Annotated in this window: 58 protein-coding genes and 1 tRNA gene (2 of these 59 only partly in view); 46 read left to right on the top strand and 13 right to left on the bottom strand. The window is 69.9% G+C overall.

Going from position 1 to position 54,375, the window contains the following annotated elements:
- Window positions 1-287, bottom strand: the 5' portion of a protein-coding gene (locus AC06E6_RS05085) for an FKBP-type peptidyl-prolyl cis-trans isomerase (RefSeq protein WP_104938523.1). The gene continues 145 nt to the left of window position 1, outside the view; 287 of the gene's 432 nt are visible here — the first part of the coding sequence; it begins with the start codon at window positions 285-287; its stop codon lies beyond the left edge, outside the window.
- Window positions 288-444: 157 nt separating this feature from the next.
- On the opposite strand from AC06E6_RS05085, the gene AC06E6_RS05080 reads away from it, so the two are divergent.
- The 3 genes from AC06E6_RS05080 to AC06E6_RS05070 all read left to right on the top strand — a co-directional run bounded on the left by AC06E6_RS05080 (window position 445) and on the right by AC06E6_RS05070 (window position 2,739).
- Window positions 445-810 (top strand): DUF6164 family protein, encoded by a 366-nt coding sequence (locus tag AC06E6_RS05080; RefSeq protein WP_313256114.1) that lies wholly within the window; start codon window positions 445-447, stop codon window positions 808-810.
- 27 nt (window positions 811-837) lie between these two features.
- The gene (locus AC06E6_RS05075; protein ID WP_312343851.1) at window positions 838-1,584 is read left to right on the top strand and encodes a sulfurtransferase; all 747 of its coding nucleotides are present in this window, start codon (window positions 838-840) and stop codon (window positions 1,582-1,584) included.
- A gap of 165 nt (window positions 1,585-1,749) precedes the next feature.
- Window positions 1,750-2,739 carry an LLM class flavin-dependent oxidoreductase gene (locus AC06E6_RS05070; RefSeq protein ID WP_312343849.1) on the top strand — a complete coding sequence of 330 codons (990 nt, stop codon included), beginning with the start codon at window positions 1,750-1,752 and terminating at the stop codon, window positions 2,737-2,739.
- A 70-nt stretch (window positions 2,740-2,809) separates the two neighbouring features.
- On the opposite strand, the gene AC06E6_RS05065 is transcribed toward AC06E6_RS05070, so the two are convergent.
- Window positions 2,810-3,484, bottom strand: a complete 675-nt coding sequence (locus AC06E6_RS05065) for an exopolysaccharide biosynthesis protein (protein ID WP_161613167.1) — start codon at window positions 3,482-3,484, stop codon at window positions 2,810-2,812.
- On the bottom strand, window positions 3,468-4,784 hold the full coding sequence (locus tag AC06E6_RS05060) for a hemolysin family protein (protein WP_478060482.1): 1,317 nt from the start codon (window positions 4,782-4,784) through the stop codon (window positions 3,468-3,470). The genes AC06E6_RS05065 and AC06E6_RS05060 overlap by 17 nt, the downstream gene beginning before the upstream one ends.
- 277 nt (window positions 4,785-5,061) lie before the next feature.
- On the opposite strand from AC06E6_RS05060, the gene AC06E6_RS05055 reads away from it, so the two are divergent.
- Together AC06E6_RS05055 and AC06E6_RS05050 are read left to right on the top strand one after the other, a co-directional pair.
- The gene (locus tag AC06E6_RS05055; RefSeq protein WP_054664724.1) at window positions 5,062-5,688 is read left to right on the top strand and encodes a DUF47 domain-containing protein; all 627 of its coding nucleotides are present in this window, start codon (window positions 5,062-5,064) and stop codon (window positions 5,686-5,688) included.
- Window positions 5,689-5,830: 142 nt separating this feature from the next.
- Entirely contained in the window at window positions 5,831-6,952 is a 1,122-nt protein-coding gene (locus AC06E6_RS05050) for an inorganic phosphate transporter (protein WP_104938527.1), read from the top strand.
- Window positions 6,953-7,042: 90 nt separating this feature from the next.
- Here the strand turns inward: AC06E6_RS05050 and AC06E6_RS05045 are convergent, their stop codons facing one another.
- Window positions 7,043-8,533, bottom strand: a complete 1,491-nt coding sequence (locus tag AC06E6_RS05045; protein ID WP_313249016.1) for a S10 family peptidase — start codon at window positions 8,531-8,533, stop codon at window positions 7,043-7,045.
- A 249-nt stretch (window positions 8,534-8,782) separates the two neighbouring features.
- The gene (gene parE / locus AC06E6_RS05040) at window positions 8,783-10,672 is read right to left on the bottom strand and encodes a DNA topoisomerase IV subunit B (protein WP_478060481.1); all 1,890 of its coding nucleotides are present in this window, start codon (window positions 10,670-10,672) and stop codon (window positions 8,783-8,785) included.
- Between the two features lie 161 nt (window positions 10,673-10,833).
- Between parE and AC06E6_RS05035 the strand changes: the two genes are divergently transcribed.
- The 8 genes from AC06E6_RS05035 (at window position 10,834) to truD (ending at window position 18,179) form a co-directional block, all read left to right on the top strand.
- The gene (locus AC06E6_RS05035) at window positions 10,834-11,082 is read left to right on the top strand and encodes a hypothetical protein (protein WP_104938530.1); all 249 of its coding nucleotides are present in this window, start codon (window positions 10,834-10,836) and stop codon (window positions 11,080-11,082) included.
- A 187-nt stretch (window positions 11,083-11,269) separates the two neighbouring features.
- Window positions 11,270-12,934 carry a CTP synthase gene (locus tag AC06E6_RS05030; RefSeq protein ID WP_478060479.1) on the top strand — a complete coding sequence of 555 codons (1,665 nt, stop codon included), beginning with the start codon at window positions 11,270-11,272 and terminating at the stop codon, window positions 12,932-12,934.
- A 156-nt stretch (window positions 12,935-13,090) separates the two neighbouring features.
- A complete protein-coding gene (gene kdsA, locus AC06E6_RS05025; protein ID WP_161613164.1) occupies window positions 13,091-13,924 on the top strand; it encodes a 3-deoxy-8-phosphooctulonate synthase in 834 nt (277 codons plus the stop codon).
- A gap of 163 nt (window positions 13,925-14,087) precedes the next feature.
- Window positions 14,088-15,380, top strand: coding sequence for a phosphopyruvate hydratase (gene eno, locus AC06E6_RS05020; protein WP_478060477.1), 1,293 nt, complete (start codon window positions 14,088-14,090; stop codon window positions 15,378-15,380).
- Between the two features lie 5 nt (window positions 15,381-15,385).
- Window positions 15,386-15,736: a cell division protein FtsB gene (gene ftsB / locus AC06E6_RS05015; RefSeq protein WP_104938534.1), complete on the top strand. Its 351-nt coding sequence runs from the start codon at window positions 15,386-15,388 to the stop codon at window positions 15,734-15,736.
- A complete protein-coding gene (gene ispD, locus AC06E6_RS05010) occupies window positions 15,733-16,428 on the top strand; it encodes a 2-C-methyl-D-erythritol 4-phosphate cytidylyltransferase (protein ID WP_104938535.1) in 696 nt (231 codons plus the stop codon). The genes ftsB and ispD overlap by 4 nt, the downstream gene beginning before the upstream one ends.
- Window positions 16,429-16,480: 52 nt before the next feature.
- The gene (ispF, locus tag AC06E6_RS05005; RefSeq protein ID WP_240211463.1) at window positions 16,481-16,978 is read left to right on the top strand and encodes a 2-C-methyl-D-erythritol 2,4-cyclodiphosphate synthase; all 498 of its coding nucleotides are present in this window, start codon (window positions 16,481-16,483) and stop codon (window positions 16,976-16,978) included.
- 151 nt (window positions 16,979-17,129) lie between these two features.
- Window positions 17,130-18,179, top strand: a complete 1,050-nt coding sequence (truD, locus tag AC06E6_RS05000; RefSeq protein ID WP_478060476.1) for a tRNA pseudouridine(13) synthase TruD — start codon at window positions 17,130-17,132, stop codon at window positions 18,177-18,179.
- Window positions 18,180-18,362: 183 nt separating this feature from the next.
- Here the strand turns inward: truD and AC06E6_RS04995 are convergent, their stop codons facing one another.
- A complete protein-coding gene (locus AC06E6_RS04995; protein ID WP_161613160.1) occupies window positions 18,363-18,902 on the bottom strand; it encodes a Smr/MutS family protein in 540 nt (179 codons plus the stop codon).
- A gap of 174 nt (window positions 18,903-19,076) precedes the next feature.
- Between AC06E6_RS04995 and surE the strand changes: the two genes are divergently transcribed.
- The 5 genes from surE (at window position 19,077) to AC06E6_RS04970 (ending at window position 22,528) form a co-directional block, all read left to right on the top strand.
- The gene (gene surE, locus AC06E6_RS04990; RefSeq protein WP_104938539.1) at window positions 19,077-19,856 is read left to right on the top strand and encodes a 5'/3'-nucleotidase SurE; all 780 of its coding nucleotides are present in this window, start codon (window positions 19,077-19,079) and stop codon (window positions 19,854-19,856) included.
- On the top strand, window positions 19,853-20,527 hold the full coding sequence (locus tag AC06E6_RS04985; RefSeq protein ID WP_240211460.1) for a protein-L-isoaspartate(D-aspartate) O-methyltransferase: 675 nt from the start codon (window positions 19,853-19,855) through the stop codon (window positions 20,525-20,527). The genes surE and AC06E6_RS04985 overlap by 4 nt, the downstream gene beginning before the upstream one ends.
- Before the next feature lie 18 nt (window positions 20,528-20,545).
- A complete protein-coding gene (locus tag AC06E6_RS04980) occupies window positions 20,546-21,160 on the top strand; it encodes a YqaA family protein (protein ID WP_104938541.1) in 615 nt (204 codons plus the stop codon).
- Window positions 21,139-21,942, top strand: coding sequence for a peptidoglycan DD-metalloendopeptidase family protein (locus tag AC06E6_RS04975; RefSeq protein ID WP_478060474.1), 804 nt, complete (start codon window positions 21,139-21,141; stop codon window positions 21,940-21,942). Before AC06E6_RS04980 ends, AC06E6_RS04975 begins: the two co-directional genes overlap by 22 nt.
- 358 nt (window positions 21,943-22,300) lie before the next feature.
- A complete protein-coding gene (locus tag AC06E6_RS04970) occupies window positions 22,301-22,528 on the top strand; it encodes a hypothetical protein (protein WP_104938543.1) in 228 nt (75 codons plus the stop codon).
- Window positions 22,529-22,616: 88 nt separating this feature from the next.
- Here the strand turns inward: AC06E6_RS04970 and AC06E6_RS04965 are convergent, their stop codons facing one another.
- Together AC06E6_RS04965 and yhbY are read right to left on the bottom strand one after the other, a co-directional pair.
- On the bottom strand, window positions 22,617-22,988 hold the full coding sequence (locus tag AC06E6_RS04965) for an Mth938-like domain-containing protein (RefSeq protein ID WP_240211458.1): 372 nt from the start codon (window positions 22,986-22,988) through the stop codon (window positions 22,617-22,619).
- Between the two features lie 17 nt (window positions 22,989-23,005).
- Entirely contained in the window at window positions 23,006-23,311 is a 306-nt protein-coding gene (gene yhbY, locus AC06E6_RS04960) for a ribosome assembly RNA-binding protein YhbY (RefSeq protein WP_056932407.1), read from the bottom strand.
- A 64-nt stretch (window positions 23,312-23,375) separates the two neighbouring features.
- Between yhbY and rlmE the strand changes: the two genes are divergently transcribed.
- The 7 genes from rlmE (at window position 23,376) to hflX (ending at window position 29,881) form a co-directional block, all read left to right on the top strand.
- Complete coding sequence (gene rlmE, locus AC06E6_RS04955) at window positions 23,376-24,005, top strand: 23S rRNA (uridine(2552)-2'-O)-methyltransferase RlmE (RefSeq protein WP_380609894.1); 630 nt, start codon at window positions 23,376-23,378, stop codon at window positions 24,003-24,005.
- 55 nt (window positions 24,006-24,060) lie between these two features.
- Window positions 24,061-25,983, top strand: a complete 1,923-nt coding sequence (gene ftsH / locus AC06E6_RS04950) for an ATP-dependent zinc metalloprotease FtsH (RefSeq protein ID WP_104938545.1) — start codon at window positions 24,061-24,063, stop codon at window positions 25,981-25,983.
- 178 nt (window positions 25,984-26,161) lie between these two features.
- Window positions 26,162-26,341 (top strand): hypothetical protein, encoded by a 180-nt coding sequence (locus AC06E6_RS04945; RefSeq protein ID WP_240211457.1) that lies wholly within the window; start codon window positions 26,162-26,164, stop codon window positions 26,339-26,341.
- On the top strand, window positions 26,341-27,237 hold the full coding sequence (folP, locus tag AC06E6_RS04940) for a dihydropteroate synthase (RefSeq protein ID WP_478060472.1): 897 nt from the start codon (window positions 26,341-26,343) through the stop codon (window positions 27,235-27,237). Before AC06E6_RS04945 ends, folP begins: the two co-directional genes overlap by 1 nt.
- Window positions 27,237-28,190, top strand: coding sequence for a tRNA (adenosine(37)-N6)-dimethylallyltransferase MiaA (gene miaA / locus AC06E6_RS04935; protein ID WP_240211455.1), 954 nt, complete (start codon window positions 27,237-27,239; stop codon window positions 28,188-28,190). The genes folP and miaA overlap by 1 nt, the downstream gene beginning before the upstream one ends.
- Window positions 28,191-28,280: 90 nt before the next feature.
- The gene (gene hfq / locus AC06E6_RS04930) at window positions 28,281-28,556 is read left to right on the top strand and encodes an RNA chaperone Hfq (RefSeq protein ID WP_104940170.1); all 276 of its coding nucleotides are present in this window, start codon (window positions 28,281-28,283) and stop codon (window positions 28,554-28,556) included.
- Between the two features lie 14 nt (window positions 28,557-28,570).
- Window positions 28,571-29,881, top strand: a complete 1,311-nt coding sequence (gene hflX, locus AC06E6_RS04925) for a ribosome rescue GTPase HflX (protein ID WP_104938548.1) — start codon at window positions 28,571-28,573, stop codon at window positions 29,879-29,881.
- Window positions 29,882-30,196: 315 nt separating this feature from the next.
- Here hflX and asd read toward each other — a convergent pair whose 3' ends face one another.
- Window positions 30,197-31,039 (bottom strand): archaetidylserine decarboxylase, encoded by an 843-nt coding sequence (asd, locus tag AC06E6_RS04920; protein WP_478060470.1) that lies wholly within the window; start codon window positions 31,037-31,039, stop codon window positions 30,197-30,199.
- Complete coding sequence (locus AC06E6_RS04915; RefSeq protein ID WP_161613155.1) at window positions 31,036-31,683, bottom strand: SCO family protein; 648 nt, start codon at window positions 31,681-31,683, stop codon at window positions 31,036-31,038. The genes asd and AC06E6_RS04915 overlap by 4 nt, the downstream gene beginning before the upstream one ends.
- Before the next feature lie 204 nt (window positions 31,684-31,887).
- Here AC06E6_RS04915 and prmB point away from each other — a divergent pair, with 204 nt between their 5' ends.
- From prmB to AC06E6_RS04875, 8 genes are all read left to right on the top strand, one after another.
- The gene (gene prmB / locus AC06E6_RS04910) at window positions 31,888-32,814 is read left to right on the top strand and encodes a 50S ribosomal protein L3 N(5)-glutamine methyltransferase (protein ID WP_478060469.1); all 927 of its coding nucleotides are present in this window, start codon (window positions 31,888-31,890) and stop codon (window positions 32,812-32,814) included.
- Entirely contained in the window at window positions 32,811-33,914 is a 1,104-nt protein-coding gene (aroC, locus tag AC06E6_RS04905; protein ID WP_478060467.1) for a chorismate synthase, read from the top strand. Before prmB ends, aroC begins: the two co-directional genes overlap by 4 nt.
- Window positions 33,907-34,956 carry a 2-hydroxyacid dehydrogenase gene (locus AC06E6_RS04900; protein ID WP_478060465.1) on the top strand — a complete coding sequence of 350 codons (1,050 nt, stop codon included), beginning with the start codon at window positions 33,907-33,909 and terminating at the stop codon, window positions 34,954-34,956. Before aroC ends, AC06E6_RS04900 begins: the two co-directional genes overlap by 8 nt.
- 82 nt (window positions 34,957-35,038) lie before the next feature.
- Window positions 35,039-36,064, top strand: a complete 1,026-nt coding sequence (locus AC06E6_RS04895; protein ID WP_104938553.1) for an aspartate-semialdehyde dehydrogenase — start codon at window positions 35,039-35,041, stop codon at window positions 36,062-36,064.
- Between the two features lie 220 nt (window positions 36,065-36,284).
- Window positions 36,285-38,132, top strand: coding sequence for a FimV/HubP family polar landmark protein (locus AC06E6_RS04890; protein ID WP_478060463.1), 1,848 nt, complete (start codon window positions 36,285-36,287; stop codon window positions 38,130-38,132).
- On the top strand, window positions 38,129-38,509 hold the full coding sequence (locus AC06E6_RS04885) for a VOC family protein (RefSeq protein WP_293759230.1): 381 nt from the start codon (window positions 38,129-38,131) through the stop codon (window positions 38,507-38,509). Before AC06E6_RS04890 ends, AC06E6_RS04885 begins: the two co-directional genes overlap by 4 nt.
- A 59-nt stretch (window positions 38,510-38,568) precedes the next feature.
- Window positions 38,569-39,342, top strand: a complete 774-nt coding sequence (truA, locus tag AC06E6_RS04880; RefSeq protein WP_104938555.1) for a tRNA pseudouridine(38-40) synthase TruA — start codon at window positions 38,569-38,571, stop codon at window positions 39,340-39,342.
- Complete coding sequence (locus tag AC06E6_RS04875; RefSeq protein ID WP_240211449.1) at window positions 39,339-39,998, top strand: phosphoribosylanthranilate isomerase; 660 nt, start codon at window positions 39,339-39,341, stop codon at window positions 39,996-39,998. The genes truA and AC06E6_RS04875 overlap by 4 nt, the downstream gene beginning before the upstream one ends.
- A 35-nt stretch (window positions 39,999-40,033) precedes the next feature.
- Here the strand turns inward: AC06E6_RS04875 and AC06E6_RS04870 are convergent, their stop codons facing one another.
- Window positions 40,034-40,927 carry a LysR family transcriptional regulator gene (locus tag AC06E6_RS04870; RefSeq protein ID WP_104938556.1) on the bottom strand — a complete coding sequence of 298 codons (894 nt, stop codon included), beginning with the start codon at window positions 40,925-40,927 and terminating at the stop codon, window positions 40,034-40,036.
- A 569-nt stretch (window positions 40,928-41,496) separates the two neighbouring features.
- On the opposite strand from AC06E6_RS04870, the gene trpB reads away from it, so the two are divergent.
- The 6 genes from trpB (at window position 41,497) to glmM (ending at window position 47,961) form a co-directional block, all read left to right on the top strand.
- A complete protein-coding gene (gene trpB / locus AC06E6_RS04865) occupies window positions 41,497-42,714 on the top strand; it encodes a tryptophan synthase subunit beta (RefSeq protein ID WP_104938557.1) in 1,218 nt (405 codons plus the stop codon).
- A gap of 131 nt (window positions 42,715-42,845) precedes the next feature.
- Complete coding sequence (locus tag AC06E6_RS04860) at window positions 42,846-43,418, top strand: hypothetical protein (protein ID WP_240211448.1); 573 nt, start codon at window positions 42,846-42,848, stop codon at window positions 43,416-43,418.
- Window positions 43,419-43,425: 7 nt separating this feature from the next.
- A complete protein-coding gene (gene trpA / locus AC06E6_RS04855) occupies window positions 43,426-44,229 on the top strand; it encodes a tryptophan synthase subunit alpha (RefSeq protein ID WP_240211703.1) in 804 nt (267 codons plus the stop codon).
- A gap of 70 nt (window positions 44,230-44,299) precedes the next feature.
- Complete coding sequence (locus tag AC06E6_RS04850) at window positions 44,300-45,466, top strand: acyltransferase family protein (protein WP_240211447.1); 1,167 nt, start codon at window positions 44,300-44,302, stop codon at window positions 45,464-45,466.
- 237 nt (window positions 45,467-45,703) lie between these two features.
- On the top strand, window positions 45,704-46,591 hold the full coding sequence (gene accD, locus AC06E6_RS04845) for an acetyl-CoA carboxylase, carboxyltransferase subunit beta (protein ID WP_161613148.1): 888 nt from the start codon (window positions 45,704-45,706) through the stop codon (window positions 46,589-46,591).
- Window positions 46,591-47,961 carry a phosphoglucosamine mutase gene (gene glmM / locus AC06E6_RS04840; RefSeq protein WP_240211446.1) on the top strand — a complete coding sequence of 457 codons (1,371 nt, stop codon included), beginning with the start codon at window positions 46,591-46,593 and terminating at the stop codon, window positions 47,959-47,961. Before accD ends, glmM begins: the two co-directional genes overlap by 1 nt.
- A 114-nt stretch (window positions 47,962-48,075) precedes the next feature.
- On the opposite strand, the gene AC06E6_RS04835 is transcribed toward glmM, so the two are convergent.
- Entirely contained in the window at window positions 48,076-48,930 is an 855-nt protein-coding gene (locus AC06E6_RS04835) for a polysaccharide deacetylase family protein (protein WP_240211445.1), read from the bottom strand.
- On the bottom strand, window positions 48,842-50,089 hold the full coding sequence (locus tag AC06E6_RS04830) for a glycosyltransferase family 4 protein (protein WP_240211444.1): 1,248 nt from the start codon (window positions 50,087-50,089) through the stop codon (window positions 48,842-48,844). The genes AC06E6_RS04835 and AC06E6_RS04830 overlap by 89 nt, the downstream gene beginning before the upstream one ends.
- Window positions 50,090-50,272: 183 nt before the next feature.
- Between AC06E6_RS04830 and AC06E6_RS04825 the strand changes: the two genes are divergently transcribed.
- The 7 genes from AC06E6_RS04825 to AC06E6_RS04795 all read left to right on the top strand — a co-directional run.
- Window positions 50,273-51,208, top strand: a complete 936-nt coding sequence (locus tag AC06E6_RS04825) for an isopenicillin N synthase family dioxygenase (protein ID WP_161613145.1) — start codon at window positions 50,273-50,275, stop codon at window positions 51,206-51,208.
- A gap of 174 nt (window positions 51,209-51,382) precedes the next feature.
- On the top strand, window positions 51,383-52,138 hold the full coding sequence (tpiA, locus tag AC06E6_RS04820; RefSeq protein WP_056930795.1) for a triose-phosphate isomerase: 756 nt from the start codon (window positions 51,383-51,385) through the stop codon (window positions 52,136-52,138).
- 28 nt (window positions 52,139-52,166) lie between these two features.
- A complete protein-coding gene (gene secG, locus AC06E6_RS04815; RefSeq protein WP_104938564.1) occupies window positions 52,167-52,589 on the top strand; it encodes a preprotein translocase subunit SecG in 423 nt (140 codons plus the stop codon).
- A gap of 52 nt (window positions 52,590-52,641) precedes the next feature.
- Window positions 52,642-52,726: transfer RNA gene (locus AC06E6_RS04810), tRNA-Leu, on the top strand.
- 112 nt (window positions 52,727-52,838) lie between these two features.
- Entirely contained in the window at window positions 52,839-53,195 is a 357-nt protein-coding gene (locus tag AC06E6_RS04805; RefSeq protein ID WP_054664847.1) for an NADH-quinone oxidoreductase subunit A, read from the top strand.
- Window positions 53,186-53,740 (top strand): NuoB/complex I 20 kDa subunit family protein, encoded by a 555-nt coding sequence (locus tag AC06E6_RS04800; protein WP_054664850.1) that lies wholly within the window; start codon window positions 53,186-53,188, stop codon window positions 53,738-53,740. Before AC06E6_RS04805 ends, AC06E6_RS04800 begins: the two co-directional genes overlap by 10 nt.
- A 32-nt stretch (window positions 53,741-53,772) precedes the next feature.
- A protein-coding gene (locus tag AC06E6_RS04795) for an NADH-quinone oxidoreductase subunit C (protein ID WP_161613144.1) crosses the window boundary here: on the top strand, window positions 53,773-54,375 show its 5' portion. 150 nt of this gene lie beyond the right edge of the window; only the first 603 of its 753 coding nucleotides appear in the window; it begins with the start codon at window positions 53,773-53,775; its stop codon lies off the right edge, out of view.

The raw sequence follows: 54,375 nt of genomic DNA, 5'->3' as shown, positions 1-54,375 counted from the left end.
TCGTCCCAGCCGCGGATGACCTGCTTCTCGCCGAGATCGAAGGTGAACGGTTCGCCGCGGTCGAGCGAGCTGTCGAACTTGTCGCCATGCTTGTCGGCGCGGCGCTCGTCGTAGATCCAGCCGGTGTAGTGCACGGTGACCCGGGTCCCCGGTACCGCTTCGGCGCCGCTGCCCGGTACCGTGTCGATGCGCTCGAAGGCGGCGATGCTGCCCCCGGGCGGCGGCCCGGGCGGGGTGCAACCGGCGGCAAGCAGGGACAACAGCAACGGCACGAACAGGCGACGCATGGGGGACTCCAGGTTGAAGGCGGCCGCGCGGGATGCGCGGCAGGCCGGGGCAGGGGGCTGCGGCACCGCCCCCGCGCACGCACGGGCGCGTGCGGCATGGGGGCGCCAGGGCCACGGCGCGCAAGGGTAGCGCATCGCCAGCGGGTATCATGGCGCGATGGCCAAACTGCTGCTCAATCTGCGCAATGTCGACGACGACGAGAGCCGCGAAGTCTGCGAACTGCTCGACCGTCACGGTATTGCCTGGTACCGCACCGAACCCAGCCCCTGGGGCATTTCCAGTGGCGGGCTGTGGCTGCGTGACCGGCAGGACCACGCACGCGCGAAGGAATTGATGGACGGCTACCAGGCCGCGCGTGCGCGGCGCGTGCGCGCCGAGCGCGAGGCCGCGCTGCGCGACGGCACCGCCGAGACCTTCGGCTCGCTGCTGCGGCGGCGGCCGCTGTACGTGGTCGCGGTGCTGCTGGGCATGCTGGCCGCTGCCGCGCTGGTGCTGCTGCCGTTCATGCTGCTGCGTGGCTGACGCCCGCGTGCGCCGTAAAATATGCCGATGATCGTCAATACCGCCGCCTACCACTTCGTTCCCATCGCCGATGCGGACGCCCTGGCCGCCACCCTGCTGGAGCGGGCGCAGGCACGCGCACTGCGCGGCACGATCCTGGTGGCGGACGAGGGCCTCAACCTGTTCCTGGCCGGCGACCGCGACGGCATCGACGCGTTCTACGCCGCGCTGAAGGCCGACCCGCGCTTTGCCGCCATGCGGGTCAAGTACAGCTACAGCCGCATGCAGCCGTTCGCGCGGCTCAAGGCCAAGGTCAAGCCGGAGATCATCAGCTTCCGCCGCGACGACGGCCAGCCGCTGGATTACCCGCGCGCGCCGTCCGTGGCCCCGGCCACGCTGCGGCGCTGGCTGCGGCAGGGCCATGACGATGAAGGCAGGCGCGTGGTGATGCTCGACACCCGCAACGCGCAGGAGTTCGCGCACGGCACCTTCGCCGGCGCCCTGACCCTGCCCATCGCCCGTTTCACCGACCTGCCGGCGGCACTGGCGCCGCACCGCGCCGACCTGGCCGACGCCACCGTGGTCAGTTTCTGCACCGGCGGCATCCGCTGCGAGAAAGCCGCGCTGTGGATGCGCAATGACGGCATGGACAACGTGCTGCAGCTGGACGGCGGCATCCTGGGGTATTTCGAGGAAGTGGGCGGCGAGGGCTACGAAGGCCGCTGCTTCGTGTTCGACGAGCGCGTGGCGCTGGACCCGCAGCTGCAGCCGCTGGTGGACGAAGCCACCCCGTAGGCGCGGGCCCACCCCGCATGCGGCCTTCCCGCTGAGGCTCCCGGCCGCTGCGCGCGCGCGTGCGACGGCCCGGAAAACAGTGTTCGGCCGCCGGCACCGCGCGCAGGGATGGGAAACCGCCCCGCGCGCCCCATGTTGCAGGGACCTCCTGCCGGAAGCCGCCGCATGATTCCCCTTTCCGTCCTCGACCTCGCCCCCGTCTGCGAAGGCGCCACGCCGGGCCAGGCGTTCGCCAACATGCTCGACCTCGCGCGCCATGCCGAGCGCTGGGGCTATCGCCGCTACTGGTTGGCCGAGCACCACAACATGCCGGGCATCGCCAGTGCGGCCACCTCGGTGCTGATCGGGCACGTTGCCGGCGGCACCTCGACCATCCGCGTCGGCGCCGGCGGCATCATGCTGCCCAACCACTCGCCGCTGCAGGTGGCCGAACAGTTCGGCACCCTGGCTTCGCTGTATCCGGGGCGCATCGACCTGGGACTGGGCCGCGCGCCGGGTACCGACCATGCCACCGCCCGCGCGCTGCGCCGCTACTTCGACAGCGCCGACCAGTTCCCGCAGGACGTGGCCGAGCTGCTGCATTACTTCGAGCCGGTGCAGCCGGGGCAGGGCGTGCAGGCGGTGCCGGGCGCGGGCATCGACGTGCCGGTGTGGCTGCTGGGCTCCAGCCTGTTCAGCGCGCGGCTGTCGGCGGCGATGGGCCTGCCGTTCGCGTTCGCCTCGCACTTCGCCCCGGACGCGATGGACGAGGCCGTGGCGCTGTACCGCCGCGATTTCCGCCCGTCCGCCCGCTTGCAGGCACCCTGGGCGATCCTGGCGCTGAACGTGGTGGCCAGCGCGTCTGAGGCCGAGTCCCGGCGGCTGTTCACGACCCAGCAGCAGAGCTTCGTCAACCTGCGGCGCGGCCGTCCAGGACAGATCCCGCCGCCGGTGGACGACATCGAGGCGTTCTGGGAGCCGCACGAGAAGGCCGGGGTGGAGCGGGCGCTGGCCTGCACCGTGCTCGGCGACCCGCAGCAGGTGGGCGAGGGGCTGGCGGCCTTTGCCGCGCGCCACCGGCCCGACGAAATGATGCTCACCGCCAATATCTTCGACCATGCCGCGCGGCTGCGCTCGTTCGAACTGGCGATGCAGGCCTGGCAGGCGCGGCACTGAGCCGTCGGCTGGGGTCGCGGTGGTTGCGGGCGCCGCGTGCGGCGCCCGGGACGGCCGCGCGCGGCAGGGCTCAGCTGGTCCAGCGCTGGAACAGTTCGACGGTGTGGCCGACCAGCTGCCCCGAGCCGAGACCGAAGAACAGGCCGGCGGCGAGCGCCGCGACCCAGTTGAACAGCATCAGCGCGCCATCGCGCTCGATCAGCGCCAGCGCGAACAGCAGCAGCTGGAAGCCGAACAGATAGTTGGTCAGCGGGATCGGCAGCGACAGCAGCACCCCGGTCATGACCAGCAGCAGCCCCGTGAACACCCGCGCCGGAAGCGGCCCCACCAGGGCCGGCAGGCGTGGCTTGAGCATCCGGTCCAGGCGCCGCAGCGGGCGATCGATGCGGCCCAGGAAGCGGTGCATGGTGCCGCGCCTGGGCCCGCGCCGGGCGATGAACCCGGGCACCCAGGGCCGCGCCAGGCCGGCCATCATCTGCAGGCCGATCAGCAGCACCAGCGGGCCGCTGACCGCGCCGCCGATGCCGGGCACCGGAATGAACGCCGGCAGGATGGCGACGAACAGGAACACGCCGAACGCGCTTTCCTGCAGGCCCTGCAGGATCCTGCCCAGCGGCTGCTGTTCCGCGGGGTCGCCGTGCTCGAACATCGACAGCAGGGTACGGATGCCCTCGTTGCGGTAGCCGCCCGCCGCGGCCGGGCCGGCGCCTGGCCCGCCGTCCTGCGGCTCAGCCGGTGGTGTCATCTTCGTCTTCTTCCGGCAGCCGGCGCAGCAGCAGCTTGTCGATGCGGGCGCCGTCCAGATCGACGATCTCGATGCGCCAGCCGGCCCAGTCGAAGTACTCGCTGGCGTGCGGGATGCGGCCGAAGAAGTGCATGCACATGCCGGCCAGGGTGTAGTAGTCGCCTTCCTCGGCATCGGGCAGCTCGACCCCGCCCATCAGTTCGCGCAGGTCGTCCACCGGCAGCGAACCGTCCACCAGCAGCGAACCGTCCTCGCGGGTGACCACCAGGGCGTCCTCGTCGGTGTTCTCCGGCGCCTGCAGGCGGCCGACCACCGCGCCCATCAGGTCGCTGATGGTCACCAGGCCCTGGATCTCGCCGTACTCGTCCACCACCAGCGCCATCGACTGGTGCTCCTCGCGGAAGATCTCCAGCAGCTTCATCGCATGGGTGGATTCGGAGACATAGAGCGTCTCGCGCAGGTTCTCGAACAGCGCATGGGTGTCGCCCTGCAGGCGGCGCGTGACCAGCGACTTGACCTCGAGGATGCCGGCGATGTCCTGGTCGTTGCCGCGGTACACCGGGTAACGCGAGAACGCATGCTCGTGCATGGTCTCCAGGTTCTTCTCGACATCGGCGTTGGTATCCAGCCAGGCGATGCGGTTGCGCGGGGTCATCAGGCTGTCGGCGGTGCGGTCGCCCAGGCGCATGACCCGGTTCATCATGTCGCGCTCGTGGATGTCGATCACCCCGGCCTCGTGGCTTTCGGCCACCAGCATGCGGATCTCTTCTTCGGTCACCGACGCCGAATCGGTGTTGCCCAGCCCCAGCAGGCGCAGCACCAGCCGGGTGGTGCGCGACAGCAGCCACACGAACGGGAAGGCGAGGGTTGCCAGCCAGCCCATCGGCACCGCGACCAGCCCGGCGATGTCCTCCGAACGGGTCAGCGCCAGCCGCTTGGGCACCAGTTCGCCGAAGATCAGCGTGACGAAGGTGATCAGGGTGACCGCCAGCGCCTTGCCGACCGCGCCGGCGTAGTCGAAGCCCGGCATCAGCCCCTGGATCCACGCGGCGATGGCTTCGCCCAGCGCTTCGCCGCCGAGGAAGCCGGTCAGCACGCCGATCACGGTGATGCCGATCTGCACGGTGGACAGGAAGTTCTCGGGCTTCTCGGCCAGCGCCAGGGCGCGCTCGGCGCGCTTGCTGGTGGCGGACATCTGCTTGAGCCGGCTCTTGCGCGAGGTCATGACCGACATCTCGGACATGGCGAAGAAGCCGTTGAGCAGGATCAGGGAGAAAACGATGAGGATCAGTTCAAACACGGGTCGCTCCCCGGGTCGTTGGCAGGGAGGGAGGGTGCTTGCGGTGGCGGCAGGGGCTCAGGGGCGTGCCCGGGCGCTGCGGCGGGGGGTAAGGGTCGTCGTCCATAGGGTGCGCCCGCGGAGGGCGCCGGCGCATCTTAGCAAACCGGCATGCGGTGCCGGCAACCGCCTGTTCATTTTCGTGGGCGGGAACCGGCCGGGAATACCCGAGACGTCATCCAGCCGTCATAATTCGCCCCGGTGCCGTCCCTTCCGCGACGGCGGACAGGCATTTCCAATGTTTTCATTGCAGACCATTTTCGGCTCCGGCAAGCAGTTCTACACCTATCTCGACGAGGCCGCCCAGGCCGCCGCCGACAGCGCCAAGGCGCTGCACGCGATGATGCGCGAAGCCGACCGCGAGCCCGCCCTGGATGCATTCAAGCTGGCGCGCCTGCGCGAGCGCGCGGCCTCGGACAAGATCAGCCAGGCGCTGGTAGACAGCTTCATGACCCCGATCGAGCGCGAGGACATCGAGGCGCTGGGCTCGGCGCTGTACAAGATTCCCAAGCAGATCGAGAAGTTCGCCGACCGCTATGCGCTGGCCACCCAGCACCTGGCGCACATCGATTTCGCCCCGCGCGCGGCGATGCTGGAGCAGGCCGCCGGGGTGGTGGTGGACATGGTCAAGGACCTGCGCCACATGAACATCGACCGCATGACGGCGATGAACGAGAAGCTGCGCGCGCTGGAGAACGAGGCCGACCGGCTGATGCTCGAGCTGTACCGGGAAATCTACTCCGGGCGCCTGGACAACCTGCAGATGTTCCTGCTCAAGGAATTCTTCGAGATCCTGGAGAAAGCCATCGACCGCTGCCGCGAGGCCGGGGTGGTGGTCTACCAGATCGTGTTGAAGAACTCGTGATCGCCATGATGCGGATCCCGTGCATTTCCGGCTTCGGAAGCGGGGGCGTCGGCTGTGCCGATGCCCGCGAGCCGCGCTTCCACACCCCCCGTCCCGCCACGGCGCGGCGGGACTTCCCGCTTGACCCGAGGGGGCAGCTGCGATGCTGACCCTTGTCCTCGTCGTGATCCTGGCGGCGCTCGTGTTCGAGTTCATCAACGGCTTCCACGACACCGCCAACTCCATCGCCACCGTGGTGGCCACCAAGGTGCTCTCGCCCGGCTGGGCGGTGATGCTGGCCGCGGGCATGAACCTGATCGGCGCGCTGACCGGCACCGCGGTGGCGCTGACCATCGCCAACGGCCTGCTCAACACCAGCGTGGTCGAGGTCACCCCGCAGGTGATCCTGTGCGCGCTGCTCGGCGGCATCGTCTGGAACCTGATCACCTGGTGGAAAGGGCTGCCGTCCTCGTCCTCGCACGCGCTGATCGGCGGCCTGTGCGGCGCCGGCCTGGCCGCCGCGCACAACAACTGGGACGCGCTGATCTGGTCGCAGAACCTCGGCAACTGGGCGCAGAACAAGGGCCTGCTGTGGAAGGTGTTCGTGCCGATGATCACCTCGCCGATCGCCGGCTTCCTGCTCGGCATCGTGGTGATGTGCCTGCTGTGGGCGATCATCGCCGGCATGGCGCGGGCCGGTGGCGTGCTGCGGCGGCTGGCGCGTCCGCGCTGGGTCAATGCGTTCTTCGGCAAGGCGCAGATCGTCTCGGCCGCCTACATGGGCTTCGCCCATGGCCACAACGACGCGCAGAAGACCATGGGCATCATCGCCATGACCCTGATCGGCGCCGAGGCCACCGGCGCGCTGGACAACCTGCCGTCGTGGCTGGCGTTCATGCACCCGGACGCGCATGCCGGCGATGGCATTGCCATGTGGATCGTGCTCACCTGCGCGGTGGTGATGGCCGCCGGTACCGCCTCGGGCGGCTGGAAGATCATCAAGACCCTGGGCCACAAGATGGTCAAGCTGCACCCGATCCACGGCTTCGCCGCGGAGACCAGCTCGGCCACCATCCTGACCCTGGCCGCGCACTTCGGCATGCCGGTCTCGACCACCCACAGCATCTCCACCGCGATCATGGGCGTTGGCTTCGCCAAGAACCCGAAGTCGCTGCGCATCGGGGTGATCGAGCGCATCATCTGGGCCTGGATCCTGACCATCCCGGCGGCCGGCGGCTGCGCCTACCTGATCCTGAAGCTGTTCGAGCTCGCCGGCTGGAACTGAGCCGGTCGAGCCGGCCGCCGGCCCGTTGGCCGCTGCATGCAGAAAGGCCCGCCTTCCCGGCGGGCCTTTCGTTGTGCGCCGGCGTGGGCGTCAGTTGCGTTGGTACATGGCGCGCACGTCGCGGCGGAACGCGGCCTGGCTGTCGGCGCGGCTGTAGAACATGTGCCCGCCCGGATAGCTGCGCACCTGCACGCGTTGCGGGTCGCTGCCCATGGCCGGCATCTGGTCCACGGTCAGGATAGAACCCATGAACGGGCATGACAGGTCGTTCCAGCCATGCGCGATCAGCACCTGCAGGCGCGGGTCGATGGCCACCGCCTGGCGCAACTGGGTGACCGCGCCGGCACGCAGGTCGCCATTGCGGTCCCACTGGCGGTTCACCTCGTAGCTCAGCGCGTGGTAGCGCGCATCCACCTTCCAGCCGACCACGCGGGTGACGAAGTCCACCATCGCGGTGGTGGTCGGGGCGATGATGCTGTCCAGCAGCGGGTCGTTGGCACGCTGCTCGGGATCGGTGGGGAAGGGATCGAAGGCGGTGACGTTGGAATCGTAGCGGCTGCCCAGCGTGCCCTTGTCGCGGAACACCTCGCGCAGGTAGGCCTGGGTTTCCAGGCGGCCGCCGGCGCGGCGCACGAACACCGGATCCAGGCCGGTCAGTTCGGTGACCCGGCGCAGCATGGCGTCGGTCGCCTGCGGGTCGGAGCGGCCCTTCATCAGCGCGCTGGCGTAGTCGCTGCGGGCGTACTCGACCACCTCGCGCATCGCCGCATCGGTGAGCCGGCCCTGGCGCTCCAGGTGCGCGGCGGCGATCGACGGCAGGGTCTGGATCCAGGCCATCGGCGAGACGTCGCTGTTGTCCTCCAGGGTCGGGCTCAGGTAGGGCGAGACCAGCACCAGCCCGTTCATCGCCACCCCCAGCCGGGTCTGCAGGTAGTGGGTGATGCGCGGGCCGCGGTAGCCGCCATAGCTTTCGCCGGCCAGGTACTTGCGCGAGGTCATGCGCTGGTTCTTCAGCAGCCAGTCGTAGACCACCCGCGACAGGTACTCGATGTCCGCGGACGGGTTGAAGAACTGCTTCTTCGCCTCCTCATCGGGAATCCGCGAGCGGCTGAAGCCGGTGCCGACCGGGTCGATGAACACCAGGTCGGTGAAATCCAGCCAGGTGCCGGGGTTGTCGCGCAGCGTGGCCGGCGCCGAGGCGCTGTCGCCTTCGCTGCCGAACGCCACCACCTTCGGCCCCACCGCGCCCAGGTTCAGGTACACCGACGAGGCGCCGGGGCCGCCATTGAGCGCGAAGGTGACCGGGCGGTCCTTGCCGGGCACGGTGTAGGCGGTGAACACCACCTCGCCAATGGTCTTGCCCTGCGCATCGCGCACCGGCAGCGAGCCGACGGTGGCGGTGTAGTCCAGGGTGCGGCCTTCCAGGCGCATGCTCTGGCGGACCGAGGCATCGGCCGGCAACGGTGCCGGCGCGGTCGATGCGGCCTTGTCATCGCCGGCGTCGGCGGCGGGCCTGGCCGGCGCGGGAGCGGCGAACAGCAGGCCGGCGCCGAGCGCGGCCACGTACAGCAGGTGTTTCATGCGGATGACCTGGGGATCGGGAAACGCACGATCCTAGGCCCGTGGCGGGAGCGGCAAATGTGCCCAAAGCCATGCGGCGCCGGCCCGGATGGGCAATCCCGGGCGCGGAACGATGCCGGTGCGCGGCTGCTGCGCGCATCCGCGGCGCGACGGTGGCCGCACGCCGTGCGTGGCAGGCCGGCCCTCGCGTCCGCCGCGCGCTGCGCCCATGGCGCCGGTCGCCTGGGCGGGCACGGGCGCAGTGCCGGATCAGACCTCCAGGGAGGCGAGGTCGCCCTTGCTTTCCAGCCAGCCCTTGCGGTCGCCGGCGCGCTTCTTGGCCAGCAGCATGTCCATCAGCGAGCGGGTCTGCTCCTCGTCGTCCACGGTCAGCTGCACCAGGCGGCGGGTATCGGGGTGAATGGTGGATTCGCGCAGCTGCTGCGGGTTCATCTCGCCCAGGCCCTTGAAGCGGGTGACGCTGACCTGGCCGCGGATCTTCTCGCGCTCGACCTTTTCCAGCAGCGAGCGCTTCTCTTCCTCGTCCAGCGCGTAGAACACCTGCTTGCCCACGTCCACGCGGAACAGCGGCGGCATCGCCACGAACACGTGGCCGGCGGCGACCAGCGCCGGGAAGTGCTTCAGGAACAGCGCAGCCAGCAGGGTGGCGATGTGCAGGCCGTCGGAGTCGGCGTCGGCCAGGATCACCACCTTGCCGTAGCGCAGGCCGGACAGGTCGTCCTTGCCCGGGTCGCAGCCGATGGCCACGGCCAGGTTGTGCACTTCCTCCGAGGCCAGCACGCTGCCCGAGGCCACTTCCCAGGTGTTGAGGATCTTGCCGCGCAGCGGCAGGATCGCCTGGAAATCCTTGTCGCGGGCCTGCTTGGCGCTGCCGCCGGCCGAGTCGCCTTCCACCAGGAACAGCTCGGTGCGCGACAGGTCCTGGCTGATGCAGTCGGCCAGCTTGCCGGGCAGCGCCGGGCCCTGGGTGACCTTCTTTCGGACCACCAGCTTCTCGGTCTTCAGCCGCGCGCTGGCGCGCTCGATGGCGATCTGCGCGATCTTCTCGCCGACTTCCACGTTCTGGTTCAGGGCCAGGCTGAAGGCATCGTGGGCGGCGCCCTCGACGAAGCCGGCGGCCTGGCGCGAGGACAGGCGTTCCTTGGTCTGGCCGCTGAACTGCGGATCGGTCATCTTCAGCGAGAGCACGAATGACACCCGGTCCCACACGTCTTCCGGCGCCAGCTTGACCCCGCGCGGCAGCAGGTTGCGGAAATCGCAGAACTCGCGCAGCGCCTCGGTCAGGCCGGTGCGCAGGCCGTTGACATGGGTGCCGTGCTGGGCGGTCGGGATCAGGTTGACGTAGCTTTCCTGCACCAGTTCGCCTTCCGGCAGCCAGGCCACGGCCCAGTCCACCGCCTCGGTTTCCTTCTTCAGGACGCCGACGAACAGGTCGGCCGGCAGCATCTCGCGTTCGCCCAGCTCGGCCTTGAGGTAGTCGCGCAGGCCGTCCTCGTAATGCCAGGTCTCGGTCTCGCCGGTCGCCTCGTCGGTCAGCCGGACGGTCAGGCCCGGGCACAGCACCGCCTTGGCGCGCAGCAGGTGGCGCAGCGCGCGCACGTTGAACTTCGGGGTGTCGAAATACTTCGGGTCCGGCCAGAAACGCAGCCGGGTGCCGGTGTTCCTGCGGCCGACGGAGCCGACCACTTCCAGCGGGCTGGCACGGTCGCCGTCGCGGAAGCTGATGCGGTGCTCGCTGCCTTCGCGCCTGATGTGGATCTCCACCAGCGTGGACAGTGCATTGACCACCGACACGCCGACGCCGTGCAGGCCGCCGGAGAAGGTGTAGTTGCGGTTGCTGAACTTGCCGCCGGCGTGCAGCCGGGTCAGGATCAGTTCGACGCCGGGGATCTTCTCCTCCGGGTGGATGTCGACCGGCATGCCGCGGCCGTCGTCGCTCACCTCGCAGCTGCCGTCCTTGTACAGCACGACCTCCACGGTCTTCGCGTGCCCGGCCAGCGCCTCGTCCACCGAATTGTCGATGACTTCCTGCGCCAGGTGGTTCGGGCGCGCGGTGTCGGTGTACATGCCGGGGCGGCGTTTGACCGGGTCCAGGCCGGAGAGGACTTCGATGTCGGCGGCGTTGTAGCGGGCGTTCATGTATCTCGATAAGGCGCTGATGCGACGGGCAAGTTTGCGGTCTGCCGGGGAAATTTGCACGCCGGTGTTCAGTGCGGGGAGAGGCGCGGGGCGGTATCCTGTGCGCCCTGGAACGTACGCAGCCGATCCCCCTGAATCGGCGGAGACTCCGGAGGATGACAATGAAATCGTCGAAATTGCTGGTTCTGGCCGTGGCTGCCGCCGCCGTCGTGGCGGTGCCGCTGGTGATGGCGCAGAGCGTGGACAAGGCCAAGACGGGCGAGGCCGCCCAGGCCGCCGCCGACAAGGCGCAGAGCGAGGCCGAGCAGAAGGCCAAGCGCCGCGCCGCTGCCGCCGCCCAGGAAAAGGCCCGGGGCGAGCAGCCGGCCCCGCGCGAAGAGGAAGAGGAAGAAGCCCGCAAGCGTCGCTGACGCGGGTTTCCCGATGAACGTGGACGCCCCGGCGCAGGCCGGGGCGTCTTTTTTTGTTACCGCCCCGTGGCGGCCGGGCCGCAAGGCCGGCGCGTCGCGGGCAGGATTTTCCGCGGTCGCCGCATCCGGTGCTTGGGTGTTCGCGCGACAACCTTTAAACTAGGGCTTTCCGGGAGGCAAGTGAGCCATGACCCCCCTTATTTTCGTTACCGGCGGCGTGGTGTCCTCGCTTGGCAAGGGCATTGCCGCCGCGTCGCTGGCCTCCATCCTCGAGGCGCGTGGCCTGAAGGTCACGATGATGAAGCTGGATCCGTACATCAACGTCGATCCGGGCACCATGAGTCCCTTCCAGCACGGCGAGGTCTATGTCACCGATGACGGTGCCGAGACCGACCTGGACCTGGGCCACTACGAGCGCTTCGTCCATACCCGGCTGAGCCGCAAGAACTCGGTGACCACCGGGCGCATCTACGAGAACGTGATCCGCAAGGAGCGCCGCGGCGACTACCTCGGTGCGACCGTGCAGGTGATCCCGCACATCACCGACGAGATCCGCCGCTGCATCGACGAGGCCACCGAGGGCTACGACGTGGCGCTGGTGGAGATCGGCGGCACCGTCGGCGACATCGAGTCGCTGCCGTTCTTGGAGGCGATCCGCCAGGTGCGTACCGAGCGCGGCCCGGAGAAGGCGCTGTTCATGCACCTGACGCTGGTGCCGTACATCGGCGCCGCCGGTGAGCTGAAGACCAAGCCGACCCAGCACTCGGTCAAGGAACTGCGTTCGATCGGCATCCAGCCCGACGTGCTGCTGTGCCGCTCCGAGCAGGCCATCCCGGATTCGGAGCGGCGCAAGATCTCGCTGTTCACCAACGTCTCCGAACGCGCGGTGATCAGCGTGCCGGACGTGGACGTGCTGTACCGCGTGCCGATGGGGCTGCACGCGCAGGGTCTGGACGAAATCGTGGTCAACCAGCTCAAGTTCGCCGACAAGGCCGGCCCGGCCGACCTGTCCGAGTGGGAGGCGGTGCTGGATGCGGCCCTGCACCCGCTGGACGAGGTGACCATCGCCGTGGTCGGCAAGTACGTGGACCACCAGGACGCCTACAAGTCGGTCGGCGAGGCGCTCAAGCACGGCGGCCTGCGCCAGCGCACCCGGGTCAACCTCAAGTGGCTGGAAGCGCAGGACCTGGAAGAAGGAGGCATGGCCGCGCTCGAGGGCGTGGACGGCATCCTGGTGCCGGGCGGCTTCGGCGACCGCGGCTTCGAGGGCAAGGTGCTGACCTCCAAGTATGCCCGCGAGCACAAGCTGCCGTACTTCGGCATCTGCTACGGCATGCAGGCGGCGGTGGTCGACTATGCCCGCCACGTGGCCGGGCTGGACGGCGCCAACAGCACCGAGAACGACCGCCAGTCGCCGAACCCGGTGATCGGCCTGATCACCGAGTGGCGCACCGCCAGCGGCGAGGTCGAGAAGCGCGACGAGAAGTCCGACCTGGGCGGCACCATGCGCCTGGGCCTGCAGGAGCAGCGGCTGAAGCCGGGCACGCTGGCGCGCGAGCTGTACGGCAAGGACGTGGTGGCCGAGCGCCACCGCCACCGCTACGAGTTCAACAACCGCTACCGCACCCAGCTGGAGGACGCCGGGCTGGTGATCTCCGGCAAGTCGATGGACGACACCCTGGTGGAAGTGGTGGAGCTGCCGCGCGACGTGCATCCGTGGTTCCTGGCCTGCCAGGCGCACCCGGAGTTCCTGTCCACGCCGCGCAGCGGGCACCCGCTGTTCATTGGTTTCATCCGCGCCGCGCGCGAGAAGAAGGCCGGCGGCAAGCTGTTGAAGGAAGCGCGGGCCTGACGCTCGTTTCCGCCTTCTCCCGCGGGGGAGGGCGCACCGTAGGGGCGGGCGGGACGCCGGCGAAGGCTGGGTTCCCGGTTCCGCAAGGGCCTGCCCACGGCCCCTCATCCAACCCCTTTCCCGTTGGGAGAGGGGCTACAAACACGAGGTAGTTGAATGAAGCTCTGCGGATTCGAAGTCGGCCTGGACCAGCCGCTGTTCCTGATCGCCGGCCCGTGCGTGATCGAGTCGATGCAACTGCAGCTCGATACCGCCGGCAAGCTCAAGGAAATCACCGGCAGGCTGGGGATGAACTTCATCTTCAAGTCCAGCTTCGACAAGGCCAACCGCACCTCCGGCACCAGCTTCCGCGGCCCGGGGCTGGAAGAGGGCCTGAAGGTGCTGGCCGAGGTGAAGAAGCAGATCGGCGTGCCGGTGCTGACCGACGTGCACGAGTACACGCCGATGGACGAGGTGGCCTCGGTCGTCGACGTGCTGCAGACCCCGGCATTCCTGGTGCGGCAGACCGATTTCATCAGGAAGGTGTGCAGCGCCGGCAAGCCGGTGAACATCAAGAAGGGCCAGTTCCTGTCGCCGTGGGACATGAAGCCGGTGGTGGAAAAGGCGCGCTCCACCGGCAACAACGACATCATGGTCTGCGAGCGCGGCGCCAGCTTCGGCTACAACAACCTGGTCAGCGACATGCGCTCGCTGAGCGTGATGCGCGACACCGGCTGCCCGGTGGTGTTCGACGCCACCCATTCGGTGCAGCTGCCGGGCGGGCAGGGCAGCAGTTCCGGCGGACAGCGCGAATTCGTGCCGGTGCTGGCGCGCGCGGCGGTGGCGGTGGGCGTGGCCGGGTTGTTCGCCGAGACCCATCCCGATCCGTCCAAGGCGCTGTCCGACGGCCCCAACGCGTGGCCGCTGGACAAGATGGAAGCGCTGCTGGAAACACTGCTGGCGCTGGATTCGATCACCAAGAAGCACGGGTTCCTCGAGTCCACCGTGTGAGGCGACGGATGGCCCGCTCGATGCGGGCCATCATCGTTTCAGGGCCTGCCGGCGTGCCTGCGTTTTCAGCCGCAAGCATCGCGCCGCGCCGGCCCCGGCTTCGTTTAAACTGCGGCCGGTTTCCCATTCCCAGACCTACCCAAACGAGTCCATCCCCCAGACCATGACCACTATCGCCAAGATCCACGCCCGTGAAATCCTCGACAGCCGTGGCAACCCCACGCTGGAAGCCGAAGTCACCCTGGCCGACGGCTCGTTCGGTCGTGCCGCCGTGCCCTCGGGCGCATCGACCGGCACCAAGGAGGCGGTGGAACTGCGCGATGGCGACAAGACCCGCTACCTGGGCAAGGGCGTGCGCGATGCGGTGGCCAACGTCAACGGCCCGATCGCCGCGGCGCTGAAGGATTTCGATGCGCAGGACCAGGCCGGGCTGGACCGCCGCCTGCTCGACCTGGACGGCACCGAGAACAAGGGCCGCCTGGGCGCCAACGCGCTGCTGGGCGTTTCCATGGCCGCCGCGCACGCCGCCGCCGCCTCCAACAAGCAGGCGCTGTGGCAGTACCTGGCCGGCAAGACCGGCGCCACGCCATCGCTGCCGGTGCCGATGATGAACATCATCAATGGCGGCGCGCACGCCGACAACAACGTCGACTTCCAGGAGTTCATGGTGCTGCCGGTCGGCTTCACCTCGTTCGGTGAATCGCTGCGCGCCGGCACCGAGATCTTCCATGCGCTCAAGTCGGTGCTCAAGGGCCACGGCCTGAGCACGGCGGTGGGCGACGAAGGCGGCTTCGCGCCGGACTTCCGCAGCAACGTCGAGGCACTGGACACCATCCTGGAAGCCATCGGCAAGGCCGGCTACACCGCCGGTGAGGACATCCTGCTGGGCCTGGACGTGGCTTCCAGCGAGTTCTACGAGAACGGCAAGTACAACCTGGTCGGCGAGAACAAGCGCCTGACCTCCGAGCAGTTCGTCGATTTCCTGGCCGACTGGACCACGCAGTACCCGATCATCACCATCGAGGACGGCCTGGCCGAGAACGACTGGGCCGGCTGGAAGCTGCTGACCCAGCGCATCGGCGGCAAGGTGCAGCTGGTCGGCGACGACCTGTTCGTCACCAACCCGAAGATCTTCGCCGAGGGCATCGAGTCGGGCACCGCCAACGCCATTCTGATCAAGGTCAACCAGATCGGCACCCTGAGCGAGACCCTGGAGGCGATCGCCATGGCCGACAAGGCGCATTACGCGGCGATCGTCTCGCACCGCTCCGGCGAAACCGAGGACACCACCATCGCCGACATCGCCGTGGCCACCACCGCCACCCAGATCAAGACCGGCTCGCTGTGCCGCAGCGACCGCGTGGCCAAGTACAACCAGTTGCTGCGCATCGAGGAAGCCCTCGGCGGCAACGCGCGCTACGCCGGGCGTGACGCGTTCGTCTCGCTCAAGCGCTGACGCCGATGCGTGACTGGCGCTGGCTGCTGCTGGTGCTCGCGGTACTGCTGGCGCTGCTGCAGTACCGCTTCTGGTTCGGGCCGGGCAATTCGGGCGAGGTGATGATGCTCGAGGCCCAGGTTGCCAACCAGAAGCGCGACAACGAGGGCCTGCAGCAGCGCAACGATGCGCTCGCCGCCGAGGTCAAGGACCTCAAGGAAGGCGAGGCCGCCATCGAGGAGCGGGCGCGCAGCGAACTGGGCATGATCAAGCCCGGCGAGAAGTTCTACCGCGTGGTCGAGGACGCCCCGGTGGCGCGGCCGGGCGTTGCCCAGCCGGGCGCGCACGACGCCGCCACCCAGGAGGTCGTGCCATGACCACCCAGGTGTGGGCGGTGGTGCCGGCTGCCGGTCGCGGTACCCGCTTCGGCGGCCCGGTGCCCAAGCAGTACCTGCTCGCCGCCGGCGAACCGCTGCTCGCGCATACGCTGGCGGCGCTGCTGGCGCACCCCGGCGTGGCCGGGGTGATGGTGGCCATCGCCGAGCACGATGCCGACTGGCCGGGCTGGAATGACTTCGCTGGCAAGCCGGTGCTGACCTGCACCGGTGGCGATACCCGTGCCGCCTCGGTGCTGGCCGGGTTGCAGGCGCTGCCGGAAAGCGTGCGTGCCGACGACTTCGTGCTGGTGCACGACGCCGCGCGCCCGAACCTGCCGGCCGCCGACCTGGGCCGGCTGCTGGAGGTGGGGCGCGCCGATCCGGTCGGCGCGATCCTCGCTGCCCCGGTGCGCGACACCCTCAAGCGCGCCGGCGACGATGGCGGCATTGACCGCACCGAACCGCGCGAGCGGTTGTGGCGCGCGCTCACGCCGCAGCTGTTCCGCCGCCACCAGTTGACCCGCGCGCTGCTGGAAGCGACCGGCGCCGGTGTCGAGGTGACCGACGAGGCCATGGCCATGGAGCGCCAGGGCGCGCGACCGCTGCTGGTCGAAGGCGACGAGTGCAACTTCAAGGTCACCACCCCGGCCGACCTGGCCCGCTTCGAGTTCGAGCTGTCGCGGCGTGGCTGACGCCCGTCCGGCGCCGCCCGCGCGGGCCTGAACCACAACCTGATCCGACGCCATGAATCCTTCTGCTTTTCCCCCCATCCGCATCGGCCAGGGCTATGACGTGCACGCCTTCGGCGAAGGCGACCACGTCATGCTCGGCGGCGTGCGCGTGCCGCACCGTTGCGGGGTGCTCGCGCACAGCGACGGCGACGTGATCCTGCATGCGCTGTGCGACGCCATGCTGGGGGCGCTGGCGCTGGGCGACATCGGCCAGCACTTCCCGCCCAGCGACGACCGCTGGAAGGGCGCGGACAGCAGCGATTTCGTGCGCCACTGCAACGGCCTGCTGCGCGCGCGCGGGTGGCAGGTGGGCAACACCGACATCACCGTGATCTGCGAGCGGCCCAAGGTCGGCCCGCATGCGACTGCGATGCGCGAAACGGTGGCGCAGCTGCTGGGCGTGGCGCCGGACCGGGTCAGCATCAAGGCCACCACCAGCGAGAAGCTGGGTTTTACCGGCCGCGAGGAAGGCATCGCCGCGCAGGCGGTGGTGCTGCTGCTTCCCGCATGATTCCCATTCCGCAGGCGTGTCGCCGGCCGCGACCGGGCGTCGCCCGCCGCGGCGCCGGCAGCAGCGCCGCCCTCCGCACGGGTTGCCCCGGCAGGCCCGCCGTCACCGGCGCGCCCGCGGCAGGCAGGCCGGGCCATTGTTCAGGACCGACATGATGGATCTTCCCCTTGCCTATGGCGCCCCGGTATTGAGCGCGTCAATGCGCAGCGTGCCGGAGGACTTCCAGGTCGATGAACTGCCTGCCTTCGAGGCGAGCGGCGAGGGCGAGCACCTGTTGCTGGACATCCGCAAGCGCGGCGCCAACACCGTGGCCGTGGCCAGGCAGCTGGCGCAATGGGCCGGGGTGCCGGAAATGGGCGTCAGCTACGCCGGGCAGAAGGACCGGCATGCGGTGACCACGCAGCGTTTCAGCGTGCACCTGCCCAGGCGGGTCGCGCCGGACCTGGCGCTACTGGAATCGGACGAGGTGCATGTGCTCGCCTCCACCTGGCACAACCGCAAGCTGCAGCGCGGTGCGCTGGCCGGCAACCGCTTCACCCTGGTGCTGCGCGGGGTGCAGGGCGCGCGGGACGCGATCGAGCAGCGGCTGCAGGCCATCGCCACGCGCGGCCTGCCCAACTGGTTCGGCGAACAGCGCTTCGGTCGCGATGGTGGCAACGTGCGGGCGGCGCTGGCGATGTTCGGTGGCCGCCGGGTGCGCAAGGACCAGCGCTCCATGCTGCTGTCGGCGGCGCGCTCGGCCCTGTTCAACCGGGTGCTCGCCGCGCGGGTGGAGCAGGGCAACTGGGACGCCGCGCTGGACGGCGAGGTGTGGATGCTCGACGGCAGCCGTTCGGTGTTCGGTCCCGAGCCGATGAGCGAGGCGCTGGCCGAACGCCTGGCGCGGTTCGACATCCACCCCAGCGGGCCGTTGTGGGGCACGGGTGAGCTGCGCACCGCCGGTGCCGCGCTGGCCCTGGAGCAGGCCGCGCTGGCCGATGAGCAGGCGCTGGCGCTGCGCGCCGGCCTGGAGCAGGCCGGCCTCAAGCAGGAGCGCCGCGCGCTGCGGCTGCGGCCGGCGCTGATGCGCCATGTCTGGCTGCAGGACGACGTACTGGAGCTTGCCTTCGCGTTGCCGCCAGGGTGCTACGCCACCGCGGTGCTGCATGAACTGGGCCCCGTGGCCGACGCCAGCCGCGCCGAAGCCGTCGCCCCGGCGTAAGCCGGAGGTTCTCCGCGTGGCGCCTCCCGGCGTGCGGGGCGGCGCGCGCGCAGCCGCTACGCGCGGCCGCGGAAGGTGAAGGGGCCGTGGCGCATCGCCTGGCGGGAGGCGGACGCATTGCGCCTGGCGGCCGCGCCGCGACTGCCGCCGGCGCGCGATGGATCGCTGGCGGGCTGGCGCCGCTCAGCGCCGCGCCAGCAGCACCAGCACCGCGCCGGTGCCGCCCTGCGCCGGCGGCGCGGAGTGGAATGCGAGCACGTCGTTGCGCTGGCGCAGCAGACGGTCCACCAGGTTCTTGAGCACCGGCGCGCCGCCATCGGACTGCAGGCCCTTGCCGTGGATGATGCGCACGCAGCCGTGGTCGTGCGCGTGCGCCTCCAGCAGGAATTCGCGCAGCAGGTGCTCGGCCTGGGCGACGCTGGCGCCGTGCAGGTCCAGTTCGTCCTGCACCGAGTACTGGCCGCGCCTGAGCCGCTGGAACATGCGCGCCGGCAGGGTGTCGCGGCGGTAGCTGGCCACGTCGCCGGCTTCCAGCGGCGCGCTGGAATGCAGCAGCCGGGCGAACTCGCCCAGCGCCTGGGCCTCGTCCTGCTCGGCCATGCGCGCGCGCGGCTTCGGCCGTGGCCGGCTGATCGCCGGCGCATCCACCTTGCGCAGCGGCGTTACCTCGCCGATCGCCGAGCGGAACAGGGCGCCGTCGTCTTCGTCTTCTGGGTGCGACATGCGCATAGCGTAACGGCTGCGGCAATGGGGAGAGCGTCACGGGAAGGCGGTGGGCGCATTCCGGTATCATGCCGGATCGGGCCATGCCGGCCGGCGTGCAGCACGCCGGCGGGGATGGCGGTAGACGGCGGGGCTGCGGGAGCGCCGTCATGGATTCAGCGATTCAGGTCTTCAATGCGCGTACTTGTAAGCAACGACGACGGCGTGGACGCCCCCGGCATCAGGATGCTCGCCGAGGAGCTGCGCAATGCCGGCCACGAGGTCACCGTGGTGGCACCGGACCGCGACCGCTCCGGCGCCAGCAATTCCCTTACCCTGGACCAGCCGGTGCGGCTGCGCCGGATCGACCACTACACCTGCGCGGTCAGCGGAACGCCGACCGACTGCGTGCACCTGGCGCTGACCGGCATGCTGGAACACGAGCCGGACATCGTGGTCTCGGGCATCAACAACGCCGCCAACCTCGGCGACGACGTGATCTATTCCGGGACCGTGTCCGCGGCGATGGAAGGGCGCTTCCTCGGCCTGCCGTCGGTTGCGGTGTCGCTGGTGACCCAGCGCCACGAGGCGAGGAATTTCCTCAGCGCCGCGCGCGCGGCCATCGAGATCGTGGCGCGGCTGAAGGCCGACCCGCTGCCCGCCGACACCATCCTCAATGTCAACGTGCCGGACCTGCCGTGGGACGAGATCCGCGGGTTCGAGGTCACCCGGCTGGGCAACCGCCACCGCGCCGAGGCCTGCATCCCGGCCACCGATCCGCGCGGCAATACCGTGTACTGGATCGGTCCGGCCGGTTCCGAGCAGGATGCCGGCCCCGGTACCGATTTCCATGCGGTGCGCACCGGCCATATCTCGATCACCCCGATCCAGGTCGACCTGACCCGCTACGAGGCGCTGGAAAAGGTGGCCAGCTGGGTGGGCGGGTTGTCGGCGACGCTGGAGCGCCCGGCATGACGCCACGCCTGCGCCTGTCCCCGGAGGCGGTCGGCAGCGGCATGACCTCGCAGCGGGTGCGCGACCGCCTGGTCGATCGCCTGCGCGAGGTGGGCATCGGCGACGAACGCGTGCTCAACGCGGTGCGGGTGGTGCCGCGGCACCTGTTCATCGACGAGGCGCTGGCCTCGCGCGCCTACGAGGACACCGCATTGCCAATCGGCCACGGCCAGACCATCTCCCAGCCCTGGGTGGTGGCGCGCATGACCGAGGCGGTGCTGCAGGTGGCGCCCAGGACGGTGCTCGAAGTGGGTACCGGCTCGGGTTACCAGGCGGCGATCCTGGCCGCGGTCGGGCTGGAGGTGTTCACCGTCGAGCGGATCGGCGACCTGCTGCGCCAGGCCCGCAAGCGCCTGCGCCAACTGGGCATGAACGTCCGCAGCAAGCATGACGACGGCCGCATCGGCTGGCCCGAGCACGGCCCCTACGACGCCATCGTCGTCACCGCCGCGGCACCGGCGCTGGTGGACGCATTGATCGAACAGCTGGCCGTGGGTGGCCGCCTGGTGGCGCCGGTCGGCGGCCCCGGCGGGCAGGTGCTGCTGCAACTTACCCGCCAGGCGGACGGCATCGTGCAGGAGGAACTGGCGCCGGTCAGCTTCGTGCCGTTGCTCTCGGGCCTGCTGGACTGACACGGGAAACCCGCGACGATGAAGATATTCGGGCCGCTGTACGACCGCGCGCTGTACTGGGCCAGCCACAAGCGCGCGCCCACCTACCTGACCGTGCTGAGCTTCATCGAGGCCATCATTTTCCCGGTGATGCCGGAAGTGATGCTGATGCCGATGTGCGTGGCGCAGCCGCGCAAGGGCTGGCGCTTCGCCACCCTGAGCCTGGCCGGCTCGATGGTCGGGGCGATGGTCGGCTATGCGCTGGGCCACTATGCGTTCGAGGCGATCAAGCCGCTGTTCGCCGCGCTGGGCATGCTGCCGGCCATCGAGTCGGGCATCGCCACGCTGCAGGCGAAGATGGTCGAATCGCCGTGGGCGGTGTTCACCTTCCTGGTGCTGGGCGGCTTCATGCCGATCCCGATGAAGGTGTTCACCTGGGCGTCCGGTATCGTGGGGGTGCCGCTGCCACAGTACGTGTTGAGCATGCTGGTCGGGCGCGGCAAGCGCGTATACGTGCTGGCGGCGGTGATCCGCTTCGGCGGCGCGCGCGCGGCCGATGCGCTGCGGCGCTGGATCGAACCGCTGGGCTGGATCGCGACCGCGCTGGTCGCCGGCCTGGTGGGCTGGCTGGTATGGAGGGCGAAATTCGCATGAATGCAGAGGTAAGGATCAAGGGCGCTTCCAGGGCGGTCGCCGGCATGGCGGTACTGCTGCTGGTGGCGATGGCGGCAGGCTGCGGTACCGCCACGGTGGTCAAGCCTTCCGGCAGCAGCGCGTCCCGGGCCGCGGCCACGCCGCGCACATCCGTGCCCAAGCCGGGCCAGACCGCGGTGGTGCGCCGGGGCGACACGCTGTACGCGCTGGCGCGCATCCACAACATCACCCCGGGCGACCTGGCGGCGTGGAATGGCCTGTCCAATCCCAACGCGATCTACCCGGGGCAGACGCTGCGGTTGTATCCGGGCGGCGCCACCGCCACGCGCCCGGCGGCCGGCAGCGGCAGCGCGACTGCCACGCGGCCATCGGCGCCGCCGCCCGCGGCGACGCCGGCGCCGGCCAACAGCGGCATCGGCTGGCGCTGGCCGGCCGACGGCGCGCTGGTCGGCCGCTTCGTCGCCGGCGAGACCACCAAGCAGGGCATCGACATCGCCGGCAGCAGCGGCCAGCCGGTACGCGCGGCCGGCCCGGGCGTGGTGGTCTATTCCGGTGCCGGTCTGGTCGGCTACGGCGAGCTGATCATCATCAAGCACAACGAGCAGTGGCTGTCGGCCTACGGCCACAACCGCAAGCGCCTGGTCAACGAGGGGCAGAACGTCAAGGCCGGCGACCAGATCGCGGAAATGGGCCGCACCGGCACCTCGCGCGACATGCTGCACTTCGAGATCCGCTACAACGGCAAGCCGGTGGATCCGCTGCAGTACCTGCCGCAGAAGTAGCCGGCCGAATGCGGGTTGCCGCAGGCGGCTCCATGATGGCACGCGGAGGAACGGGGGGCGTTGGCCGGCGGCATAAGCACACGTGTTCCGCCCTGCTTCCGTTGCATGTCGTGCTGGCGGCGTTCGACCCGCGCCGTCAGCGGTGGCAGGATGCGTGGCCGCCGCCGCGCTGAGTACTGCGGGCGCTGATGGCCGGGGCAGGCCCGCTCCTGTCCGGGCTGTTGCAGCGCAGGGCGCGGCATCCGCCTGAAACGCCGCCTGCGGCCGGTGTCAGGGGGGATTCCGCGGCCAGCGGCCCCGGGCCGCGCCGCGGTCAAGGATATTTGCGTCGGTCGGGTGCCGGGTGATGGAGGAGCGCATGGGCAAATCGCGTTACTGGTTCGCCGCCAAGGAGCATGGATGGGGCTGGGGCTGGCCGCTGGCGTGGCAGGGATGGCTCGCCTATGCCAGTGCGGCCGCGCTGCTGGTGGCCGGTTTCGTGATCTTTCCGCCGGCCGCTGCTCCGGCCCGCTTCGTCGCCTGCAATGCGGGTGTGGTCGTGGCGCTGCTGTTCGTCTGCTGGCTCAAGGGCGAGCCATTGCGCTGAACGCCGGCCTGTAGAGGCGGGGCTTGCCCCGCATGAGAAAACAGGAAGGTGCGTACGCCAGCAGTCCCAGGCCGCGTGACGCCAGGCGTCACTCCAGGATGAAGGCCGCGACCACGCGGCGGTTTTCGCCGGCCAGCACGTTGAAGGTACGCGCGGCCGAGGCGTTGTTCATCACTTCGATGCCGATGCCGCGGGTCAGGCAGGCGGCCATGACCTCCACCGGCGGAAACACCTGGCGCTCGCCCGTGCCGAGGATGAACACGGCCGGGTTCTGTTCCAGCGCGGGCGCCAGGTCGGCCACGCTCAGCCGGCCGACCGCGCTTACCGACCAGTCTTCGATCAAGCGGTCGGGGGACAGGATGAAGCTGCGTGCCAGCGTCTGGTCGTTGACCCGGGCCTGGCGGCCGTCGGCCGAGCGCAGGGCATAGATGTAGTCGGGCAGTTCGCGGCTCAGTTGCATCTTGGCTTCTCGGCGGGTCAGCCGCGGGGCAGCACGATCTGGCGCTTTTCCCGGGCCGGGCGGTACAGGACGGCGACATGGCCGATGCGCTGGACCAGCGCGCCGCCGCTGGCCTGGACCAGCTCGGCGACCATCGCCTCGCGCGCCTCGCGGTCCTCGGCGGCGATCTTCACCTTGATCAGTTCATGGCGTTCCAGCACCTCGTCCAGTTCCGCCAGGAAGGCGGGGGTGACCCCCTTGCCGCCGATCTGCAGCAGTGCTTTCAGATCGTGGGCCATGCCGCGCAGGAATCGGTTCTGGGCCGGGGTGAGAACGATGGACATGCAGTGATTACGGGTTATCAAGGGGGTTCAGGGTATCATGACCACCCCTACAGGCCGCATTCCGATGTCCCGCAGCAAGAGCAGTCAACGCTGGTTGAAGGAGCATTTCTCCGACCCCTTCGTGAAGAAGGCGCAGGCCGAGGGCATGCGCTCGCGCGCCGCCTACAAGCTGGAGGAGCTGCTCCAGCGCGACCGGCTGCTGAAGCCGAACATGGTGGTGGTCGACCTCGGCGCGGCGCCAGGCGGCTGGTCGCAGCAGGTGCGGAGACAGCTGGGCGACAGCGGCCGCGTACTGGCGCTGGACATCCTGGAGATGCCGCCGCTGGCCGGCGTGGAGTTCCTTCATGGTGACTTCAGGGAAGAAACCGTCCTATCCCAGTTCGAGGCCATGCTTGGCGGCCAGCCGGTAGACCTTGTCCTGTCGGATATGGCCCCCAATAAGAGTGGCATGGATGCGGTGGACCAGCCGCGGATGATGCACCTGGCGGAGCTGGCGATGGATTTCGCCGATCACCATCTCAAGCCGGGTGGGGCGTTCCTGATCAAGCTGTTCCAGGGCGTCGGCTTTGACGACTACGTGCGGGAAATGCGCCGCCGTTACGACAAGGTCGTGATCCGCAAGCCGGAAGCCTCGCGCAAGCGCTCGCCCGAGGTCTATGCGCTCGGGCAGGGCAAGCGCACGCAGATCAAGTAAGCTCGACACCATACGAATCGCGTCAGAAATTAGAGGAACACCGGAGCCGATGAGGATGAACGACCTGACCAAGAACCTCCTGCTATGGGTGGTTGTCGCCGTCGTGCTGATGGTGGTGTTCCAGAGCTTCGCCCCGCGCGGCGGCACGCCCGTGGCCAGCGATGCCAGCAACTACACCCAGTTCCTGCAGGAAGTGGACGCGGGCCGGATCAAGTCGGTGGAGTTCACCGACGACACCACCCTGACCACCAATGCCATCCGCTTCAAGCGCAGCGACGGCAGCGAGGGCTCGCTGTACGCGCCGCGCGACGAGAAGCTGATCGACCAGCTCTACACCAAGAAGGTCGACATCGTGCGCATGAAGCCGGCCAGCGGCCCGAGCTTCTGGTCGATCCTGCTGCAGTTCCTGCCGGTGCTGCTGCTGATCGGCTTCTGGATCTTCATGATGCGGCAGATGCAGGGCGGTGGCGGCGGCGCCAAGGGCGCGATGTCCTTCGGCAAGTCGCGCGCCAAGCTGCAGGGCGAGGACCAGATCAAGGTGACCTTCGCCGACGTGGCCGGTTGCGACGAGGCCAAGGAAGAGGTCGGCGAACTGGTCGACTTCCTGCGTGACCCGTCCAAGTTCACCAAGCTCGGCGGCAAGATCCCGCGCGGCGTGCTGATGGTCGGCCCGCCCGGCACCGGCAAGACCCTGCTGGCGCGCGCCATCGCCGGCGAGGCCAAGGTGCCGTTCTTCAGCATTTCCGGCTCGGACTTCGTCGAGATGTTCGTCGGCGTCGGCGCCAGCCGCGTGCGTGACATGTTCGAGCAGGCCAAGAAGCACGCCCCGTGCATCATCTTCATCGACGAGATCGACGCGGTCGGCCGCCATCGTGGCTCCGGCATGGGCGGTGGCCATGACGAGCGCGAGCAGACCCTGAACCAGATGCTGGTCGAGATGGACGGCTTCGAGGGCGGCGAGGGCGTGATCGTGATCGCCGCCACCAACCGCCCGGACGTGCTCGACAAGGCGCTGCTGCGCCCGGGCCGCTTCGACCGCCAGGTCATGGTCGGCCTGCCCGACATCAAGGGCCGCGAGCAGATCCTGCGCGTGCACCTGCGCAAGGTGCCGGCCGCCGACGACGTCAAGCCGGAAGTGCTGGCGCGCGGCACCCCGGGCTTCTCCGGCGCCGACCTGGCCAACCTGGTCAACGAGGGCGCCCTGTTCGCCGCGCGCCGCGGCAAGCAGGAAGTGAGCATGCAGGACTTCGAGGACGCCAAGGACAAGATCTACATGGGTCCGGAGCGCCGCAGCATGGTCATGCGCGAGGACGAGCGCCGCAATACCGCCTACCACGAGTCGGGCCACGCGGTGGTCGCCATGTCGCTGCCCAAGGCCGACCCGGTGCACAAGGTCACCATCATGCCGCGCGGCTGGGCGCTGGGCGTGACCTGGCAGCTGCCCGAGCACGACCACATCAGCAAGTACAAGGACCGCATGCTGGAAGAGCTGGCGATCCTGTTCGGCGGCCGCATCGCCGAGGAGATCTTCGTCGGCGAGATGTCCACCGGCGCCTCCAACGACTTCGAGCGCGCCACCAAGCTGGCCCGTGGCATGGTCACCAAGTACGGCATGTCCGACGTGCTCGGCACCATGGTCTATGCCGACGAGGAAGCCGGCTACGGCATGCACAGCAAGACCATTTCCGAGGCCACCCAGCAGAAGGTGGACGCGGAAATCCGCCGCATCCTCGACGAGCAGTACAACGTGGCGCGCCGCATCCTGGAAGAGAAGCGCGACATCGTCGAAGCGATGACCGCGGCGCTGCTGGACTGGGAAACCATCGACGCCGAGCAGGTCAAGGCGATCATGGAAGGCCGCAAGCCTTCGCCGCCGGCCGGCTGGGTGGACAAGGGCAAGAGCGACCCGTCCGACGGCGACAAGGGCGGCGACGAGCGCCCGGTGGCGCCGATCACCGACCCGGCCGGCCAGCACTGAGCCACCGCCGTTGCCATGCACGCACGACGGGCCGGGTTTTCCCGGCCCGTTGCTTTTATGCCCGGCCTGGCGCGGGTGTACCGCGGCCCTCCCGCCCTGGGGGCGCATCGGCCGCTGCCACGGCCGGTCGGATGACGACCGGGGTATTTTCCTCCCATCCTCCGCTACCCTTCGCAGCATGAACGAACCTTCTCCCAAGACGTCTACCCACATCCCGGAAATGGTGATCGCCACCGTGGCCGGCGTCGCCTTCGGGGTGAAGACCGGCCATTACCTGGCGGGCATCTTCATCGGCATCGTGCTGGGCGTGGCGCTCAGTGTGCTCGGCAGCGTGGTCCGGGCCAGGAGCCGGCGCTGATGTTCGATATCGCACCTGTGCTGGATTGTGCCGGGCGGCCGCTGCGGCTGGACCGCCCGCGGGTGATGGGCATCGTCAACGTCACCCCGGATTCGTTCTCCGACGGCGGCCGGCATTTCAGTGCCGAGTCGGCCGTCGCCCACGCGCTGGCGCTGGTCGAGCAGGGCGCGGATGTCCTCGACATCGGCGGCGAATCCACCCGGCCCGGCGCCGAACAGGTGTCGGCGCAGCAGGAGATCGAGCGCGTGGTGCCGGTGATCGAGGCACTGGTGGCGCGCACGCCGGTGCCGGTCAGCGTCGATACCTTCAAGCCCGACGTGATGCGCGCGGCGCTGGCGGCCGGCGCCGGCATGGTCAACGACGTGCAGGCGCTGCGCCAGCCGGGCGCGCTGGAAACGGTGGCCGACGCGGGCGCGGCGGTGGTGCTGATGCATGCGGTGGGCGGCCCGTACGATGCCGGGGTGGCATGGGCCAGCGACGATGTCGCCGGCGACGTGCAGCGTTTCCTGGCCGAGCGGCTGTTCGCCGCGGAGATGGCCGGCATCGCCCGCAACCGGCTGGTGGTCGATCCCGGGTACGGCTTCAACAAGGACACCACGCAGAATTTCGCGCTGCTGGCCGCGCAGGAAAAACTGCTGGCGCTGGGCGTGCCGTTGCTGGCCGGGCTGTCGCGCAAGCGCTGCATCGGCGACGTCACCGGCCGCGCCGTCGCCGCCGAACGCGTGGCCGGCTCGGTCGCCGCGCACCTGCTGGCGGTGCAGCGCGGTGCGCGCCTCGTGCGCGTGCACGATGTCGCGGCCACGGTCGACGCGCTCAAGGTACTGGCCGCGCTCGATGCGGTACCGGCCGGGCGCAGCGAGCGTGCGCCGCCGCCGCGCTGGCCGGACGAGGACTGATGGCGGTCGACACGCGGCCGCTGGCGATCGCGCTGATGGGCCCCACCGCGTCGGGCAAGACCGCCGCGGCGATCGAACTGGCCCGGCGCCACGGTGGCGAGATCGTCAGCGTCGATTCGGCGCTGGTGTACCGCGGCCTGGAGATCGGCGCGGCCAAGCCCGACCAGGCCGAGCGTGCCGGCATTCCCCATCACCTGCTGGACCTGCGCGACCCCTGGCAGGGCTACTCGGCGGCCGAGTTCGCCGCCGATGCCGCCGCCGCGGTACGCGACATCGTCGCGCGCGGCCGGCTGCCGATCCTGGCCGGCGGCACCGGGCTGTACTTCCGGGCGCTGCTGCAGGGGTTGTCGCCGATGCCCGAAGCCGACCCGGCGCTGCGCGCGCAGATCGCCGCCGACGCCGACGCCCTGGGCTGGCCGGCGCTGCATGCGCAGCTGGCCCGGGTCGATCCGGCCGCGGCCCGGCGCATCCACGCGACCGACCCGCAGCGCATCCAGCGTGCGCTGGAGGTGTACCGGCTCACCGGCAAGCCGATCAGCCACTGGCAGGCACAGCCCGGTGTGGCCCGGCTGCCGGCGCGCGTGCTCAAACTGGTGCTGGCACCGGCCGAGCGTGCGCTGCTGCACGCCCGCATCGAGCGCCGCTTCGACCTGATGCTCGCGGCGGGTTTCCTCGACGAGGTGCGGCGCCTGCGCGCGTTGCCGCAGATGGCCGGGGTGGCGGCGCCGCTCGACCTGCCGGCGATCCGCGCGGTGGGTTACCGCCAGGCCTGGCAGTTCCTGGACGGGCAGGACACGGCCGCCGGCTTCCGCGACAAGGCGATCTTCGCCACCCGCCAGCTGGCCAAGCGCCAGCTGACCTGGCTGCGCGGCGAACTGGATGCGCGCTGGTTCGATCCGGCCACCGACGACGGCCGCCTGCAGGACGCGGTTTCCCTGTTTTTGGGGCGATGAAGCGCGCCGGGCGGTGTAACATCCCGGTTCCGGGCAGGCAGGGGAAGCCGCATGGCCCGGGTCGATAAGAACAATAATGAGGAGTTGAAGATGTCCAAGGGGCAATCCTTGCAGGACCCGTTCCTGAACGCACTGCGCCGCGAGCGCGTGCCGGTTTCGGTCTACCTGGTCAATGGCATCAAGCTGCAGGGCACGATCGAGTCGTTCGACCAGTTCGTGGTGCTGCTGCGCAATACGGTCAGCCAGATGGTCTACAAGCACGCCATTTCCACCGTGGTGCCGGCGCGCAACGTGCGCGTTGGGCCGGGCGGCGGCTACGTGCAATCGGCCGACAGCAGTCAGGCAGGCGATGACGACAACGAATAAGCAGGACGTGGCGCGTGTTTGACCGCTCCAAACGAGGCGAACACGCGCTGTTGATCCAGCCGCACGCAGGGCGGCTGGAAGAGGATGTGCTGGAAGAGTTCACCGACCTGGCCCGCTCGGCCGGTGCCAGCATCGCGGCCACCGTGACCGCGCGCATCGACCGCCCCAACCCCTCCACCCTGATCGGCAGCGGCAAGCTGGACGAGGTCAAGGCCATGGCCGACGCCACCGGTGCCGACCTGGTGCTGGTCAACCATGCCCTGACCCCGGTGCAGGAACGCAACCTGGAGCGGTTCCTGGAGCGGCGCGTGATCGACCGCACCGGGCTGATCCTGGACATTTTCGCCCAGCGCGCGCACAGCCATGAAGGCAAGCTGCAGGTGGAACTGGCGCAGCTGCGCCACCTGGCCACCCGCCTGGTGCGCGGCTGGACCCACCTGGAGCGCCAGCGCGGCGGTTCCATCGGCCTGCGCGGCCCCGGCGAAACCCAGCTGGAAACCGACCGCCGCCTGCTGCAGAAGCGGGTGGAGCAGCTGCAGAAGCGCCTGGAAAAAGTCGAGGTGCAGCGCACCCAGATGCGCCGCGCACGCGTGCGCAGCGAAATGCCGCGCGTGGCCCTGGTGGGCTACACCAATGCCGGCAAGTCGACCCTGTTCAATGCGCTGACCGGTGCCGGCGCCTACGCCGCCGACCAGCTGTTCGCCACGCTCGACCCGACCGTGCGCCGCATCGCGCTGCCCGGCGGCAACGCGATGCTGGCCGACACCGTGGGGTTCGTCCGCGACCTGCCGCACGAACTCGTGGCGGCGTTCCGCTCGACCCTGAGTGAAGCACGCGAGGCCGATTTCCTGCTGCATCTGGTGGACGCCGCCGATCCGCTGCGCGAGGAACGCATCGCCCAGGTGGACGAAGTGCTGGAGGCGGTGGGCGCGGGTGAGCTGCCGCAACTGCTGGTGTTCAACAAGATCGACCGCATCGAGGGCGCCGAGGTGCGTCACGACGCGCAGGACGGCGTGCCGGACGAGGCGCGCCGCGAGCGGGTGTGGATCTCCGCGCGCGACGGTCGCGGCCTGGACCTGTTGCAGTCGGTGCTGGGCAAGCGCCTGGGCCTGCAGCACGTCACCGGCCGCGTGCGCCTGCCGCCGGGCGCTGGCCGGCTGCGCTCGCGGCTGCACCAGCTCGAGGTCATCCGCAGCGAGCAGGCCGACGAGGAGGGCTGGCTGATCGACGTGGACATTCCCATCGCCGAGGCCGAGAAGCTGGCCGCAGGCGCCGACGGCGCGGTGATCCGCGCGCTGCTGCCGGAGCGCGAACCGGAGTGGTGAGTCGTTCACGATGGACTTGCATGGGAAACGAAACAGGAGCGACGTGAGTCGCTCCTGTTTCGTCATTGTGCTGGCGGTTTCCGCTGGCGGCGCTTCGTCCGTCTTGGGAGATGCAACTTCAATTGCGCCAGTGCCTGCCCCGGTCGCACCGGGCTTTCGGCTTTCCGCGCGGGATCGAACCGCGCCACGCCCGGCGACGGCAGCACGATCACGGTGGGGCCATGGATGAAGCGCACCGCGCCTCACTGACGCCAGGGCGCCAGCGGGGTGAGCGCGTCGCTACGCGTCGCGATGTGGCCGCGCCGGAACAGGTCATTACGTCAGCCGTGCCAGTGCCTGCCCCAGCCGTACCGGGCTTTCGGCTTTCAACGCGGGATCGAACCGCGCCACGCCCGGCGGCAGCAGCACGATCACGGTGGAGCCGTAGTTGAAGCGGGCCATCTCCGCGAACCGTTCCAGCGTGATCCCCTTGCCGCGCCAGTCCTTGCGGGTGATGCGGTCGCCGTAGGCGGGGATTTCCTCGCCGCTCCAGACCGTTTCCACGCCGCTGACCAGCAGCGCGCCGACCATCACCTGCACCATCGGGCCGAAGTCGGTGTCGAAATGGCACACCAGCCGCTCGTTGCGGGCGAACAGGCGTGGCACGTGGGTCACCGCGGCCGGGCCGACGCTGAACAGGCGTCCGGGCACGTGCACGGTCTCGCGCAGGGTGCCGGTCCAGGGCATGTGCACGCGGTGGTAGTCGCGTGGCGACAGGTACACGGTGGCGAACAGGCCGTTGGCGAAGGGTTCGGCAGCGCTGGCGTCGCCGAGCAGTTCGGCGGCGGTGAACGACTGGCCCTTGGCCTGGAAGATGCGACCGTCCTCGATCGCGCCGAGCTGGCTGATGCGCCCGTCGGCCGGCATCAGCAGCGCACGCGGGTCGGCATCGGCCACGCGCGCGCCGGGGGCTAGCGCGCGGGTGAAGAAGGCATTGAAGCTGGAGTAGCTGCGCGGGTCCGGGTCGGCCGCCTCGGCCAGGTTGACGTCGAACTTCCGGGTCACCGTGTCGATCAGCCAGCGCGACACGCGCGGGCTGCGCGAATAGGCCAGCGAGCGCGCCATCGACGACAGCAGGCGATGGGGCAGGGCATGGGTGAGCGTGGTCAACAGACTCATGGTGCGGTGGTTCCGGTGAGCTTGGTCAGGTCGCTGGCGATCAGCTTCGGGTCGAACGGCGGGCGCATCAGCCCGGCCAGCCGGCCCTCGGGGTCGAGCACCGCGATGCTGGCCGAGTGGTCCATGCTGTAGTCGTTCGGGTTGGTCTTGTAGTTCTTTCCCGGGGCCTTCTGGAACACCAGGCCCAGCGGCGTGGCGAAGCGCTCCAGCGACGGTACGTCGGCGGTGGCGGCCAGGGTGTCCCTGTGGAAGGCATGGGCGTATTCGCCCAGCCGTGCCGGGGTGTCGCGCTCGGGATCGACCGACACGAACACCACGCGCGGGCGCAGGCTTTCGGGAATGCGCTCCCACTGCTTCTGCGCCAGGGCCAGTTCGGACAGGGTGGTCGGGCACACGTCCGGGCAGGAGGTGAAGCCCAGGAACACCAGGGTCCAGTGCCCGCGCAGCTCACCGGGAATCAGGCGGGTACCGTCGGACTGGCTGAGGCTGAAATCGGGCAGCGGCCGTGGCGTGGGGTAGAAAATGATCGAGCCGGCCTGGTGGCCGCCGTTGCCGGCCGGGCCGAATACCTTCTGCGCCAGCAACAGGCCCAGCCCTGCCGCCAGCGCGATGGCCAGGACGATGCCGGTATTGCGGTTGAACATGGACCGTTTCTCCGTAGGGGTGGTGGCGGCCCCGCCAGGGCGGGGCGCGGGTCTGCGGGGGCGGTGGCCGTGCGCGCTGGCGGCTGCTTGCCGGGGCGTTGCGGCCCGATGCCGGGACATCGCCGCAGTTTCGGCTGCAACCGGGCGCTCAATATACCGGGTGCACGCCTATAATCGCAGACCACTCTTGCCCCCCGTATTGCCATGACAGCCCAGGCGGCCGCCGAACTCCACACGATCATCGACCTGATCCGCTACGGCGCCAGCCGTTTCAATGCCGCGGGCCTGACCTTCGGGCACAGCTACGACAATGCGCTGGACGAGGCCACCAGCCTGGTGCTGCATACCCTGCACCTGCCGCCGGACCTGGGCCCGGCCTATGGCCAGGCGCGGCTGCTGGCCGAGGAGAAGCAGCAGGTGCTGGCGCTGTTCGAGCGCCGCATCGCCGAGCGCGTGCCCGCCGCCTACCTGACCGGCGAGGCGTGGTTCGCCGGGCTGAGCTTCAAGAGCGACGCGCGCGCGCTGGTGCCGCGCTCGCCGATCGCCGAGCTGATCCTCAATGGTTTCGAACCGTGGCTGGCCGGGCGCGAGGTCACCCGCGCGCTGGACCTGTGCACCGGTTCGGGCTGCATCGCCATCGCCATGGGCCACTATTACCCGAACTGGCAGGTGGACGGCAGCGACATCAACGACGCCGCGCTGTCGCTGGCGGCCGAGAACAAGGAGCGCCTGCTCGCGCACAACGTCGAACTGGTCAAAAGTGACCTGTTCGCCGGCCTGCAGGGCCGGGTCTACGACCTGATCGTCACCAACCCGCCGTACGTCACCAACGACGAGACCGATGCGCTGCCGCGCGAGTACGCGCACGAGCCGGAACTGGCGCTGCGCGCCGGCGACGACGGCCTGGACCTGGTGCTGAAGATCCTGTGCGACGCCCCGGACCACCTGAGCGAGGACGGCCTGCTGATCTGCGAGGTGGGGGATTCGGAGCAGCACCTGGTCAAGCTGCTGCCGGAAGTGTTCATGTCCTGGATCGAGTTCAAGGTCGGGCAGATGGGCATCTTCGCGGTCGAGGCCGCCGAGCTGCGCGCGCACCACGCGCGCATCGCCGAGCTGGCGGCGCAGCGATGAGCTCCAACGCCTTCGGCAAGCTGCTGACGGTCACCACCTTCGGCGAGTCGCACGGGCCGGCGATCGGCTGCGTGATCGATGGTTGCCCGCCGGGGCTGGAGATCGCGCCGGAGGAATTCACCCACGACCTGCAGCGCCGCGCCACCGGCAGGAGCCGGCACACCTCGGCGCGGCGCGAGGCCGACGAGGTGGAGATCCTGTCCGGGGTGTACGAAGGCCGCACCACCGGCACCCCGATCGCGCTGCTGATCCGCAACACCGACCAGCGCAGCAAGGACTACAGCAATATCGCCGCGCAGTTCCGCCCGGGCCATGCCGACTACAGCTACTGGCAGAAGTACGGCATCCGCGACCCGCGCGGCGGCGGCCGCTCCTCGGCGCGCGAGACCACCATGCGCGTGGCCGCCGGGGTGATCGCCAAGAAATGGCTGCTGCAGCGCCACGGGGTGACCGTGCGCGGCTGGCTGTCGCAGCTGGGCGGGATCACGCCGACGGGCTTTGACTGGAACGCGGTGGAGGACAACCCGTTCTTCTGGCCGGATGCGGCCCAGGTGCCGGCGCTGGAGGCGTACATGGACGCGCTGCGCAAGTCCGGCGACTCGGTCGGCGCGCGGGTCACCGTGGTCGCCGACGGCGTGCCGCCGGGCTGGGGCGAGCCGATCTACGGCAAGCTCGACGGCGAGATCGCCGCGGCATTGATGAGCATCAACGCGGTCAAGGGCGTGGAGATCGGCGACGGTTTTGCCAGCGCCGCGCAGAAGGGCACCGAACACCGCGACCTGATCACGCCGGACGGCTTCCAGTCCAACCATGCCGGCGGCATCCTCGGCGGCATCGCCACCGGCCAGCAGATCGTCGCCTCGATGGTGCTCAAGCCGACTTCCAGCCTGCGCCTGCCGGGCGCCACGGTGGACGTGCACGGCAATGCGGTGGACGTGGTCACCACCGGCCGCCACGACCCCTGCGTCGGCATCCGCGCCACCCCCATCGCCGAGGCGATGTTGGCGCTGGTGCTGATGGACCAGGCGCTGCGCCACCGCGCGCAGTGCGGCGACGTCGGCGTAGTGCAACCGCGCATCCCCGGCCGCCTCGATGGCTGAGCGGCGGCCCCGCGTCTGGGTGGCGCAGCCGCTGTTCGACGACACCGTCGCGCAGCTGGCCGCGTACTGCGACGTGGACGCCACGACGGCCATCACCGCCCATGACAGTGCGGCGCTGGCCGCGCGCCTGGCCGGGGTCGATGGCGCCCTGGTCACGCTCAACGAGCGCATCGGCGCGGCCGAGATCGCCGCTGCCCGGTCGCTGAAGGTCATCGCCAACGTCGGCGTCGGCTACAACAACCTGGACATCGCGGCGTTGGGCGCGGCCGGCATCATCGCCACCAACACCCCCGACGTGCTCACCGAGACCACCGCCGATCTCGGTTTCGCGCTGCTGATGGCCGCGGCGCGGCGCATCGTCGAGTCCGACCGCTGGCTGCGCGATGGCCACTGGGGGCAGTGGTCGTTCACCACCATGCTCGGCGCCGACCTGCACGGCAGCACCCTGGGCATCGTCGGCATGGGCCGCATCGGCCAGGCCATCGCCCGCCGTGGCCACCACGGCTTCGGCATGACCGTGCTGTACCACAACCGCTCGCGCCTGCCCGCGGACGTGGAGCAGGCGGCCGGTGCGCGCTACGCCGGCTTCGAGGAACTGCTGGGCCGCGTCGACCACCTGCTGCTGGCGCTGCCCTACAGCGCGCAGAACCACCACCTCATCGACGCCGCCGCGCTGGCGAGGATGAAGCCCAGCGCCACCCTGGTGAACATCGCCCGCGGCGGTCTGGTCGACGAGCTCGCGCTGGCCGACGCGCTGGCCCATGGCCGCCTGGCCGCGGCCGCGCTGGACGTGTACGAGAACGAGCCCGAGGTGCGTCCGGAACTGCGGGCGCTGCGCAACATCGTGCTGACCCCGCATATCGGCAGCGCCTCGCTGGCCACGCGCCGGGCGATGGTGCAGCGGGCGGTGGACAACCTGCTCGCCGGCCTTGGCCTGGGCGCGAACGCCGGGCGCCCGGCCAACGTGGTCAATGCCGGGCTGCTGGCCGGCGGCGCCGGCGTGGGCGATGCCGCCGGCAGGATCGACATCAACAAACGATAGGGAGCCTCCGCGGCTGTCGCCGGAGGTTCCCCGAACCTGGCTCGACGTGTGTTCCCCCTCTCCATTTTTCGAGTACACCCCCATGAGCAATGAAGCCCGTCGTTTCCATGTAGCCGTCGTCGGCGCCACCGGCGCGGTCGGCCAGACCATGTTGGCCATCCTCGCCGAGCGCGGTTTCCCGGTGGGCACGCTGAGCCTGCTCGCCTCCGAGCGCTCGGCCGGCCAGCAGGTCGAGTTCAACGGTGGAAAGGTCACCATCCAGGACCTGGCCACGTTCGATCCGACCGGCGTCGAGATCGCCCTGTTCTCCGCCGGTGGCGGCATTTCCAGGGAATACGCGCCGAAGTTCGCCGCCGCCGGCGCGGTCGTCATCGACAATTCGTCCTGCTTCCGCTACGACGACGACGTGCCGCTGGTGGTGTCCGAGGTCAACCCGGAAGCGGCGAAGAACCGCCCGCGCGGCATCATCGCCAACCCCAACTGCTCGACCATGCAGCTGATGCCGGTGCTGGCGCCGATCCACCGCGAATACGGCATCGAGCGCATCAACGTGGCCACCTACCAGTCCGTGTCCGGCGCCGGCCAGACCGGCATGGAGGAGCTGGGCAAGCAGACCGCGCAGCTGCTCGGGTTCCAGGAGATCGAGCCGGCCAAGTTCCCGGTGCAGATCGCCTTCAACCTGATCCCGCATATCGACGAGTTCCTGGACAACGGCTTCACCAAGGAAGAGATGAAGCTGGTGTGGGAGACCCGCAAGATCCTCGGCGACGACAGCATCCAGGTGAACCCCACGGCGGTGCGGGTGCCGGTGTTCTATGGACACTCCGAGGCGGTGAACATCGAAACCCGCAGGAAGATCAGCGTCGAGCAGGCGCGTGAACTGCTGGCCGCCGCGCCCGGGGTGAAGGTGGTCGACGAGCGCCGGGCCGGTGGTTACCCGACCCCGGTCACCCATGCCTCGGGCACCGACCCGGTCTACGTGGGTCGTATCCGCGAGGATCTTTCGCACCCGCGTGGGCTGAACATGTGGGTGGTGGCCGACAACATCCGCAAGGGCGCCGCGCTCAACGCGGTGCAGCTGGCCGAGCTGGTCGCCAACGGCGGCTGAGAGACCAGGCCGGCACAACGCCGGGTCCGCTGTACCGCAACCCTCGGATCGCATCTGGAACACAGCCCCCTGCGTCAGGGGGCGTGCCGAAGGCGGGGGGTGTGGCAAGCGGGAGACGGGGCACGCGGTTTGCGCAGCAGACCGTGGGACGCCAGCGCGCCGCGCTGGGGTGTCGTCCCCGCGGTATTCGGAACCCGGCTGTGCCGGTATATTTGCCGGCATGAAACCAAGGGGCAGGGGCGCGACGCGCTCGATACAAGGCATGCTGGTGCTCGCGCTGGGGCTGTACAGCAGCGCCGCGCTTGCCCTCGGCCTGGGCAACATCCGCGTCCTGTCCAGGCCGGGGCAGCCGCTGGTGGCCGAGATTCCGGTGATCTCCAGCGACCCGGGCGAGCTGGAGCGCGCCACGGTGGGGCTGGCGTCAGCGGCGACCTTCGAGCGCGTCGGCCTGTCGCGCCCGGAGGGGTTGGTCGGCGAACTGCAGTTCCAGTTCGCCCAGGATGCGCAGGGGCGGGCGGTGGTCCGGGTGACCAGCGCGACGCCGGTACAGGTGCCGGCGCTGAGCTTCCTGATCGAGGTCGACTGGGGGCAGGGGCGGCTGGTGCGCGAATACTCCGCGCTGGTCGCCGCGCCGGAGGCCGCCACCGCGGTCGCCGAGCCGGTGATCGAGGCGCCGGCGGCGGCCCCGTCCAACCTGATCGTGCGCGAGCCGGCACCTTTGCCGGCATCGGCGCCCACGCCAACCGCAACGCCGAAGCCCGCGCCGGCCACGGCCACGGCCACGGTCGCCCCGGCCGCTGCGCCGCGTCCGGCGCCCGTGTCGCAGGCGACGGCGCCGGATGGCACCCTGGCGCCGGTACGCAGCGGCCAGACCCTGTCGGGCATCGCCGGCCAGCTGGCCCGTGACAACGGCGTTTCCCTGGACCAGGCGATGGTCGCGCTGCTGCGCGCCAACCCCGAGGCGTTCATCCGCGGCAACGTCAACCTGCTCCGCCAGGGGGCCGTGCTGCGCGTGCCGGAAAGCGGCGAGCTGCAACGCATCGACAGCGCCGCCGCGCGCGTGCTGGTGCGCGAGCATGTCGCGCAGTGGCGCCAGGCGCGTGCGCCGATTCCGCAGCCGGCGCTGGCCGGTGCGGCGGCCAGCGTGGCCAGGCCGGCGACGGCGACGGCGGCGGCAAACGATGCGCGGCTGGAAATCGCGCCGGCGGTGGCCGGCGCGCAACAGGCGGCAGGAACGACGACCGGGCTCGAGGCCGGTGGCGAGGGCGACATGGCGGCGAACGAACAACTGCGGCAGGCCAGGGAAGACCTCGCCACGCGCGATGCGGAATTGCAGGAACTGCGCGAGCGCGTGGCCGAGCTGGAGAAGCTGCAGGCACAGCAGCAGTCGCTGATCGCGATGAAGGACAGCAACCTGGCCGCGGCGCAGCAGCGCCTGGCCGAGGTCGGGAAGAAGGAGCCGGCAGGTACGGCGCCATGGACGTGGTTGGGGGTGCTGCTGCTGGTGGTGGCCGCGGCGGGCTGGTGGCTGTCGCGCCGGCGCCGGCCTTCACCGCTGCCGCCGGCGCCGGCCGCCGGCCATGTTGCCGCTATGGAGTTGTCCGCGCTGGCCGCGGCAATGCCCGCGGTGGAGGCGCAGGCCGTGGCCCGGGACGTGCCTGCCGTGCAGGAACATGCGCCCGCCGCCCGCCAATCCGAAGTCGAGCTCGAGGCCGAAGTCGAGGCCGAAGCGGTGCCGTTCTGGTCGAGGCCGTCCGCCGGTGTCGCCGCATCGCGTCCGCCGCGACAGGAACCGGTGCTGTCGCCCGACGCGGCACCGGTGCCGGGCGCTGAGGGCGCACCGGCGGAACCCGCCGCACAGGAGACCGACACCTGGCCGGCCGCCGACATGGCCAGCCTGGCGCCGCTCAATCCGGCCCCGGCCGGGCGCGAACGGCTCGAACTGGCGATCGCCTATCTGGACCTGGGCGATGCGGAAACCGCGCGCACGCTGCTGAACGAGGTGGCGGCGGGCGAGGACGTGCAGGCGCGCGCCGAAGCAATGGAACTACTGGGACGGCTGCGATGAGCGGACAACAGGCGGCGGTGAAGCATGAGCGGCGCATCGACTACGTGGAGTTCGCCTCGCGCGATCCCGCGGCGAGCCGGCGCTTTTTCGAAGCGGTGTTCGGCTGGAGTTTCGAGGATTACGGCCCGGACTACACCGCGTTCGACGATGGCGGCCTGCAGGGCGGCTTTTTCCGCGGCGAACCGGTGACCAGCGCCGCCGGTGCGCCCCTGGTGGTGTTGCACGCCACCCAGTTGTCGCCGTTGCAGGCGGCGGTACTGGCGCATGGCGGGCGGCTGAGCAGATCCGAATTCACCTTTCCCGGTGGCCGCCGTTTCCAGTTCATCGAGCCCGGCGGCAACGAGCTGGCGGTGTGGTCCCAGCGCGACGCGGATTGAACAGGCGCCCGCCGGGGATTCCAGCCCCGGCCGCGGCTGGCGACAGGAGAAGTTTGACGATGCGCTATGCGCTGGGCGTGGAATACGACGGCAGCGATTTCAAGGGCTGGCAGCAGCTGGGTGAGAGCGGCTGCGCCAGCGTGCAGGCCACCTTGCAGGCGGCCCTGTCCTCGGTGGCCGATGCCCCGGTGGGCGTGGTCTGCGCCGGGCGTACCGACGCCGGCGTGCACGGCGAATGCCAGGTGGTGCATTTCGACAGCGACGTCGCGCGCACGCCGCGCGGCTGGGTGCTGGGCACGACCACGCGGTTGCCGCCGTCGGTGTGCGTGCGCTGGTGCGTGCCGGTGGCCGACGATTTCCATGCGCGTTTCTCCGCGCGTGCGCGGCGCTACCGCTATCGCCTGCTCAACCGCCAGGTGCGGCCGGCGCTGTACCGGCAGACGCTGAGCTGGGAGCGGCGCCCGCTGGACGCCGGTGCGATGCACCGCGCGGCGCAGGCATTGCTGGGCGAGAACGACTTCAGTTCGTTCCGCAGCGTGCAGTGCCAGGCGCTGCATGCCCGCCGCGAGCTGCAGGCGATCTCGGTCGTGCGCCAGGGCGAGGTGGTCGAGGTGCAGGTGCAGGCCAATGCGTTCCTGCACCACATGGTGCGCAACATCGTCGGCTCGCTGCTGCTGGTTGGTGCCGGCGAGCAGCCCGAATCGTGGATCGGCGAGCTGTTGGCGCTGCGCGACCGCACGCAGGCCGGGCCGACCGCGCCGCCGCAGGGGCTGGTGTTCGTGGGCCCGCTGTATCCTGACCAGTGGCAATTGCCGGCCGAGGTGACGCTATGACCCGCACGCAGTTCCGCACCCGCATCAAGTTCTGTGGCATGACCCGCGCCGGCGACATCCGCCTGGCCAGCGAGTTGGGGGTGGACGCCATCGGCTTCGTGTTCGCCCGTGGCAGCACGCGCCGGGTGGCGCCGGTCGAAGCCCGCGCCATGCGCCAGGCGATCTCGCCGATGGTCGACGTGGTGGCGCTGTTCCGCGACAACAGCCGCGAGGAAGTGCGCGAGGTGATGCGCACGGTGCGGCCCAGCCTGCTGCAGTTCCACGGCGACGAGGACGACACCTTCTGCCGCGCCTTCAACATGCCGTACCTGAAGGCGGTGGCGATGGGCGGCGCCCAGGCCGTCACCGCGCGCGGGCTGCAGCAGTCCCACCCGCATGCGGTCGGTTTCCTGCTGGACAGCCACGCGCCGGGTGGCAGCGGCGGCAGCGGCGTGGCGTTCGACTGGTCGCAGGTGCCAGCCGGCCTGCACCGGCCGTTCCTGCTGGCCGGCGGCATCCGCCCGGACAATGTGTTCGATGCGATCACCACGGTGCAGCCGTGGGGGGTGGATGTCTCCAGCGGCATCGAGTCGGCGCCGGGCATCAAGGATGGCGAGCGCATGCGCCGCTTCGTCGAGGAAGTGCGCCGCGCGGACCTGCACGACGCGCCCGCGTAAACGCGGGCCTGCCGCGGCGCCTACGCGGTGCCCGCCTACGCGGCCAGTTGCCGCCGCAGCCAGTCCGCCAGCGCGTCGACCCGCGGGTGCCGGTCGCCGCCGGCGGTGCACAGCGCCCACTGTCCCTCGGTGTCGACGAACCCCCACGGTGCGACCAGGCGGCCATTGACCAGGTCGTCGGCCACCAGTGGCTCCGGGGCGATGGCGATGCCGAGTCCGGCGACCGCCGCTTCGAGCAGGTAGTACAGGTGTTCGAAGCCAGTGCCCTGGCGCAGCGCCGCAGGGTCCAGGTCGTTGAGCGTGGCCCAGGTGGGCCAGGCCTGGGGCCGCGAACGGGTGTGCAGCAGCGCGTGCTCGAGCAGCGCCTCCGGCGGCTGGTGCACGAGCCGCTGCGCGCCATGCATGGACGGGCTGAACACCGGGCCGATGCGCTCGCTGCCCAGGCCATGCACGCTCCACCCGGCCGGCCACGGCGCCTGGCCGAGCAGCAGGGCGGCATCCAGTCCGGCCAGCCGTGGCGCAAAATCGCCGTCTTGCGCGGCCAGGTGCAGGGTCAGGCCCGGCAGGTCGCGCTGCAGCTGCTGCAGGCGCGGGATCATCCAGCGCGCTAGCACGCTGCCCGGGCAGCCGAGCACGAAGGCGTCGTTGCGTTTGCCCCGGCGCAGCGCGGCCACGCAGTCGCGCAGCTGCGAGAACGCCCCGGAAGTGGCTTCCTGCAGGCGCCTGCCGGCGGCGGTGGGGCGGATGCCGCGGCCGTCGCGTTCGATCAGCGCCACTCCCAGTTCTTCCTCCAGGGCCCGCACCTGGCGGCTGACCGCGCCATGGGTCACGTGCAGTTCGTCGGCGGCAAGGCTGACGCTGCGCAGCCGGGCGGCGGCCTCGAAGGCGCGCAGGGCGTTGAGCGAGGGCAGGGCGTGATCGTCTTTCATGGCGCACCCTTGACCGCCATGGATGGCGGGAATGCCGGTTTTGCAGGAGCGAAAGCCGGCCCCGCGCCACCCTGCGGGCGGCTTCGCCGTGAATAACGGCTGTCCTGCCGTTCTTTCATGGCGCACACCTGACCGCCATGGATGGCGGGAATGCCGGTTTTGCAGGAGCAAAAGCCGGCCGCGTGCCACCCTGCGGGCGGCTTCGCCGTGAGCAATGGCTGTCCTGCCGTTCTTTCATGGCGCACACCTGACCGCCATGGATGGCGGGAATGCCGGTTTTGCAGGAGCAAAAGCCGGCCCCGCGCCACCCTGCGGGCGGCTTCGCCGTGAATAACGGCTGTCCTGCCGTTCTTTCATGGCGCACCCCAGACCGCCATGGGTGGCGGGAATGCCGGTTTTGCAGGAGCAAAAGCCGGCCCCGCGCCACCCTGCGGGCGGTGTTGCCAAGAAGAACAGCTGCCCGGTTGTTTTTTCATGTGAGTTTTTCTAACACATTACAGCGCATATATCGATTTTCACGGACGCGCGCGTGCGCTACGGTGCAGGCCTGTCCCGCCCCGCGTGATGCCATGACCGCTGCACCCATCCCCGATTTCCATGCCTTCCCCGACGCCCACGGGCATTTCGGACGCTACGGCGGCAGTTTCGTCGCCGAGACCCTGGTCGGGCCGCTGCAGGAGCTGGCTGCCGCCTACGACCAGGCGCGGGTCGATCCGGCGTTCATCGCCGCCTATGACAAGGACCTGAAGCACTACGTCGGCCGGCCCAGCCCGATCTACCACGCCGAGCGCCTGAGCCGTGATGTCGGCGGCGCGCAGATCCTGCTCAAGCGCGAAGACCTCAACCATACCGGCGCGCACAAGGTGAACAACACCATCGGCCAGGCGCTGCTGGCCGCGCGCATGGGCAAGACCCGCATCATCGCCGAGACCGGTGCCGGCCAGCATGGCGTGGCCAGTGCCACCGTGGCTGCGCGCCTGGGCCTGGAGTGCGTGGTCTACATGGGCGCCACCGACATCGAGCGGCAGAAGATCAACGTCTACCGGATGAAGCTGCTGGGCGCCACGGTGGTGCCGGTGAGCAGCGGCTCGGCCACGCTCAAGGACGCGCTCAACGAGGCGATGCGCGACTGGGTGACCAACGTGCGCGACACCTTCTACATCATCGGCACCGTCGCCGGCCCGGACCCGTATCCACGCATGGTGCGCGACTTCAACGCCATCGTCGGCCGCGAGGCGCGCGCGCAGATGCTGGAAGACTACGGCCGCCTGCCCGATGCGATCACCGCCTGCGTCGGCGGCGGCTCCAACGCGATCGGCCTGTTCCATGCCTTCCTCAACGACCGCGGGGTGAAGATCTACGGCGCCGAAGCGGCCGGCGACGGCATCGCCAGCGGGCGCCACGCGGCTTCCATCTCGGCCGGTCGCCCCGGCGTGCTGCATGGCAACCGCACCTACGTGCTGTGCGACGACGACGGCCAGATCACCGAGACCCATTCCATCTCCGCCGGCCTGGATTACCCGGGCGTCGGCCCCGAGCATGCGTTCCTGGCCGACAGCGGCCGCGCGCAGTACGTGGGCATCACCGACGACGAGGCGCTGGCGGCATTCCACCGCCTGACCCGCACCGAGGGCATCCTGCCGGCGCTGGAATCCAGCCACGCGGTGGCGCAGGCGATCAAGCTGGCGCGCGACCTGCCGAAGGACGCGCTGGTGCTGTGCAACCTGTCCGGCCGCGGCGACAAGGACGTGCATACCATCGCCGCGCGCGAAGGGCTGTCGCTGTGAGTGCCTGCCCACGCGCCCGCTGCGCCCAGCGCGGATCCGCCACCTACTGCCCGGAATGCCCGCGCATCGCCTGTGCGCCGCGCCTGATCCGATCCGCCACCGACGGCAGGCAGGCGCCGCGCGCGCCGGTCATGCGCGGCGTCGCGCTGGCCTGCCTCGCGCTGGCGCTGGCGGCGTGCACGCCGGCGCCGCCCGCGGCCACGCCGGCACCGGAAGCGAGGGATGCAGCGGCGCAGCTGGCCGCCGTGGGCGACCTGCGGATCGGCGCCGCGTTCGGCAAGGCGCCGGGCGACGCGGCCTTCGTAGCGGCCGGCATGCGCGAGGCGATGGAGGGCGACTGCGAGTACTACGACCGCGGCTCGCTGCCCGAAGGCATGTCGATGATGGTGATCGCCGACCACATCGTGCGTTTCGACGTGGATGGCGAAGGCGACCCGGGAGTGCGCGTGGACACGCGGCCGGCGGATGCGCCCGTCGTGCCGTTCGGGCTGTGGGTGGGCATGGACGTGGCCGAGGCGAAGAAGCGCCTGCCGGCAGGCGTCGTGGTCAGCCCGCACGCCTACGTATCGCCCAACGGCGACTACCTGACCTGGACCGACGCGCAGGCCAACCTGGCGCTGCGCCTGGAAACCCTCGACGGCGTGGTGACCTCGATCTACTGGGGCCGGCCGGATGCGGTGGAACTGATTGAAGGATGTGCCTGAGATGACCGTGAACCGTATCGATGCGTGCTTTGCCCGCCTGCGCGCCTCCGGGCGCAAGGCGCTGATCCCGTTCATCACCGCCGGTGATCCCTCGCTGGAAGCCACCGTGCCGGTGATGCACGCGCTGGTCGCCGCCGGCGCCGACGTGATCGAGCTGGGCGTGCCGTTTTCCGACCCGATGGCCGACGGCCCGACGATCCAGCGCAGTTCCGAGCGCGCGCTGGCGCGCGGTGCCGGCCGCCGTTACGTGCTCGACAGCGTGGCCCGGTTCCGCATGCAGGACGCGCTCACTCCGGTGGTGCTGATGGGCTATCTCAACCCGGTGGAAATCCGCGGTGCCGCCCGGTTCGCCAGCGAGGCGGTGGAAGCCGGCGTCGACGGCGTGCTGCTGGTCGACCTGCCGCCGGAAGAAGCCGCCGAGATCCGCGCCGCGTTCAGCGCCGCCGGGCTGGCGCTGATCCTGCTGGCCTCGCCGACCAGCAGCCAGGCGCGGCTCGATGGCCTGTGCGACGCCGCGCAGGGCTACCTGTACTACGTCAGTTTCGCCGGCGTCACCGGCGCTTCGGAGCGGCTGGACAGTGCCGCCGCCGGCGAACGCCTGCGGCTGCTGCGCAGCCGCTCGAAGGTGCCGGTGGTGGCGGGGTTCGGGATCAAGGACGCGGCCAGTGCGGTGGCGATGGCGGTCGATGCCGATGGCGTGGTGGTGGGCAGCGCGCTGGTCGCGGCGATGGCCACGGCCGACGCCGTGGAAGCGGCGGTGCACGCCGCCGGCGCTTTCCTGGCGCCGCTGCGGCAGGCGCTGGACGCCTGAGCGACGCACCCGCCACGCGCGGGTGACGGGCATGGATAATGCGGACCGGCCCGGGTCCGCAGGATGGCGCTTGAACGGTTCAATGATGCAGGCCGGTGGCCGCAACCCCGGCATCGACGCCTTGCGTGGTGTCTCGATCGTGATGGTGGTGCTGCACCACCTGGCGCTGCGCATCCCGCTGCGCGATACCGCACTGGGCGACGTGCTGCCGCGGCGGCTGCTCGACGCGCTGGGCTACAACGGCTACGAGGCGGTCTTCGTGTTCTTCGTCGTGTCCGGCTTCCTGATTGCGTCGCATTCGTTGCGGCGCTGGGGCGCGCTGTCGTCCATCGACCTGCACGCCTTCTACGTGCGCCGTGCCGCGCGCGTCCTGCCGTGCCTGTTGCTGCTGCTGGCGGTGTTGAGCGTGCTGCACCTGGCCGGCGTGCCGTCCTACGTGATCGACGGCGAAGGCCAGTCGCTGGGCGGCGCGCTGTTCTCGGCCCTGGGCCTGCACCTGAACTGGTACGAGGGCCGCACCGGCTGGTTGCCCGGTGGCTGGGACGTGCTGTGGTCGCTGTCGATCGAGGAAGTGTTCTACCTGGGGTTCCCGCTGCTGTGCCTGCTGCTGCGCCGGCGCACGCCGCTGCTTGTGCTGCTGGCGCTGGCGGCGCTGTCGCTGCCGTTCACCCGCGCCGCCCTGGCGGGCAACGCGATATGGCAGGAGAAGGCCTATCTGCCGGGAATGGCGGCCATCGCCACCGGCGTGCTGGCCGCGTTGCTCATCGAGCGCTGGCCGCCACCGCCGCGGACCGCGCGGCTGCTGCGCGTGGCGGGCGTGCTGGGCCTGTTGGCGGTGCCGCTGTATGGGCGCGAGCTGTGGGCGTCGCTCGGCAACGGCTACATGCTGGTGCTGACCGGGTCGGCGGCGATGCTCATTGCCGGCCTGCACGGCGGCGGTGCGGGCGCGCCGATGCGCGGACTGGGCTGGCTGCGTGCCTGCGGCCGGCTCAGCTACGAAATCTACCTGACCCACATGTTCGTGGTGTTCGGTCTGGTGGCGCTGTACCGCCACGGTGGCAGCGATATCCGTTCCGGGTTCTGGTGGTACCTGCCGTTGCTGGGCCTGTGCTGGGCGCTCGGGGCGCTGCTGGCGCGGTTTTATTCGGACCCGTGCGACCGCGCCGTGCGGCGGCGCTGGCTGGGGGCGCACGACGCACCGGGCAGTGGCCTGCCGGGCGCGGTGCCAGCGCCCTAGGGCGGCGCCCGCCCCTAAGGCCGCGCGGACCTGTCCGCGGCGGACGCTGGCGCGTCCCGCGGCTGGCCGGCGGGACGACCCGTGGGGGAGGCCGATCGGACAGGGCGGGGTGCCATCGCGTTTCCGGGCGATGCTGCCGACCCGGGCTCTGTACGCTACCGTCGGTTTGCCGCCGCGCGCTAGACTGTCGGCCCTGTCGCGGCCCCCGGGCCGCCTAGAACGGAACCTTCATCCCGCATGAGCTGGCTCAGCAAATTGATGCCTTCGGGCATCCGCACCGACAACACGCCCAACCGGAAACGCAGCGTCCCCGAGGGGCTTTGGGAAAAGTGCAGCAGTTGCGGTGCCGCCCTGTACCGTCCGGAGCTGGAGGAGAACCTGGAGGTCTGCCCCAAGTGCGGCCACCACATGGCGATCCGCGCCCGGGCCCGCCTGGCGTCGCTGTTCGATGCCGACAGCACCACCGAGATCGCCGCGCGCCTCGGGCCGACCGACCTGCTCAAGTTCAAGGACCAGAAGAAGTACGCCGAACGCATCAAGGCCTCGCAGAAGAACACCGGCGAGTACGACGCGCTGGTGGCGATGCGCGGCACCGTGAAGGGACACCCGCTGGTCGCGGCCTCGTTCGATTTCGCCTTCATGGGCGGCTCGATGGGCTCGGTGGTCGGCGAGCGCTTCGCACTGGCGGCCGAGACCGCCTTGGAAATCGGTGCGCCGTTCGTGTGCTTCTCCGCCAGCGGCGGCGCGCGCATGCAGGAAGGCCTGTTCTCGCTGATGCAGATGGCCAAGACCTCGGCCGCGCTGGGCAAGCTGCGCGAAGCCGGCCTGCCGTACATCTCGGTGTTGACCCATCCCACCACCGGTGGCGTGTCCGCCTCGTTCGCGATGCTGGGCGACATCAACATCGCCGAGCCGCAGGCGCTGATCGGCTTCGCCGGCCCGCGGGTGATCGAGCAGACCGTGCGCGAGAAGCTGCCCGAAGGCTTCCAGCGTTCCGAGTTCCTGCTCGAGCACGGCGCCATCGACCAGATCTGCGACCGCCGCGAGATGCGCCAGCGCCTGGCCGACCTGCTGGCGATGCTGATGCGCCGCGAGCGCCCGGCCGACGACGTGGCCGCCGCCTGATGGTGGCGCGCAGGTATTTCGGCACCGACGGCATCCGCGGCCGGGTCGGTGAAGGCGCGATTTCCGCCGATTTCGTGCTGCGCCTGGGCAATGCCTACGGCCAGGCGCTGGTGCGCGCCACCCAGGCGCGCGTCGCCGGCCGCAAGCCGCTGGTGGTGATCGGCAAGGACACGCGTATCTCCAACTACATGTTCGAGGCCGCGCTGGAGGCCGGGCTGGTGGCGGCCGGGGTGCACGTGCAGCTGATGGGGCCGATGCCGACCCCGGCGGTGGCGCACCTGACCCGCTCGCTGCGCGCCGACGGTGGCATCGTCATCTCCGCCTCGCACAACCCGCACCACGACAACGGCATCAAGTTCTTCTCCGCGCAGGGTGAGAAGCTCGACGACGCCACCGAGCTGTCGATCGAGGCCGCGCTCGAACAGCCGTTCGCGACCGTGGCCTCGGAGCAGCTTGGCAAGGCGGTGCGCACGCGCGATGCGATCGGCCGCTATGTCGAGGCCTGCAAGAATTCGGTGCCGCGCGACTTCGACCTGCAGGGCATGCGCATCGTGGTGGACTGCGCCAATGGCGCGACCTACCAGGTGGCGCCGCTGGTGCTGCGCGAACTGGGTGCCAGCGTCGAGGCGATGGGCGTCGAGCCCAACGGCGTGAACATCAACGACGGGGTCGGCTCGATGTACCCGCAGGCGCTGGCCGCCCGGGTGCGCGCCAGCGGAGCCCACCTGGGCATCGCCTTCGACGGCGACGGCGACCGCCTGCTGTTCGTGGACAGCGATGGCGTGGTGCACGATGGCGACGACCTGCTGTACCTGCTGGCGCTGGACTGGAAGGCCAGTGGCCGCCTGCACGGGCCGGTGGTGGGCACGCTGATGACCAACTACGGGTTCGAGCAGGCGCTGGCGCAGGCCGGCATCGGTTTCCTGCGCGCCGACGTCGGCGACCGCTACGTGCACAAGGCGCTGCTGGAACACCATGGCGTGCTCGGCGGCGAAGCGTCGGGCCACCTGCTGTGCCTGGACCGGGCCACCACCGGCGACGGCATCATCAGCGCGCTGCAGGTGCTGGAGGTGCTCCGGCGCCGCGGCATCACCCTGCAGGACGCGCTGGCCAGGCTCAGCCGGGTGCCGCAGCAGACCATCAATGTCCGGGTCGGGCAGGGCATGTCCGCCAAGGAGATCGTCCGCTCACCCGCGGTGGCCGCGGCACTGGCCGGCGCGCAGGTCGCGATCGTCGGGCGCGGACGCGCGTTCCTGCGTCCGTCCGGCACCGAGCCGGTGGTGCGGGTGACGGTGGAGGCCGACGACGCCGGGTTGATGCAGGCCACCCTTGAGCGCCTGGCCGACGCGGTCAAGGCCGCCGCGGCATGACCAAACGCCCCGGATCCCGGGGCGTTTTGCTTTGTCTTCCCGCCATCCCTGAAGGCAGCCTGGCGTGCCGGCGGCATGCGCTGCCCCGCGGCGGTGCCGGGCGCCCGGCGCCGGTCACGGCCCGGCGACCATGCCCCGGCGCTGCGCCTTGAAGCGGTTGAACAGCGGCGCGATCAATGGGTGGTAGCTGCTGGCGATGCGCTTGCGCAGCCACTTCGCCGGCCGGTTGCGGATGGCGAAACGGTAGATGTGCTCCGGGTCCCCGCCCACCAGGTTGCGGCCGAACGGATGGGTGGTATGCAGGTAGCGGAAGCCGAGTTCGCGCGCGATCCGCACGTAGTCCTCGTCGAAATCGCCATAGGGCCAGCACAGGGTGTCGGAGGCCTCGCCCAGTTCCCTGCGCAGTTCATCGCGTGCGCGCACCAGGTCCTCGCGGATGCCCGCGCACTTCGCCTCGCGGCTGATTTCCATGCGCAGCCAGCGGGTATGCGTATGGGTATGGCAGTGCATCTCGAAGGTGCCGGCGGCGATGGCCGCGCGTGCTTCGCTCCAGCGCATCATCACCTCGTCGGCGCGGTCCAGGCGGAAGATCGCGTCCTCGCAGCCGCGGTGGTCCGGCGTGGACGGCAGCGCCATGCCGGCTTGGCCCGCGTGCGGGCGTACCTCGCCCTGGCCCATCCAGCCGGTGACCAGGAACACGACCGCGTGCATGCCGTACTTCTGCAGGACAGGGTGGGCGTAGACCCAGTTGTCCAGGTAGCCGTCGTCGAAGGTGATGAGGATGGATTTGCGCGGCACCGGCGCGCCGGCCAGGAAGCCGGCGTACTGCTGCATGGTCAGCGAGGTCCAGCCGTCGGCGGCCAGCCAGGCGATCTGGCTTTCAAAGTTTTCCGGTGAGACGGTGATCATGCCCGGCGACGGGCTGACGTGGTGGTGCATCAGCACCGGTACCGACTTGGCGTGGGCCATGTCCCAATTCCTCGAGCCACTGGTGGTAAAGGTGTTCGGTGGCTTCGCAATGCCCCGCCGCCGTGAAGCGGTGTTCGCCGCGGATCCAGTCCAGGCCGGCGCGGCCCATCGCCTGGCGGAGTTCGCCGCAGGCTGCCAGCGTGCGCAGCGCGGCGGTCAACGCGGCCGGGTCCCCGGGCGCGACGAGAATAGCATTGGCCTGTTCGACCACCATTTCCGGAATGCCGCCCACGCGCGTGGCGACGATCGGCACGCCGGCCTGGGCGGCCTCCAGGAACACGGTCCCGGCGGCCTCCTTGTGGCTGGGCAGGGCGAACACGTCGAAGCCGGCCATCAGTCGCGCCGCGTCGGCGCGGTAGCCGGGCAGGTGCACCTGGCTTTCGATGCCGTACTGCGCGCGCATGGCCTTCAGCCGCGCCATGACCGGCTCGCCGTCGCCGACGATCAGCAGGTGCAGTTTCGGGTCCGCCCGGCACAGCGGCGCGATCGCGTCGAGCAGGTCGAGGTGGCCCTTGGGCTCGCGCAGCACCGCCACGCACCCGACCACCACGTCGTCCTCGCCGAAACCCAGTCCGGCGCGGATCTCGGCGCGCAGTTGCCGCAGCTCGGCCCAGGAGCGCGCCGGCGGTTCATCGCCGCTGGGCAGCGGCGATTGCGCCATCGGCGGCACTACGCCGATCCGCCCCGGGGCGATGCCGCGCTCCTGCAGCAGGCGCTTGACGAACTGGCTGACGGTGATGACCCGCTGCGGCAGCCAGGTGTAGGTCAGCAGCGAGTGCACCGGGCTCATCAGGTGGCGCGAGCGCACCACCAGCGGAGCGCCCGCCAGGCGTGCCCCGGCGGCGGCGATCAGCGCATCGCGGCGGCTGGTGACGTTGACCACGTCATAGCGGTGCGTGCGCACCAGGTGGCGTACCGCGGGGATGCCCCGCAGCAGCCGCGGCAGCCCGCCCATCTCCAGCGTGTGCACGACGAAGCCGTGGTCGCGCGCGGCCTCGGCCAGGCGCGCGCCGGGCTGGCACAGCAGGGACATGTCGTGTCCACGCGCGCGCATGGCCAGCAGGTGGCGCAGCAGGTAGATCTCCTGGCCACCCATGCCGCGCGCGGCTTCGGTATGCAGGATCTTCAGCGGGCGGTCCGTCAGCGGGGCGGGTTCCATGCAGGCCACGGGGTGGGGGAGGGACCGGGGCGGGGTGCCGGTCCGGCGCCCGCCGCGGGCGCTCGAATTGTATCCTTTTGTATCAATGTGTCAGCGACCGGCCACAAGGGCGATCTGTCACAATATTCAGACGGGCGACAGGGTGCTGCCGGCCCGGATATCCATGACAAGCCAGGAACCGCTGTGAGCAAGATCCCAACCCTCGACATCACCCGCTTCGACAGCGACCGCGAGGCCTTCGTGGCCGAGCTGGGCGCGGCCTATCGCCAGTGGGGGTTCGCGGGCATCCGCAACCACGGCATCCCGCAGGCCGACATCGACGCGGCCTACGATGCCTTCAAGGCGTTCTTCGCCCTGCCCGAAGAGGTCAAGCGCAAGTACCACGTGGCCGGCGGCGGCGGCGCCCGCGGCTACACCCCGTTCGGCGTGGAGACCGCCAAGGGCTCCAAGCACTTCGACCTGAAGGAGTTCTGGCACATCGGCCGGGAAATCCCCGACGACTCGCCGTACCGCGAGGTGATGCCGCCGAACCTGTGGCCCAGTGAGGTGCCCGGGTTCCGCGAGCGCGGCTATGGCCTGTACCAGGCGCTGGACAACCTGGGGTCGCGCGTGCTGTCGGCGCTGGCCCTGCACATCGGGCTGCCGCAGGATTTCTTCGCCGACAAGACCAACAACGGCAACTCGATCCTGCGTCCGATCCACTACCCGCCGATCACCACCGACGACATCCCGAACGTGCGTGCCGGCGCCCACGGCGACATCAACTTCATCACCCTGCTGGTCGGCGCCAGCGCCGCGGGGCTGGAAGTGCAGTCGCACGATGGCGAGTGGGTGCCGTTCACGTCCGATGCGGACACCATCGTGGTCAACATCGGCGACATGCTGCAGCGCCTGACCAACCATGTGTACCCGTCGACCATCCACCGCGTGGTCAACCCCCCGGGCGAGCTGGCCCGCCAGCCGCGTTACTCGGTGCCGTTCTTCCTGCACCCGAACCCGGATTTCCTGATCGACGTGCTGCCCTCGTGCATCACCGCGGACAACCCGAGCCGGTACCCGGAGGCGATCACCGCCCATGGCTTCCTCGAGGAACGCCTGCGCGAGATCAAGCTGAAGTAAGCAACGAAGGCCGCCGCGAGGCGGCCTTCGCCGTCATGCCGCCTGCGCGCGGCGGGCGGTGTGCGGCTCCGCGGCGGTCGGCGCGGCGGGTGTCTTGTGTTGTCCGCCGGTTGTCCTGCGGCTGTCCGGAGTGGGCTATCCTTCGCCCACTTTTCACCTTGGAGTCGCTCCTGAATGCGCCGCACCATCGTTGCCGGTAACTGGAAGCTGCATGGCAGCCGTCAATTCGCCACCGAACTGGTGGGGCAGGTGGCTGCCGGCCTGCCGCTGCAGGGGGTCGAGCTGGTGATCCTGCCGCCGCTGCCCTACCTGGGGGATCTGGTCGAGGACTTCGAGGGCACCGCGCTGGCCTTCGGCTCGCAGGACGTCAGCAGCAACGAGAAGGGCGCCTACACCGGCGAGGTCTCGGCCGCGATGCTGGTGGACGTGGGGGCCAGGTACGGCCTGGTCGGCCACTCCGAGCGTCGCCAGTACCATCATGAAAGCAGCGAGCTGGTCGCGCGCAAGTTCGTGGCCGCGGTGCATGCCGGCCTGGTGCCGGTCTTGTGCGTCGGTGAGACGCTGGAGCAGCGCGAAGCCGGGCAGACCGAGCAGGTCATCGCCGCGCAGCTGGCGCCGGTGCTGGAGCTGGCCGGGGTCGATGCCTTCGCCGGGGCGGTGGTGGCGTATGAGCCGGTCTGGGCCATCGGCACCGGCCGTACCGCCAGTCCGGAGCAGGCGCAGGCCGTGCACGCCTTCATCCGTGGCGAAGTCGCCGGGCGCGATGCTAGAATCGCTGATTCGCTGCCGATCCTGTATGGCGGCAGCGTGAAGCCCGACAATGCTGCAGAGCTGTTCTCACAGCCTGACGTCGATGGCGGGCTGGTAGGCGGCGCTTCGCTGGTGGCGGCAGATTTCCTGGCCATCGCGAGGGCGGCAGCCGGTCGCTAACGGTGGAACTGTCCGGGACGGATTTCAAATGCTGATGTTGATCCTCAATGTGGTCTATGTGCTGGTGGCGGTCGCGATGATCGCGCTGATCCTGATGCAGCGCGGCTCCGGCGCGGCGGCGGGCTCGGGCTTTGGCGCCGGTGCTTCGGGTACGGTGTTCGGCGCCCGTGGCGCGTCCAATTTCCTGTCCAAGTCCACCAAGTGGCTGGCCGTGGTGTTCTTCGGCATCAGTCTGTTCATGGCCTGGTACGCCAGCCATGGCGCGCGCCCGGCCGAGCAGGGGCTGGGCGTCATGTCCCAGGCCCAGGCGCCGGCTCCGGCCGCCCCGGCGGGCGAGCTGCAGTCCGTTCCGCAGGCCGCGGCCGCGGGCGAAGTGCCGCAGGCGGCGCCTGCGGCAAATAATCCGGCGCAGAGCGAAGAAAAGCCCGCCGAGGGCTCGCATAAAGACTGAAGACGGTTACAATACGCGCCGCACTGCAGAGCCGGTGCGCTGACGTAAGTAAGCCCAGGTGGCGGAATTGGTAGACGCACTACCTTGAGGTGGTAGCGACGCAAGTCGTAGGGGTTCGAGTCCCCTCTTGGGCACCATGAGTTTGTTATGCGGGTATGCGGGATGCGGCAGCTCCCGCCGAGGCAAGTCCCGTCAATCCCCATGCGCGGGCGCCTGCAGGTGCCCGGGCAGAGGCAAGAGAGAATCGCTGTGCTGGCCGAATATTTGCCGTCCCTGCTGTTTCTGATCGTCGCCACCGGCATCGGCGTCGCCCTGATGCTGATCGGTCGTTTCCTTGGCCCCCGCAGCCCCGACGAGCAGAAACTGTCGCCGTACGAGTGCGGCTTCGAGGCGTTCGAGAACGCGCGCATGAAGTTCGACGTGCGCTACTACCTCATCGCCATCCAGTTCATCGTCTTTGACCTGGAAATCATCTTCATCGTGCCCTGGACCCAGGTGTTCATGGAGCTGGGCGCCCGCTCGCTCGTCACCATGGGCCTGTTCGTGGGCATGCTGTTCCTCGGCTTTATCTACGTGTGGAAGAAGGGAGCGCTGGAATGGGAGTGATTCAGACTCTCGATGGCCTGATGAACAACCCCATCCCGGAAGGGCGGGTTGACGACATCCTCCGGCCCGAAGGCGACAATCCGCTGCTCGAGAAGGGTTACGTCACCACCAGCGTCGACGCCCTGCTGAACTGGGCGCGCACCGGCTCGATGTGGCCGATGACCTTCGGCCTGGCCTGCTGCGCGGTCGAGATGATGCACGCCGGCGCCTCGCGCCTGGACCTGGACCGTTATGGCGTGGTGTTCCGCCCGTCGCCGCGCCAGTCCGACGTGATGATCGTCGCCGGCACCCTGGTCAACAAGATGGCCCCGGCGCTGCGCAAGGTCTATGACCAGATGCCCGACCCGAAGTGGGTCATCTCGATGGGCAGCTGCGCCAACGGCGGTGGCTACTACCACTACTCGTACGCGGTGGTGCGTGGCTGCGACCGCGTGGTGCCGGTGGACGTGTACGTCCCGGGCTGCCCGCCGACCGCCGAGGCGCTGGTGTACGGCATCCTGCAGCTGCAGAAGAAGATCTGGCGCACCCAGACCATCGCCCGCTGATTCCCTTTCAAGTCAAGAGCACGCCAGCCCCCATGGCCCAGCAAGCACCTTCACTCATCGACCGACTTCGCGCGCGTTTCGCCGGTGCGCAGGTCTCCGTGGTCGAACCGCGCGGCGAAGTGACGCTGGAGGTTCCGTCGGCCGACTGGCATGCCGTGGCCGTCGCCCTGCGCGACGAGTTCGGCTTCGAGCACGCCACCGACCTGTGCGGCGTCGACTATCTCGGCTACGGCAGCGACGAGTGGGATACGTCCGACGTTTCCTCGCACGGCTTCAGCCGTGGTGTCGAAGGCAAGAGTGCCGGCCGCTTCGCCTGGGGTGAGTTCCCCAGCCACGAAACCGCCAATGGCGCGCAGCCCGACGCGCTGCCGAAGCAGCGCTTCGCCGTGGTCGTGCAGCTGCGTTCCTACCAGCACAACCAGCTGCTGCGCATGCGCTGCTTCGCCCCGGACGAGGCGCTGCCGGTGGTCGCGTCGCTGACCAGCGTATGGCCGGGCCTGAACTGGTTCGAGCGCGAGGCGTTCGACCTGTACGGGGTGATCTTCGAAGGCCACCCGGACCTGCGCCGCATCCTGACCGACTACGGTTTCGTCGGCCATCCGTTCCGCAAGGATTTCCCGCTGATCGGCAACGTC

This window comes from Stenotrophomonas sp. Steno-Z10-HUANG (assembly GCF_056393075.1).
This window is presented reverse-complemented; position numbering and strand designations above follow the sequence as displayed.

Excerpts from the sequence above, each read along its gene's own strand:
- yhbY (WP_056932407.1), bottom strand. The coding sequence starts at position 23,311 with ATGTCCATCGTTCTCACCCCGGCCCAGAACCGATTCCTGCGCGGCATG.
- AC06E6_RS04890 (WP_478060463.1), top strand. The coding sequence starts at position 36,285 with ATGAAACCAAGGGGCAGGGGCGCGACGCGCTCGATACAAGGCATGCTG.
- glmM (WP_240211446.1), top strand. The coding sequence starts at position 46,591 with ATGGTGGCGCGCAGGTATTTCGGCACCGACGGCATCCGCGGCCGGGTC.
- trpB (WP_104938557.1), top strand. The coding sequence starts at position 41,497 with ATGACCGCTGCACCCATCCCCGATTTCCATGCCTTCCCCGACGCCCAC.
- AC06E6_RS04830 (WP_240211444.1), bottom strand. The coding sequence starts at position 50,089 with ATGGAACCCGCCCCGCTGACGGACCGCCCGCTGAAGATCCTGCATACC.
- ftsH (WP_104938545.1), top strand. The coding sequence starts at position 24,061 with ATGAACGACCTGACCAAGAACCTCCTGCTATGGGTGGTTGTCGCCGTC.
- AC06E6_RS05045 (WP_313249016.1), bottom strand. The coding sequence starts at position 8,533 with ATGAAACACCTGCTGTACGTGGCCGCGCTCGGCGCCGGCCTGCTGTTC.
- AC06E6_RS04970 (WP_104938543.1), top strand. The coding sequence starts at position 22,301 with ATGGGCAAATCGCGTTACTGGTTCGCCGCCAAGGAGCATGGATGGGGC.
- AC06E6_RS05065 (WP_161613167.1), bottom strand. The coding sequence starts at position 3,484 with ATGACACCACCGGCTGAGCCGCAGGACGGCGGGCCAGGCGCCGGCCCG.
- AC06E6_RS04975 (WP_478060474.1), top strand. The coding sequence starts at position 21,139 with ATGGAGGGCGAAATTCGCATGAATGCAGAGGTAAGGATCAAGGGCGCT.
- ispF (WP_240211463.1), top strand. The coding sequence starts at position 16,481 with ATGAATCCTTCTGCTTTTCCCCCCATCCGCATCGGCCAGGGCTATGAC.
- AC06E6_RS05055 (WP_054664724.1), top strand. The coding sequence starts at position 5,062 with ATGTTTTCATTGCAGACCATTTTCGGCTCCGGCAAGCAGTTCTACACC.
- parE (WP_478060481.1), bottom strand. The coding sequence starts at position 10,672 with ATGAACGCCCGCTACAACGCCGCCGACATCGAAGTCCTCTCCGGCCTG.
- truA (WP_104938555.1), top strand. The coding sequence starts at position 38,569 with ATGCGCTATGCGCTGGGCGTGGAATACGACGGCAGCGATTTCAAGGGC.
- AC06E6_RS04870 (WP_104938556.1), bottom strand. The coding sequence starts at position 40,927 with ATGAAAGACGATCACGCCCTGCCCTCGCTCAACGCCCTGCGCGCCTTC.
- AC06E6_RS05035 (WP_104938530.1), top strand. The coding sequence starts at position 10,834 with ATGAAATCGTCGAAATTGCTGGTTCTGGCCGTGGCTGCCGCCGCCGTC.
- AC06E6_RS04980 (WP_104938541.1), top strand. The coding sequence starts at position 20,546 with ATGAAGATATTCGGGCCGCTGTACGACCGCGCGCTGTACTGGGCCAGC.
- eno (WP_478060477.1), top strand. The coding sequence starts at position 14,088 with ATGACCACTATCGCCAAGATCCACGCCCGTGAAATCCTCGACAGCCGT.
- AC06E6_RS05075 (WP_312343851.1), top strand. The coding sequence starts at position 838 with ATGATCGTCAATACCGCCGCCTACCACTTCGTTCCCATCGCCGATGCG.
- secG (WP_104938564.1), top strand. The coding sequence starts at position 52,167 with ATGCTGATGTTGATCCTCAATGTGGTCTATGTGCTGGTGGCGGTCGCG.
- aroC (WP_478060467.1), top strand. The coding sequence starts at position 32,811 with ATGAGCTCCAACGCCTTCGGCAAGCTGCTGACGGTCACCACCTTCGGC.
- rlmE (WP_380609894.1), top strand. The coding sequence starts at position 23,376 with ATGTCCCGCAGCAAGAGCAGTCAACGCTGGTTGAAGGAGCATTTCTCC.
- AC06E6_RS04860 (WP_240211448.1), top strand. The coding sequence starts at position 42,846 with ATGCGCGGCGTCGCGCTGGCCTGCCTCGCGCTGGCGCTGGCGGCGTGC.
- AC06E6_RS04800 (WP_054664850.1), top strand. The coding sequence starts at position 53,186 with ATGGGAGTGATTCAGACTCTCGATGGCCTGATGAACAACCCCATCCCG.
- AC06E6_RS05030 (WP_478060479.1), top strand. The coding sequence starts at position 11,270 with ATGACCCCCCTTATTTTCGTTACCGGCGGCGTGGTGTCCTCGCTTGGC.
- AC06E6_RS04895 (WP_104938553.1), top strand. The coding sequence starts at position 35,039 with ATGAGCAATGAAGCCCGTCGTTTCCATGTAGCCGTCGTCGGCGCCACC.
- AC06E6_RS04965 (WP_240211458.1), bottom strand. The coding sequence starts at position 22,988 with ATGCAACTGAGCCGCGAACTGCCCGACTACATCTATGCCCTGCGCTCG.
- AC06E6_RS04945 (WP_240211457.1), top strand. The coding sequence starts at position 26,162 with ATGAACGAACCTTCTCCCAAGACGTCTACCCACATCCCGGAAATGGTG.
- AC06E6_RS05050 (WP_104938527.1), top strand. The coding sequence starts at position 5,831 with ATGCTGACCCTTGTCCTCGTCGTGATCCTGGCGGCGCTCGTGTTCGAG.
- AC06E6_RS04885 (WP_293759230.1), top strand. The coding sequence starts at position 38,129 with ATGAGCGGACAACAGGCGGCGGTGAAGCATGAGCGGCGCATCGACTAC.
- kdsA (WP_161613164.1), top strand. The coding sequence starts at position 13,091 with ATGAAGCTCTGCGGATTCGAAGTCGGCCTGGACCAGCCGCTGTTCCTG.
- accD (WP_161613148.1), top strand. The coding sequence starts at position 45,704 with ATGAGCTGGCTCAGCAAATTGATGCCTTCGGGCATCCGCACCGACAAC.
- miaA (WP_240211455.1), top strand. The coding sequence starts at position 27,237 with ATGGCGGTCGACACGCGGCCGCTGGCGATCGCGCTGATGGGCCCCACC.
- truD (WP_478060476.1), top strand. The coding sequence starts at position 17,130 with ATGATGGATCTTCCCCTTGCCTATGGCGCCCCGGTATTGAGCGCGTCA.
- ispD (WP_104938535.1), top strand. The coding sequence starts at position 15,733 with ATGACCACCCAGGTGTGGGCGGTGGTGCCGGCTGCCGGTCGCGGTACC.
- ftsB (WP_104938534.1), top strand. The coding sequence starts at position 15,386 with ATGCGTGACTGGCGCTGGCTGCTGCTGGTGCTCGCGGTACTGCTGGCG.
- surE (WP_104938539.1), top strand. The coding sequence starts at position 19,077 with ATGCGCGTACTTGTAAGCAACGACGACGGCGTGGACGCCCCCGGCATC.
- prmB (WP_478060469.1), top strand. The coding sequence starts at position 31,888 with ATGACAGCCCAGGCGGCCGCCGAACTCCACACGATCATCGACCTGATC.
- AC06E6_RS04915 (WP_161613155.1), bottom strand. The coding sequence starts at position 31,683 with ATGTTCAACCGCAATACCGGCATCGTCCTGGCCATCGCGCTGGCGGCA.
- AC06E6_RS04900 (WP_478060465.1), top strand. The coding sequence starts at position 33,907 with ATGGCTGAGCGGCGGCCCCGCGTCTGGGTGGCGCAGCCGCTGTTCGAC.
- AC06E6_RS05080 (WP_313256114.1), top strand. The coding sequence starts at position 445 with ATGGCCAAACTGCTGCTCAATCTGCGCAATGTCGACGACGACGAGAGC.
- tpiA (WP_056930795.1), top strand. The coding sequence starts at position 51,383 with ATGCGCCGCACCATCGTTGCCGGTAACTGGAAGCTGCATGGCAGCCGT.
- AC06E6_RS04875 (WP_240211449.1), top strand. The coding sequence starts at position 39,339 with ATGACCCGCACGCAGTTCCGCACCCGCATCAAGTTCTGTGGCATGACC.
- AC06E6_RS04995 (WP_161613160.1), bottom strand. The coding sequence starts at position 18,902 with ATGTCGCACCCAGAAGACGAAGACGACGGCGCCCTGTTCCGCTCGGCG.
- AC06E6_RS04985 (WP_240211460.1), top strand. The coding sequence starts at position 19,853 with ATGACGCCACGCCTGCGCCTGTCCCCGGAGGCGGTCGGCAGCGGCATG.
- folP (WP_478060472.1), top strand. The coding sequence starts at position 26,341 with ATGTTCGATATCGCACCTGTGCTGGATTGTGCCGGGCGGCCGCTGCGG.
- hfq (WP_104940170.1), top strand. The coding sequence starts at position 28,281 with ATGTCCAAGGGGCAATCCTTGCAGGACCCGTTCCTGAACGCACTGCGC.
- asd (WP_478060470.1), bottom strand. The coding sequence starts at position 31,039 with ATGAGTCTGTTGACCACGCTCACCCATGCCCTGCCCCATCGCCTGCTG.
- AC06E6_RS05070 (WP_312343849.1), top strand. The coding sequence starts at position 1,750 with ATGATTCCCCTTTCCGTCCTCGACCTCGCCCCCGTCTGCGAAGGCGCC.
- AC06E6_RS04835 (WP_240211445.1), bottom strand. The coding sequence starts at position 48,930 with ATGGCCCACGCCAAGTCGGTACCGGTGCTGATGCACCACCACGTCAGC.